This is a genomic window from Moraxella bovis (assembly GCF_025985205.1).
In the GTDB taxonomy this organism is placed as follows: Bacteria; Pseudomonadota; Gammaproteobacteria; order Pseudomonadales; family Moraxellaceae; genus Moraxella; species Moraxella bovis.
Genome location: NZ_CP087840.1, coordinates 2400595 through 2458265, shown reverse-complemented (window position 1 = coordinate 2458265; position 57671 = coordinate 2400595). Strand labels below are relative to the sequence as shown.

56 protein-coding genes (2 of these 56 only partly in view) are annotated in these 57671 nt (G+C 43.3%); 29 read left to right on the top strand and 27 right to left on the bottom strand.

The features are described from left to right. A protein-coding gene (locus LP107_RS12525; protein WP_158079687.1) for an autotransporter domain-containing protein crosses the window boundary here: on the top strand, window positions 1-376 show its end. Its footprint begins 2312 nt before the window's first position; the window shows 376 of its 2688 coding nt (coding positions 2313-2688); its start codon lies off the left edge, out of view; it ends in the stop codon at window positions 374-376. Between the two features lie 254 nt (window positions 377-630). On the opposite strand, the gene ahpF is transcribed toward LP107_RS12525, so the two are convergent. Together ahpF and LP107_RS12515 are read right to left on the bottom strand one after the other, a co-directional pair. After that, complete coding sequence (ahpF, locus tag LP107_RS12520) at window positions 631-2187, bottom strand: alkyl hydroperoxide reductase subunit F (protein ID WP_078274800.1); 1557 nt, start codon at window positions 2185-2187, stop codon at window positions 631-633. Window positions 2188-2294: 107 nt separating this feature from the next. Continuing rightward, window positions 2295-2477 (bottom strand): hypothetical protein, encoded by a 183-nt coding sequence (locus LP107_RS12515; protein ID WP_078274799.1) that lies wholly within the window; start codon window positions 2475-2477, stop codon window positions 2295-2297. Between LP107_RS12515 and LP107_RS12510 the strand changes: the two genes are divergently transcribed. Continuing rightward, window positions 2476-2697, top strand: coding sequence for an HP1242/YdcH family protein (locus LP107_RS12510; RefSeq protein ID WP_078274798.1), 222 nt, complete (start codon window positions 2476-2478; stop codon window positions 2695-2697). The two genes, LP107_RS12515 and LP107_RS12510, sit on opposite strands and share 2 nt — an antisense overlap. Before the next feature lie 92 nt (window positions 2698-2789). On the opposite strand, the gene LP107_RS12505 is transcribed toward LP107_RS12510, so the two are convergent. The 3 genes from LP107_RS12505 to ahpC all read right to left on the bottom strand — a co-directional run bounded on the left by LP107_RS12505 (window position 2790) and on the right by ahpC (window position 4956). Continuing rightward, window positions 2790-3491, bottom strand: a complete 702-nt coding sequence (locus tag LP107_RS12505) for an IS1 family transposase (protein ID WP_078275358.1) — start codon at window positions 3489-3491, stop codon at window positions 2790-2792. A 125-nt stretch (window positions 3492-3616) separates the two neighbouring features. Beyond that, window positions 3617-4225 (bottom strand): hypothetical protein, encoded by a 609-nt coding sequence (locus tag LP107_RS12500; protein ID WP_078275223.1) that lies wholly within the window; start codon window positions 4223-4225, stop codon window positions 3617-3619. Window positions 4226-4389: 164 nt separating this feature from the next. Beyond that, window positions 4390-4956, bottom strand: coding sequence for an alkyl hydroperoxide reductase subunit C (gene ahpC / locus LP107_RS12495; RefSeq protein WP_078275222.1), 567 nt, complete (start codon window positions 4954-4956; stop codon window positions 4390-4392). Between the two features lie 203 nt (window positions 4957-5159). On the opposite strand from ahpC, the gene LP107_RS12490 reads away from it, so the two are divergent. Next, on the top strand, window positions 5160-6056 hold the full coding sequence (locus tag LP107_RS12490; protein WP_078275221.1) for a hydrogen peroxide-inducible genes activator: 897 nt from the start codon (window positions 5160-5162) through the stop codon (window positions 6054-6056). Window positions 6057-6061: 5 nt separating this feature from the next. On the opposite strand, the gene LP107_RS12485 is transcribed toward LP107_RS12490, so the two are convergent. Together LP107_RS12485 and LP107_RS12480 are read right to left on the bottom strand one after the other, a co-directional pair. Beyond that, window positions 6062-6730, bottom strand: coding sequence for a M48 family metallopeptidase (locus LP107_RS12485; protein WP_078275220.1), 669 nt, complete (start codon window positions 6728-6730; stop codon window positions 6062-6064). 117 nt (window positions 6731-6847) lie between these two features. Beyond that, window positions 6848-7492 carry a YiaD family glycine zipper/OmpA-like lipoprotein gene (locus LP107_RS12480; RefSeq protein ID WP_078275219.1) on the bottom strand — a complete coding sequence of 215 codons (645 nt, stop codon included), beginning with the start codon at window positions 7490-7492 and terminating at the stop codon, window positions 6848-6850. Between the two features lie 732 nt (window positions 7493-8224). Between LP107_RS12480 and LP107_RS12475 the strand changes: the two genes are divergently transcribed. The 5 genes from LP107_RS12475 (at window position 8225) to minE (ending at window position 13235) form a co-directional block, all read left to right on the top strand. Continuing rightward, a complete protein-coding gene (locus LP107_RS12475; protein ID WP_078275228.1) occupies window positions 8225-9184 on the top strand; it encodes an acetyltransferase in 960 nt (319 codons plus the stop codon). A gap of 306 nt (window positions 9185-9490) precedes the next feature. After that, window positions 9491-10597: a hypothetical protein gene (locus LP107_RS12470; protein ID WP_078275218.1), complete on the top strand. Its 1107-nt coding sequence runs from the start codon at window positions 9491-9493 to the stop codon at window positions 10595-10597. 262 nt (window positions 10598-10859) lie between these two features. After that, window positions 10860-11693 carry a septum site-determining protein MinC gene (gene minC / locus LP107_RS12465; RefSeq protein WP_078275227.1) on the top strand — a complete coding sequence of 278 codons (834 nt, stop codon included), beginning with the start codon at window positions 10860-10862 and terminating at the stop codon, window positions 11691-11693. Window positions 11694-12142: 449 nt separating this feature from the next. Then, window positions 12143-12958, top strand: a complete 816-nt coding sequence (gene minD, locus LP107_RS12460) for a septum site-determining protein MinD (RefSeq protein WP_078275217.1) — start codon at window positions 12143-12145, stop codon at window positions 12956-12958. 1 nt (window position 12959) lies between these two features. Continuing rightward, window positions 12960-13235 carry a cell division topological specificity factor MinE gene (gene minE, locus LP107_RS12455; RefSeq protein ID WP_029103917.1) on the top strand — a complete coding sequence of 92 codons (276 nt, stop codon included), beginning with the start codon at window positions 12960-12962 and terminating at the stop codon, window positions 13233-13235. A gap of 94 nt (window positions 13236-13329) precedes the next feature. Here the strand turns inward: minE and LP107_RS12450 are convergent, their stop codons facing one another. Continuing rightward, window positions 13330-13878, bottom strand: a complete 549-nt coding sequence (locus LP107_RS12450) for a Sua5/YciO/YrdC/YwlC family protein (protein ID WP_078275216.1) — start codon at window positions 13876-13878, stop codon at window positions 13330-13332. 69 nt (window positions 13879-13947) lie between these two features. After that, a complete protein-coding gene (locus LP107_RS12445; protein ID WP_078275215.1) occupies window positions 13948-14628 on the bottom strand; it encodes an elongation factor P hydroxylase in 681 nt (226 codons plus the stop codon). Between the two features lie 110 nt (window positions 14629-14738). Here LP107_RS12445 and LP107_RS12440 point away from each other — a divergent pair, with 110 nt between their 5' ends. The 6 genes from LP107_RS12440 (at window position 14739) to lysM (ending at window position 18888) form a co-directional block, all read left to right on the top strand. Then, complete coding sequence (locus tag LP107_RS12440; protein ID WP_078275214.1) at window positions 14739-15290, top strand: YceD family protein; 552 nt, start codon at window positions 14739-14741, stop codon at window positions 15288-15290. 174 nt (window positions 15291-15464) lie between these two features. Beyond that, window positions 15465-15647, top strand: a complete 183-nt coding sequence (rpmF, locus tag LP107_RS12435; RefSeq protein WP_029103914.1) for a 50S ribosomal protein L32 — start codon at window positions 15465-15467, stop codon at window positions 15645-15647. A gap of 286 nt (window positions 15648-15933) precedes the next feature. Beyond that, the gene (gene fabD / locus LP107_RS12430; RefSeq protein WP_078275226.1) at window positions 15934-16881 is read left to right on the top strand and encodes an ACP S-malonyltransferase; all 948 of its coding nucleotides are present in this window, start codon (window positions 15934-15936) and stop codon (window positions 16879-16881) included. Further along, window positions 16871-17599, top strand: a complete 729-nt coding sequence (gene fabG / locus LP107_RS12425; RefSeq protein WP_029103912.1) for a 3-oxoacyl-ACP reductase FabG — start codon at window positions 16871-16873, stop codon at window positions 17597-17599. Before fabD ends, fabG begins: the two co-directional genes overlap by 11 nt. Window positions 17600-17756: 157 nt before the next feature. Beyond that, entirely contained in the window at window positions 17757-17990 is a 234-nt protein-coding gene (gene acpP / locus LP107_RS12420) for an acyl carrier protein (RefSeq protein ID WP_029103911.1), read from the top strand. A 406-nt stretch (window positions 17991-18396) separates the two neighbouring features. Then, window positions 18397-18888: a peptidoglycan-binding protein LysM gene (gene lysM / locus LP107_RS12415; protein WP_078275213.1), complete on the top strand. Its 492-nt coding sequence runs from the start codon at window positions 18397-18399 to the stop codon at window positions 18886-18888. A 312-nt stretch (window positions 18889-19200) separates the two neighbouring features. Here the strand turns inward: lysM and coaE are convergent, their stop codons facing one another. Continuing rightward, window positions 19201-19848 (bottom strand): dephospho-CoA kinase, encoded by a 648-nt coding sequence (gene coaE / locus LP107_RS12410; RefSeq protein WP_115369352.1) that lies wholly within the window; start codon window positions 19846-19848, stop codon window positions 19201-19203. 220 nt (window positions 19849-20068) lie between these two features. Here coaE and tsaD point away from each other — a divergent pair, with 220 nt between their 5' ends. Next, a complete protein-coding gene (gene tsaD / locus LP107_RS12405) occupies window positions 20069-21118 on the top strand; it encodes a tRNA (adenosine(37)-N6)-threonylcarbamoyltransferase complex transferase subunit TsaD (RefSeq protein WP_078275212.1) in 1050 nt (349 codons plus the stop codon). Between the two features lie 51 nt (window positions 21119-21169). Further along, window positions 21170-24367, top strand: coding sequence for a type ISP restriction/modification enzyme (locus LP107_RS12400; RefSeq protein WP_264676322.1), 3198 nt, complete (start codon window positions 21170-21172; stop codon window positions 24365-24367). Window positions 24368-24397: 30 nt separating this feature from the next. Here the strand turns inward: LP107_RS12400 and LP107_RS12395 are convergent, their stop codons facing one another. Both LP107_RS12395 and ccmA read right to left on the bottom strand, forming a co-directional pair. Continuing rightward, window positions 24398-25057 carry a heme exporter protein CcmB gene (locus tag LP107_RS12395; RefSeq protein ID WP_264676076.1) on the bottom strand — a complete coding sequence of 220 codons (660 nt, stop codon included), beginning with the start codon at window positions 25055-25057 and terminating at the stop codon, window positions 24398-24400. Then, complete coding sequence (gene ccmA, locus LP107_RS12390; RefSeq protein ID WP_078275209.1) at window positions 25054-25656, bottom strand: heme ABC exporter ATP-binding protein CcmA; 603 nt, start codon at window positions 25654-25656, stop codon at window positions 25054-25056. The genes LP107_RS12395 and ccmA overlap by 4 nt, the downstream gene beginning before the upstream one ends. Window positions 25657-25820: 164 nt before the next feature. On the opposite strand from ccmA, the gene LP107_RS12385 reads away from it, so the two are divergent. From LP107_RS12385 to LP107_RS12370, 4 genes are all read left to right on the top strand, one after another. Further along, entirely contained in the window at window positions 25821-26060 is a 240-nt protein-coding gene (locus LP107_RS12385) for a hypothetical protein (protein ID WP_078275208.1), read from the top strand. Window positions 26061-26104: 44 nt separating this feature from the next. Then, window positions 26105-26503 (top strand): hypothetical protein, encoded by a 399-nt coding sequence (locus LP107_RS12380; RefSeq protein WP_078275207.1) that lies wholly within the window; start codon window positions 26105-26107, stop codon window positions 26501-26503. A gap of 284 nt (window positions 26504-26787) precedes the next feature. Then, window positions 26788-27462 (top strand): type III secretion system chaperone family protein, encoded by a 675-nt coding sequence (locus LP107_RS12375; protein ID WP_078275205.1) that lies wholly within the window; start codon window positions 26788-26790, stop codon window positions 27460-27462. A gap of 5 nt (window positions 27463-27467) precedes the next feature. Beyond that, window positions 27468-28382 (top strand): histone deacetylase family protein, encoded by a 915-nt coding sequence (locus LP107_RS12370; RefSeq protein ID WP_264676077.1) that lies wholly within the window; start codon window positions 27468-27470, stop codon window positions 28380-28382. Here the strand turns inward: LP107_RS12370 and LP107_RS12365 are convergent. Together LP107_RS12365 and LP107_RS12360 are read right to left on the bottom strand one after the other, a co-directional pair. Then, window positions 28366-29277: a DUF5655 domain-containing protein gene (locus LP107_RS12365; RefSeq protein ID WP_078275224.1), complete on the bottom strand. Its 912-nt coding sequence runs from the start codon at window positions 29275-29277 to the stop codon at window positions 28366-28368. The two genes, LP107_RS12370 and LP107_RS12365, sit on opposite strands and share 17 nt — an antisense overlap. A 16-nt stretch (window positions 29278-29293) precedes the next feature. Next, on the bottom strand, window positions 29294-30412 hold the full coding sequence (locus tag LP107_RS12360) for an IS256 family transposase (RefSeq protein ID WP_078275203.1): 1119 nt from the start codon (window positions 30410-30412) through the stop codon (window positions 29294-29296). Window positions 30413-30509: 97 nt separating this feature from the next. Between LP107_RS12360 and LP107_RS12355 the strand changes: the two genes are divergently transcribed. Beyond that, window positions 30510-31211, top strand: a complete 702-nt coding sequence (locus tag LP107_RS12355; protein ID WP_078275358.1) for an IS1 family transposase — start codon at window positions 30510-30512, stop codon at window positions 31209-31211. A 152-nt stretch (window positions 31212-31363) separates the two neighbouring features. Here the strand turns inward: LP107_RS12355 and LP107_RS12350 are convergent, their stop codons facing one another. Genes LP107_RS12350 through LP107_RS12335 form a run of 4 tightly spaced genes read right to left on the bottom strand, consistent with a single transcriptional unit; the run spans window position 31364 to window position 36821 of the window. After that, window positions 31364-32185 carry a DNA-methyltransferase gene (locus LP107_RS12350; protein WP_078274861.1) on the bottom strand — a complete coding sequence of 274 codons (822 nt, stop codon included), beginning with the start codon at window positions 32183-32185 and terminating at the stop codon, window positions 31364-31366. A gap of 1 nt (window position 32186) precedes the next feature. Then, window positions 32187-33029: a type II restriction endonuclease gene (locus LP107_RS12345; RefSeq protein WP_078274860.1), complete on the bottom strand. Its 843-nt coding sequence runs from the start codon at window positions 33027-33029 to the stop codon at window positions 32187-32189. 1 nt (window position 33030) lies between these two features. Beyond that, a complete protein-coding gene (locus LP107_RS12340) occupies window positions 33031-33915 on the bottom strand; it encodes a DNA adenine methylase (RefSeq protein WP_078274859.1) in 885 nt (294 codons plus the stop codon). Window positions 33916-33968: 53 nt separating this feature from the next. Continuing rightward, on the bottom strand, window positions 33969-36821 hold the full coding sequence (locus LP107_RS12335) for a valine--tRNA ligase (RefSeq protein WP_115368724.1): 2853 nt from the start codon (window positions 36819-36821) through the stop codon (window positions 33969-33971). 200 nt (window positions 36822-37021) lie between these two features. Here LP107_RS12335 and lnt point away from each other — a divergent pair, with 200 nt between their 5' ends. The 5 genes from lnt (at window position 37022) to LP107_RS12310 (ending at window position 44975) form a co-directional block, all read left to right on the top strand. Then, window positions 37022-38653 carry an apolipoprotein N-acyltransferase gene (gene lnt, locus LP107_RS12330; protein ID WP_078274864.1) on the top strand — a complete coding sequence of 544 codons (1632 nt, stop codon included), beginning with the start codon at window positions 37022-37024 and terminating at the stop codon, window positions 38651-38653. Between the two features lie 197 nt (window positions 38654-38850). Next, window positions 38851-39339, top strand: a complete 489-nt coding sequence (locus LP107_RS12325; RefSeq protein WP_112742679.1) for a flagellar basal body-associated FliL family protein — start codon at window positions 38851-38853, stop codon at window positions 39337-39339. A 479-nt stretch (window positions 39340-39818) separates the two neighbouring features. Then, entirely contained in the window at window positions 39819-41366 is a 1548-nt protein-coding gene (locus tag LP107_RS12320; protein ID WP_078274856.1) for a TolC family protein, read from the top strand. 217 nt (window positions 41367-41583) lie between these two features. Further along, complete coding sequence (locus LP107_RS12315) at window positions 41584-43797, top strand: peptidase domain-containing ABC transporter (protein WP_264676078.1); 2214 nt, start codon at window positions 41584-41586, stop codon at window positions 43795-43797. Window positions 43798-43808: 11 nt separating this feature from the next. Next, on the top strand, window positions 43809-44975 hold the full coding sequence (locus tag LP107_RS12310; RefSeq protein WP_115368719.1) for an HlyD family type I secretion periplasmic adaptor subunit: 1167 nt from the start codon (window positions 43809-43811) through the stop codon (window positions 44973-44975). A 115-nt stretch (window positions 44976-45090) separates the two neighbouring features. Here LP107_RS12310 and LP107_RS12305 read toward each other — a convergent pair whose 3' ends face one another. The 5 genes from LP107_RS12305 to aroE all read right to left on the bottom strand — a co-directional run bounded on the left by LP107_RS12305 (window position 45091) and on the right by aroE (window position 51393). Beyond that, a complete protein-coding gene (locus tag LP107_RS12305; RefSeq protein WP_228157715.1) occupies window positions 45091-45792 on the bottom strand; it encodes a GTPase family protein in 702 nt (233 codons plus the stop codon). Further along, on the bottom strand, window positions 45789-46781 hold the full coding sequence (locus LP107_RS12300) for a GTPase family protein (protein ID WP_078274852.1): 993 nt from the start codon (window positions 46779-46781) through the stop codon (window positions 45789-45791). Before LP107_RS12300 ends, LP107_RS12305 begins: the two co-directional genes overlap by 4 nt. A 596-nt stretch (window positions 46782-47377) precedes the next feature. Further along, entirely contained in the window at window positions 47378-48214 is an 837-nt protein-coding gene (locus LP107_RS12295) for an exodeoxyribonuclease III (protein ID WP_078274863.1), read from the bottom strand. A gap of 414 nt (window positions 48215-48628) precedes the next feature. Beyond that, window positions 48629-50449 (bottom strand): acyl-CoA dehydrogenase C-terminal domain-containing protein, encoded by a 1821-nt coding sequence (locus tag LP107_RS12290; RefSeq protein ID WP_078274849.1) that lies wholly within the window; start codon window positions 50447-50449, stop codon window positions 48629-48631. A gap of 152 nt (window positions 50450-50601) precedes the next feature. Next, on the bottom strand, window positions 50602-51393 hold the full coding sequence (gene aroE / locus LP107_RS12285) for a shikimate dehydrogenase (protein WP_078274848.1): 792 nt from the start codon (window positions 51391-51393) through the stop codon (window positions 50602-50604). A 270-nt stretch (window positions 51394-51663) separates the two neighbouring features. Between aroE and LP107_RS12280 the strand changes: the two genes are divergently transcribed. Next, on the top strand, window positions 51664-52260 hold the full coding sequence (locus LP107_RS12280) for a hypothetical protein (protein WP_078274847.1): 597 nt from the start codon (window positions 51664-51666) through the stop codon (window positions 52258-52260). Window positions 52261-52469: 209 nt separating this feature from the next. Here the strand turns inward: LP107_RS12280 and LP107_RS12275 are convergent, their stop codons facing one another. Continuing rightward, a complete protein-coding gene (locus LP107_RS12275) occupies window positions 52470-52931 on the bottom strand; it encodes a DUF2799 domain-containing protein (protein ID WP_158079690.1) in 462 nt (153 codons plus the stop codon). 100 nt (window positions 52932-53031) lie between these two features. Next, entirely contained in the window at window positions 53032-53505 is a 474-nt protein-coding gene (locus LP107_RS12270; protein ID WP_078274845.1) for an MliC family protein, read from the bottom strand. A gap of 275 nt (window positions 53506-53780) precedes the next feature. On the opposite strand from LP107_RS12270, the gene LP107_RS12265 reads away from it, so the two are divergent. Then, the gene (locus tag LP107_RS12265; RefSeq protein ID WP_158079689.1) at window positions 53781-53918 is read left to right on the top strand and encodes a hypothetical protein; all 138 of its coding nucleotides are present in this window, start codon (window positions 53781-53783) and stop codon (window positions 53916-53918) included. Here LP107_RS12265 and LP107_RS12260 read toward each other — a convergent pair. After that, window positions 53915-54247 (bottom strand): hypothetical protein, encoded by a 333-nt coding sequence (locus tag LP107_RS12260; RefSeq protein ID WP_078274844.1) that lies wholly within the window; start codon window positions 54245-54247, stop codon window positions 53915-53917. The genes LP107_RS12265 and LP107_RS12260 overlap by 4 nt on opposite strands. A gap of 149 nt (window positions 54248-54396) precedes the next feature. Beyond that, a complete protein-coding gene (gene nhaA / locus LP107_RS12255; RefSeq protein WP_078274843.1) occupies window positions 54397-55626 on the bottom strand; it encodes a Na+/H+ antiporter NhaA in 1230 nt (409 codons plus the stop codon). 1402 nt (window positions 55627-57028) lie between these two features. On the opposite strand from nhaA, the gene LP107_RS12250 reads away from it, so the two are divergent. Beyond that, window positions 57029-57671, top strand: partial view of a S8 family serine peptidase gene (locus tag LP107_RS12250; protein ID WP_162860444.1) — the start only. The gene runs 2483 nt beyond the window's last position; the window shows 643 of its 3126 coding nt (coding positions 1-643); its start codon is at window positions 57029-57031; its stop codon lies off the right edge, out of view.

Sequence of the window (57671 nt, the reverse complement as noted above, 5' to 3'; positions counted from 1 at the left end):
TACAGAGACAGTCCATGGCACTGATTTGGTTGGGAACTTTGGTGTGAGTGTGGCAAAACGCACCGACAACATCGTCCGTGCCACCGCCGGTGTTCACTTTGCCAAACCCATCAATGATAATACTCAGCTTATCGGTAGCGTGGCAGGACACTTTGAAAACAACCATCGACCCACCATCAGTGCTTCATTTAATGGTCTGTCCGATGTTAGCTTTAACCAAACTGCCCAAAAGAATGACAAATTCTCAGGGTCGCTCGGTCTAGGCGTACGTTATCAGCTAAGTGCCAATACTGAAATTTTGGGGCAATATCAAGGAGAATTTAGCAAAAATACCAGCACTAATGGCGGTACAGCCGCTATCAAGTGGAAGTTTTAATGCTGTAAAATCCTTGATAATGACACCAATCTTGCAACCTTAGTCGCACTTAAGGGAGAAAGATTAGCATGTCCCATCAAGGCTTGATTAAGCCAAGTCTTGATGGGGCTTGGCTTTTTAATTGTTTCAACCTGTTTTTAAAAATTAGCAGGTGTACAAAATTTTGACGCAAATGAATTATCTGCCAACAAAAAGCACACTTTATCAAGTGTGCTTTTTGGGTATTAGACCTTTAAATACAAATCTTGAACCAATCAAGAATTCATCATCAAATACTCAAATGCCGACAGCCCTGCCTTTGAGCCTTCGCCCATGGCAATGTTGATTTGCTTATAAGGTACGGTGGTTACGTCCCCACAAGCAAACACGCCTGCCTTGCTCGTGCGACATTTGGCATCAATCTCAATCTCGCCATGAGCGGTAACATCGACCAAGCCCTTGACGACATCAGAGTTTGGCACCAGTCCGATTTGCACAAATACCGCCGATAGTGGCAAAGTTACATTCTCGCCCGACACTCGGTCTTGATAGATAAGACCATCTACTTTACCGCCATTTGCCGTGATTTTCTGCGTGGTGGCGTTTTTGATGATTGTGATGTTGTCTTTGGCACTCGCTTTGTCAATCAGGACTTGGTCGGCACGTAGTTTATCGCCAAACTCTAACACGGTAACGTGAGCAACGATACCCGCCAAGTCCAACGCCGCTTCCACGCCCGAGTTACCGCCCCCGATGACCGCCACAGGCTTGCCCTTAAAGAAGGGGCCATCGCAGTGTGGGCAATACGCCACGCCGTTGCCGATGTTTTCATCTTCGCCTTTGACACCAAGTTTACGCCATTTGGCTCCTGTGGCAATGATGAGCGTGCTTGAAGTCCAACTTGCCCCTGTGTTTAGGGTAACTTGATAACCGCCTTTGACTTCTTCGATAGACGATACGCTCACGTGTTCTTTGACCGTGATGTTGTATTCTTTAATATGTGTGGCAAGGTTGCTTGCTAGGGTGTTGCCGTTGGTGAGTGGGATTGAGATTAAGTTCTCAATGTCTTGGGTATCCTTAACTTGCCCGCCAATACGGTCGGCAACGAGTGCCACACGAAGTCCCTTGCGAGCGGTATAAATCGCCGCCGCACTGCCAGCAGGTCCACCACCGATGACGGTTACGTCTTGGGTTTCTAGCTCTTCGCTTTGACCTTCGGCAAGTAAGTCGGGGTACTCGGCTTGTAGTTTGTCAATGATACGGGCGGTATCGACTTTACCATTTAAAAATGGTTTGCCGTTTAAAAATACCGCAGGCACGCCTTGAATGTTGTTGGCTTCGACAAGCTCGGGGAATACGCCACCGTCAATCATCTCGTTTTCAATGCCTTCATTTAAGATGGCAAATTGGTTTAACGCTTGCACGACATCAGGGCAGTTGTGGCACGATAGCGAGACAAAGGTTTGAAATTTAAGTGGTTTTTGAATGCGTTTAACCAGCTCTTGAATGCCTTCGTCCAGCTTCATGGTATGACCGCCTGCGTGCAAAATCGCAAGTAGCAAGGACGTGAACTCATGACCGCCTGGGATGCCACTAAACACAATGCCCGTATCACGGTTGTCGGTGGTAATCTTAAAGCTCATGGGCGATAAGTCAATATCCACCACAGTCTTGTCAAAGCCGATTTTATCCGAGCAGCTGGCAATCTGCTCCAAAAAGTTCACCAATTCGGCACGTTTGGCATGGTCGCCGTAACCCAAAATCATGGCAATGGGGCGGGTCATGTTGGTGCTGTAAGTCTTGATAGCATCAAGTAAAGATTTGTCTAGCATGGTATGTACCTATAAATTGCCTATGAATATGTTTAAATTACCTAGTATTATAAGGGTTATTTGATATTTAGAAAATTTAAACGTTTTTAATATTAAGTTTATAAAACTCAATTAATCCCAAAAAGAAAATTCATACAAAAAAGCACATAAAAAAGATAATTTTGCTTGCTTATACCGCCAATTCTTGCTAAGATAAAGCCGTGCCAAATAAGTGGATTTGGTGGGTAAGTTGCCATCAAATCAGCTGTTGGAATATCACTAACCCATTGATAAATCAGGAGAATTTTCATGTTTCCAGAATACCGTGAACTCATCACCAAACTCAAAACCGAAAATGATTTGCACTTTGTTAAGCTGTTTGATGAGCATAACGAGCTTGACGAAGAAATCACCAATCTTGAAAATGACCCTGTTGCCGCCAACAGTCGTGCCGAAGAAATCGAAAGGCTAAAACGCAAAAAATTGGCTCTAAAAGATGAACTTTATCAATACCTATTGACCAAAGCATAATCAATCGCTTATTTAAGTGATAAAAAACACAGGCTAGACGACCTGTGTTTTTGTTTGGCTGTAATTTTTTGGGCTCTGGTCTAAAAAGTATGCTAAACCCAACCATAGTTAATATAATGAAACACCAACTCAAATGCTTTGAAATGGTTTTCTAGCTTTTTAGAAAAACAGCAAGTTCTCCTAAATGCTCGCCTGACGAAGGTTCTCAGTCTGGTGTTATTGCCTTCAATACCCACAGTAAAGCGTTTACCAACTTGTTTTAAAGAGTGCTTAAAGGCAGTTAAAAAGCTATCCCAATCATCACAAGCAATTTTGTTGAAAGTAATGCCTAGTTGGGTAAGTTGTATTTTGAGTTTTTTGGCAGTAGCAAGGTTTCGTTTGCCCCACACAAAAGCAACAATCTCACCTGTGCCTTTGTCATAAGCATAGATGAGCCAAACTTTGTTTTTCTTGTTACCAACATAAGTCCAAAACTCATCCACTTCTAAGGTGTCGTAATGTTGTTGTTTGGGTTTGATTTTGTGGTTGCTGTTTGTGAGTACACTTAGCACCTTTGCTTTGCTCACTTGTTCAATTACCACAATATCTGCAATGCTACACCCACGAGCAAGCATTAAGCGTATTTTGTTGTCTATGTGCGAATAACAGCCCTTGTAGCTTAGTTCTGACTGTTGGACAAACTGTCTGTGGCAATTTTTACAAAAATAATTTTGTTTGCCATAGCTTTTTACGCCATTTTTCTTTATACTATGACATAGGCAACTTGGGCAAGTAATGGTAATTGTCGTCTTCATAACCGTAAATTACCACTGTTTGGTTAAGTTGTCTTTTTAGTTTTTGTTACAGCATACTTTTTGAACCACTGCCATTTTTTGATGATAAAAAGTCGCCCAACATATTGAGCGATTTTTGTGATTTATCAAAATTGGCTGATGTTACAACGAGCTTTTTCTTTGGTGGCAAAGTCTTCGATGAGTGCTTTCATCTTCTCGGGGGTAATGCTCTCTTGCATGGCAGCTTCTAGCTTTTGGTTGGCTTCGCTCTGACTCATCTCTACCATCTTGGCTTGGTCTTCTTCGGTCATGACGATAGGCTTGTCATCAATGCTCTCGCCACGAGCCAGTTTTTCTTGTTGTTCGGTGTATTTTAGCACCTTTTGACCGACTTCGCTTTCATAGAATTTATCTGCTTCTTGGATGCCTTCAACGCCAACAGCGTCCACGAGCGTCTGCTTGCTGGTCTCATGATAGGTCGCTTCGCCGTCTTTGGACATCAGACAAGCCCCTTGCTCTTCGGTGATGTCAGGATTGGTCTGTGCCAAATGCATGAGCGTGGACGCTTGCAAAATTTTGTTCATCATGGCAATGCTTGGCGAGTTATCCAAATTAACACTGGCGGTCTTAGCAGGGGTAGTTTGGGTGGTCTCTGCGGTGTTGGCAGGCTGTTCGGCTGGGGCTTCGGTCTTGTTACAAGCGGTCAGTAGGGTGGCAGAAACGGCAACTGCCAATAGGGTGCAATAGAGCTTCATATAATTGTCTCAATGTTGTTAACAAAATGTCTAAAAATGGAGAACAACAATTTTAACACACATTCACCAACTTGACCGATGTTTTTGCCATAAATAAAAACCGCCTAACCTGATGGCTAAGCGGTTTGGGTTATCTAAAATCTCAGAGTAACTAAATTATTAGATTAGATTTTACCAACGAGGTCTAGGCTTGGTTTCAAGGTCTCTTGACCTGCTTCCCAAGCGGCTGGGCATACTTCACCGTCATTTTCACGCACGTATTGGGCAGCTTTGACTTTACGAATCATGTCTTTGGCAGAGCGACCGATGCCTAGGTCGTGGATTTCGGCAACTTTGATAAGACCGTCTGGGTCTACTAAGAAAGTACCACGCAATGCAGCATGCTCGTCTTCAATCATGATGTTAAAGCCACGAGTGATTTTGCCAGTACCGTCGCCTAGCATTGGGTATTTTACTTTACCGATGGCAGGAGATGAATCGTGCCATGCTTTGTGAACAAAATGGCTGTCGGTAGAGACGGCATACACTTCTACGCCAAGAGCTTTTAGCTCTTCGTAGTGGTCAGCCATGTCTTCAAGCTCAGTTGGGCAAACGAACGTAAAGTCATGTGGGTAGAACATGAAGATAGACCATTGACCTTTGGTGTCTTCTGATGAGATGGTTTTGAACTCACCATTTACAAAAGCTTCGGTGGTAAATTCTGGAATTTGTTGGTTGATGATAGTAGTCATATTGTCACCTATGGTTTGTTGTTCAAAATGATGCGACAAAGAGTAATAAAAGTAGCTTTGTCATAAAGAGAAAACCCTTGAAGGTATTATATGATAACAAAAATTAACGGTTTATGCAGTTAAAAGTTTTAAATAAAAGGTTTTGTTTTATCAAACTTAGGTGTAAAATAGCAGATATGATTTTTTAAAATAAGGAATGCGTGATGATTACCTTGCGTCAGTTAGAGTTCGCCCTTGCCGTTGCCAAGCACAAGCATTTTAAGCGTGCCGCTGAAGAGTGCAACATTTCTCAGTCTGCCCTAAGTCTAGGCATTGCCGAGCTTGAAAAACAGCTAGATACGCAGATTTTTGAGCGTAATAACAAGCAGGTGCTCATCACGCCCATCGGCGAAGAGCTGTTGGAGCGAGCCCAGCGGGTGTTTAGCGAGATTAGCGACTTAACGACCCGAGCCCACAGCCATCAGTTGCCCCTTGCCTATCCGATGACGATAGGCATTATCCCGACCATCGCTCCGTATCTGCTCCCCAAAGTGTTGCCAACAATCAAAGACAAGTACCCCCAGTTTGAGATGGCGGTGACCGAAAAGCAGACCGAACGCCTGTTAGAGCAGGTGCGTTATGGGTATATTGACACCGCCATCGTGGCACTGCCTTATGCGGTTGATGGTCTGCATGCCTTTGAGTTTTGGGCGGAGAATTTTTATGCCATTTTCCCCAAAGATGGCAATCATGACGAAACAAGCATTTCAAGCACGGAGCTGTTTGAAAATGACGTGTTGCTACTGGGTGAAGGGCATTGTTTGACCGACCAAGTGCTGTCGGTTTGTACCATGAATAAAAACGAGCTAAAATCAGGCTTTTCGGACGCCAGTCTTAATACACTCATTCAGATGGCAAAAGCGGGCATGGGGACAACCCTAGTACCTAAGATGGCGTTAGAGCAAATCGGCGATGACGTAACTGCCTTACCCCTAAATGAGACAGGACCACACAGACGACTCGCATTCGTTACTCGCCTAAACTATGCACGGGTCAATGACGTCAAAATCCTAAGCGAGATTTTTAATGAAGCCTTAACCGCCCATGAAGCCAAAGGCTAAGCCAATTAGGGCTTACCTTTTAGCAAATTATGCCATGTCTGATAGTCAGGCATGGCTTTTTTGACTTCATGCCAAAAAGCAGGGCTGTGGTTGGGATGGATAAGATGGCACAGTTCATGCACAAAGACATATTCGGTGCAGGGGTAGGGATAGGCAGGCAGATAAGTGGATAGCCAAATGCGAGCTTCATGGGTGTTGCAACTGCCCCAGCGAGTGTGCATTTTCTTGGTGCGAATCTCATCGGCAAAGTGACCGACCACAGGTTGCCATGTGTCTGCCAGAGCAGGCAGGCGAGCTTTGAGCTCATGCTCATAGATGGCAAGTCGGCAGGCGTTGGGGTCTTGGCGTTGCTGTTTTGATAGCCTGATGGGGTGCTGTGTTAGATAATCTGCCACATCAAAAGGCTCGCCCCACAGCTTGGGATGGGCATGGCTTGAGCTGTGGTCGGCGTGGGTATGTTTGCGTTTGTGGGCGTGAGCCATTGCCCATGCGGACTTGGACATGATAAGGCGGTGGATGTCACCATCAGACAGATGACGTGGCACGCTGACAGCAAAGCAGGGGCGAGCGCTTATGAATGTTAGGCGAAAATTGACGTTTTTGACGGCTTTTTTGTGGATGATGAGCGTGATGTCATGTTTGTCAAAATGGGCGAATAAATCGGTGTGGGGCATGGGTGGTGATGTATTGAGTTTAAAAATATTTTAGCATGATGGCTTTTAAAAAGAAAAATTAAAAACAAAAAACAGGTCACATACATGACCTGTTTTGGTTTACCCAAGGGGATAAGATTAGTTCATGCTTTGTGGGGCTAGGATGGTTAGCTCAACACGGCGGTTTGGCTCATAACTGCTACCAAACTGAGTGGTTGCACCACGTCCAACAGCACTGATGCGGCTAGCACTCACGCCTTGACCTGCTAGGTAGTTAGCAACAGCAGCGGCACGGTTTTGTGATAGTACTTGGTTGGCGTTGGCGTTACCTTCGATAGACGCATAGCCGTTTACCATAACCGTGGTTTGGTTGTATTGGTTTAGGGTGCTCGCCACTTGGTTTAGGGTGTTGTACGAGCTAGGCTTGATGTCATATCTGCCAACATTAAAGGTAATCGCCTCTGGGATAGACAAGTTAATGTTGTTGGTGACAGGGTCTCTTTGTACTTCAATGCCTGTACCTGCGGTTTGCTGTCTTAATTTGGCTTCTTGCTTGCTCATGTAAGCACCAACACCTGCACCGATGGCAGCACCGATGGCAGCATCACGACCTGTGTGTTCGCCACCTGTCGCCTTAGAGATGGCAGCACCTAGGACAGCACCACCCAATGCACCAAGACCTGCTTTTTTGGTGGCGTCATTTACACCCGTGGTACCAGTGCTGGCACAACCTGCCAAAATCATGCTTGCAGAAACGGCGGTGATGGTAAGAATTTTTTTCATGGGATACTCCTATCAGAGATGGTGAAATGAAAGTCCTCAAATGCGGTTTGGGCTTAACTTTGATATGGGTGTTTAGATATTAAAATCTAAACAGATATTTAAACATATTTAAACCAAGCCCAAACCATTTGATGAGACTATTATGCCGTAAAAAACTCTCTTATTTGTTATAAGTATGTAGTTAATCGGTTATTTTAATTGTAAAAATGGACTGGTATTTTGTACAATCGCCCTAAAATAGGGGCAATTCTTACAGGAAAATGCATAAAATTTTGGTAAAATTGTATCAAAATTTGTCAAAATGGGCGGTTTTTACCATGATTTTTGTCTATTTTAAATAATAACGATGGTAAAATCGACTTATTTATTTTTTAGATAGTAGTCCAAAAAATATGCTGAACTAGATTTTCCGTTCGCCCTGAGCCTGCCTGCGGGTAGGAAAACCGTTATGGTTCGACAAGCTCACCACGAACGGTTTTCTTTGTAGCATACTTTTTGAACCAGAGCCATTTTTTAAAGTCATTTTTTAAAAAAGCCTTTGAAAACTTTGATGGTTTTTAATTATTTTTTTAATGTTTTTTGATTATTTTGATAAAAATTTGCTAAAATAGTGCATAATAATACACTCATCATCAAGCGACATCGGGGTGCGGTATGGTACTTATCCTGATGGGTTGATGACGAGTAGATTTTGACACAAATTGTTACATTTATCTGATGGGCGGTTTTCGTATGCACAAAAATAACCCTAATACCACCTCCTTTTTTCAAAAAATCCATGACAAACACCCCAAACTTGCCCAAAAACTCCGCCTAGGTACGGGGCTTGGGACGATGGTTGCTAACAGCGTGGCAATCAGCGTGCCGTTATATGGGGCGGGGCTTGCCAAGACATTGTTCGGCTCAAACCAGGGCGATAAGGCGGTACTATCTATCGCCAATCACTGGATTAACACCAACAACCGCCTGCTAGATACGCTCATGCCAAAGCGTGACTGGCGGATATCGGTGCCTGACGACCTAAAAAAAGACGGGCGGTATCTGCTTGTGTGCAACCATCAGTCATGGGTGGATACAAGCGTGGTGCAGTATGTGAGCGAGTCACGGTTGCCGATTACTCGATTTTTTGCCAAGCATGAACTGCTCTATATTCCTATCGTGGGGCAGGCGTTTTATTTTTTGGATTTTCCGATGATGAAACGCCACTCTAAGGCACAAATCGCCAAAAATCCTGCCCTTGCCACTCGGGATTTGGAAGAAGCCAGACGTGCCTGTGGACTGCTCGCTGATAAGCCATTTGTTCTGCTCAACTACCTAGAAGGCACACGGTTTAGTAAGGACAAGCACGCCCGCCAAAACTCGCCTTATCAGCACCTATTAAAGCCCAAAGCAGGGGGCTTTGCCTTAGCCATCGCCAGTTTGGGCGATAAGATAGACGGCATGCTGGACATGACGGTGGTCTATCCTGAGGGCGTGCCTGACTATGGCGAGCTGTGGGCAGGTAAGATGACCTGTTTGGGCGTGGACATTCGTCATCTGGACATGGATGAGCGGTTATTTGCTGATTTAAAAGATGGCAAATACGACAGCGATGAGACGGTCAAGGCGGAGTTGTTTGACTTTTTGGATAAGGTGTGGACTGCCAAAGATGAGCGAATTGGGCAGATGATGCGTGAGTTTGAGCAGGTCTAAATAAAAGGTGGGACTAAATAGGGCGTGCCTGTCCTTTATAACACAATTTAACATTTAGAAATTTTATAAAAATAAAATAATGTTTTTGTATGAAAAATAGCTAAATCTTGTTTTTCTTCGTCAAAAACTTGTCTGATAGAAAACTCACAGCCCTTGTTTTTCCCTTGAAAAACGTGCGATTTTTCTCATTTTTCATTGCAAATACAAAAGGCAGGCACGCCCTAATAAAAAAACCAAACCTTTTAAAACCGCCCAAAAAGTTTTACAATACCCCAATGTTTACAAGTTTAATCATAGCAAAACACCATGAGTAGCAAACACACCCCCGAGTTGTCCGACCTAGAAATCCCCCAACCATCTGATGTGCCAGATGATGTCATTCCACTCTTTGGCACGGACAAAGACGAGCGAGAGCCGACCGCTAAGCAAAGTCGCACCAAAATCATCTACGATGTCGGCATGCTTATCCTGCTGGTCATTGACCTGTGTTTGATATTTGCCGATAATATTTTGATGAGCGGACTTGTGACCAAGCTTGCCGAATGGGGCGGATTTAGTGGCATGCTTAGTGCTTGTCAAGCGACTTATCATGTGAGCTTATCCGCCATTGGGGGAATGTTTACGCTGTTTTGGGTGAGTGAGCTGTTGGTGCGATGGCTACTTGCCATCAAACGTCGCACTTATTATCGTTGGTTCTTTTTTCCTTTTGTGCATTGGTATGAAGTATTGGCGTGTTTTCCCATGCTTCGTGCGTTAAGGCTACTGCGAGCAGGGATTATTATCAAACGCTTGCATGACACAGGCGTGATGGTCATTCCCAAAAAGTGGATAACATCCGCCCAGTTTTATTATCATGTTATCTTAGAAGAACTCTCGGACAGGGTAATTTTGACCGCCATTGATAACTTTCGTGAGCAGATGGCACAGTCCAAGACGCATGGCACGCTGATTCAGACGACCATTGACCGTAACCGTGCTGAGTTTGAGAGCGTGGTGCTTGATTTGCTTCGCCGTGAGCTTGCCCCGAAGTTACAGCAGGCGTTTTTGGCACAGACAGGGCAACAGCTCTCGCATGACATCGGCACGTCCGTTGAGCAGGCACTGCTTGACACGCCTGAGCTAAGACGTTATCTTAAACTCATTCCCATCGCAGGGGGCATGATAGAGTCGCAGATTACGAGTGTGGGCCGTCATATTGGCGAGAATGTTACCATGGCGGTCAATGAGCATTTGTTTAATGAAAAAACCCTAGACGCCCTGATGGTCAATGTCGCCAAAGGGGTGGCAAGCATTGATACCACACACCCACAACTACAAAAGCTCGTGAGTGGGGTGATTGATGACGCTCTAAATGCCTTTGAAAAGCAAGTCAAAGTCCAGCAGTGGAAGCACAAAGAGCAGTTGCATTTATAAGAGGGTGCTTTAATCTCAATTTAAAGTTGCAACTTATTGATTTTTCAATGATTATTTTTCGGATTGTAGGGATGAATTACATTCGCCCTTGATAAATCAATCATTGATACAAAGTGAGAATGAGGCAAAGAATTCATCATTTTGCCAAATAAACCCACGCCACTCATCACCAAAAATACCAAAATCGCCACCCAAAGGCGATGATTTTGCCCCAAAACACCAAAAAAGTGGTAAAATTGGCAAAATTTTAGGTGATGATGTTATGAAACCGATTACTTTATTTGGCAAAATGCTCAGTTTTAGCCGTCTAAAACTGCACACTGACGACCTGACCGCCATTCAAGATGAACTAAGTGTTCTATTAAAAGACAACACGTCCGTGCCTGTGGTGCTAGACAGTGAGTGTAAGCTTGATTTGTCGGCATTGGTTGAGATGTTGTGGCAGATGGGCGTACAGCCGATAGGCGTGGTTGATGGCGTGCTAAGCGAGCAGGCAAACGCCCTGCGACTGGCGACTTTTCCTGCCGATGGCAAACGCATGGAGCGTATCAAGCCGACCGATTCACGTCCCACCCCCATAAAGGCGGACAATGTAAATAATGCCCAATCACAAGAAACTCAGTCATCAGAAGCTAAGCCATCAGGACAAGCAGGCGAGTCCGCCAATCAGCCCGTAGTCCAAAAAAAAGCGACCGCCACCCAAACTCAAACCGCCCCTCTAGGGCTGGACACTGCCGATAACACCTCCAAACAAGAGCAGGGCGTCACCAGTAGCGTACACAGCCAAATGCTTCGCTCAGGTCAGAGCCTGCAACATTTGGGCGGTGATTTGATTGTTATTGGTGGGGTCAATAAAGGGGCAGAAGCCATTACTGACAACAGTTTGCACATCTATGGGCATGGGCAGGGGCGACTGGTGGCAGGGGCGACAGGCGACAAACACGCCCGTATTTTTTGCCAAAAGTTCAACCCCACGCTGGTCTCGGTAGCAGGCACCTACTGCCTAAGCGACGCCATTCCGCCTGAGATGATAGACAAGGCGGTGCAAGTCAGCTATGATGAAGACAAAGGGCTTATCTTTACGCTCATGGCATGATGGGTTTGGTTTATCATTGTTCAGGGCATGTTAAACCTTTATAACACGATTTACATTTTGGAAAGTTTAAAAAATAAAATGATGTTTTTGCATGAAAAATGGCTATCCGACCACTTAATTTTTAAAATTAAGTTAAAATCTCAAGATTTATCAGATTAAGTGGTCGGATGTTTTTCATAATAAAAGCTCGTTTGATAGAATGACTATCAAACTTCACTTTTTCCTTGAAAAACGTGCGATTTTTCTCATTTTTCATTGCAAATACAAAAGTTCAACATGTTCTAAAATTATGGTAAAATAGATAAATTTTTTCTAAATCTTGACTGGTAGCAAATCATTGATGAATAGGGTGAAAATAACAGCAATGATAAAAAAGACAGTTGAGTGTAAAATATTTTAAATTGCTAAATTACTAAATGTAGCAATACCAAATTATAAGGAGTTGCCCTGTGGCAAAAATCATCGTAGTAACATCAGGTAAAGGCGGTGTGGGTAAGACCACCACCAGTGCGTCTTTTGGGGCAGGTCTGGCAGAGCGTGGTTATAAGACGGTCATCATTGACTTTGATGTGGGTTTGCGTAACCTTGACCTTATCATGGGCTGTGAGAACCGCATTGTCTATGACTTTGTGGATGTCATCAGTGGTAATGCCAAGCTCTCACAAGCACTGGTCAAAGACAAACAGCAAGAAAATCTGTACATTCTGCCTGCGTCACAGACCCGTGACAAAGACGCCTTAACCGATGAAGGCGTGGCGGTGGTCATGAAAGAGCTGTCTGATGAGCTGGGCTTTGACTACATCATCTGCGACAGTCCGGCAGGGATTGAGCGTGGGGCACAGCTTGCCATGTATCACGCCGATGAAGCTTTGATTGTCACCAACCCAGAAGTGTCCAGCGTGCGAGATTCTGACCGTATCATCGGTATCTTGCAGTCTCGCACCAAACGTGTCGAAGAAGGTGGTAGCGTCAAAGAACATCTCATTATTACTCGCTACAACCCAGAGCGTGCCGCCCACGGCGAGATGATGGGCATTGATGACATTGCCAATGACATTCTAAAAGTGCCACTCATCGGTGTCATTCCAGAGTCGAATGCCGTGCTAGAAGCGTCAAACCACGGTCAGCCTGTCATTTATTTTAAAGACTCGGCAGCAGGTCAATGCTATGATGACATCGTGGCACGATTCTTGGGTGAAAACCGTCCTTTGCGTCACATTGATGTCAAAAAGAAAGGTTTGTTTGCTAAGTTGTTCGGGGGCTGATATGAAAAAAGGATTTTGGAGTACGTTATTTGGTGGGGGCGATGAGCCAACCAGTGCGTCTATCGCCAAAGACCGCCTAAAAGTCATCGTCGCAAGCCACGACCGCCTAAACACTCGCCTAACCCCCGAGCGTGTGGATGAGATGAAGCGTGAGATTTTGGCGGTGGTTAATAAATTCATCAGTGGCGTACAGATTGACGATGTTAATATCAAACAGCGTCATGAAGAAAGCCTTGATGTGCTTGAAATGAACATCAATTTGCCCGACCGTAAATAACAGGCAGGGCAGATAAAAAGGTGCGATTTGCACCTTTTTGTTTTTTTAAAATTGGCATTATTGAGTTTTAAGGTTTGGATTTTAAAAATAAATCCTAATCCATCAAATCAACCACGCTTATCTCAATATCATCAATCACGCCCACATCCACAAAAATGTCTGCTTGTGAGTCTAATTTGTCCGTGATGTCATAATGTTCGCTGACAGGCTCGCCTTGATAGACGAGTGGAGCGATGAAAAACGGCTCGCCAATTTGCTCTAACAGTGCCGTCATCACGGGCGTGGCGGACGTGGTAAAGCGAAGCGATTTTTTGCTGATGATTTTTTTATTGATCACTTTGGTCGGCTCCAAGACAAAGGCGTGATGGGGTATAAAATCGCTTTTTAGGGTACGAAAAGCATCATTTGCCACGACCGCCACGTCCGACAGCTGACTGATGTTTTGGCACACCAGTAGCAAATCGGACTCATCTAGTCCCAGACGCACCAAACGTTCAAAGGCGCCTTTGGCATTCATCCCAAAGGCGAAACGATAGCCACACTCGGTCGGTGTGATGATGACTTTGCCTGATGATAAGGCAGTTGCCGTTTCATCTATCAGGCGGGGCTGGGGGTTGTCGGGATGGATATAGAGTGTTTTCATGGATTGTCCTTATAAACTGATAATGTGTTAGATGGATTTGTGGGGTAAATGATATTTACAAATCAACCCCTACCTTGCCATATTTATGTCTAAAAACACCCAAATCAGGCGTTTGGCGTCTTTGGATAAGGGGTGAGATGGTGCGTGTGGATTTTGCAAATAGGCATGAGCTTGGGTGTACACGTCTATGGCAAAGGTGCTGTTTGATGTGTTAAAGTCGGCATTTAGGTTGTCCGCTGAGACATAAAAATACCGCCCCAACGCCAATGACAGCAGACATTCAATGGCTTGGGGTTTGATTTCTACTTTCTCAAACTGCCGTTGGGTCATCTCATCTCGCCCGTCAGGACAATACCAGTAGCCAAAATCATCAAGTCCCCTGCGTGTCGCCCCTGCCACGCACCAATGGCTTATCTCATGCAACGCACTTTGGAAAAACCCGTGAGCGAACTCAATGCGAGCAGGCATGCCATCTTTGCTGGCAAAGTACTCAGGCTCGCTCTCGCCACGCACGAGCAGGGTCGGCATGGCACTGTACTGATAGAGATGATTAAATAGAGCGATGAGCCAGTCGGTCTGTTCATGTTCATCATCGCTTAGAGTTTGCCACGTCCGTTTTAGCGTGCGATACGTCTCATCAAAACGGCACACGTCCGCCACGCACGCCTGTATGGCTTTGTCATCGTAAAAGGCTTGCCAAAGTGGTGTTTGAGCGTGCAGACCCAGCCTGCTAAAATCAGTGGTACTCATGGGGCGTTATCTAAATCTAAAAACAAAAATTATACCACGCCCCACAAATTTTGCGTGAATTTTGGCAGGTTTTATGAAATAATAAGCCAAATTTTTATGATGATGACAAGATGACCGCACCCACGCACCAATCAGCCACACTGCCCCAAAACATCGCCTTTGACAAATGGGCAGACATCGGCTTTACATGGCAGGGCGATGTTCCTGTGACTGCCTTGCCACGTCTAGCAGGGCAGGTTATCGCTAGTGATGATGTGCTAAGCGTTGCCTTGACGCTCGCCCGACAGGACAAAATCCTGTGGCTAACCTATGATGTCAAAGCGGTGCTGTCCGTGGCGTGCCAACGCTGTCTTGACTCCATGCCTGTGGATGTCTCGGGCAATTACCGCATGGCAATCTTAGAGAGCGAAAACAAGATTGGCTACCTAGAAGCCCTAGATGAGACGGCAGATTATGTCCTGCTAGATGAGATTTGTCCCAATGGCAAAAAAATACTCCCTGTGGCGGACATGCTAGAAGATGAGCTACTGCTTGCCATTCCGCTCTCGCCACGCCATGACGACTGCGACATGCACACGGACAGCGTGGGCGATGTGGCGGACAAACCTGCCGAAAACCCCTTTGCTGTGTTGGGGCAGTTAAAGGGTAAACTGTCGGGCTAAGCAATATTTTGTAAATTTTGCAAAAATGGGCTTTTAAAATGTCAAATTTTTGGTATAATAGGGCGTTTAATGTATCTGCACCCATTTGATTAGGCGAAAAATGATGCTACCGCCACAGATACCCACTTTCATTAAATTTGGCAGTCATTTGCCGTACTTTATTTAGGAGCTATCATGGCAGTTCAACAAAACCGCAAAAGCCGTTCACGCCGTGATATGCGTCGTTCTCACGACCGTATCAGCGTTGCCACTCTAAGCATTGATTCTACCACTGGCGAAAAACACATTCGCCATCATGCGACCAAAGACGGTTTTTACCGTGGTCGTCAGCTATTTAAAGTAGCCGCCGAAAGCTAATTTGTTTGGTTTCTACCTTGTAAAAACCAAGCCTAAGCCAAGTTCCATGATCGCATGAGCTTGGCTTTTTTATTTTAAATTATTGATGGCTATCAGTAGGATTTGCCTGCTTTTATGGTGCAGTTTGCTTTAAACAAGAGCTGTTTTATAAAAATGGTTATTAGACATTAAATTGTAAAAAATTTGTTTGTAAATTTAATCGATAATTTGTAAACAAATGTTTATTTTTTATGGTAAAATGATACGTTCATCAGCGTGATGAATGTTTGATAAAAAATGGTGTAACATGACAACAAAACGTGTGGCAGTGATTTTTCCTGGTCAAGGGTCGCAGACCATTGGCATGATGGATGAGCTTGCCGAGCATTTTAGTGTGGTAAAGACTACGTTTGACGAAGCAAGTGGTGCGTTGGGCGTGGATTTGTGGGAGATAACCCATGATGAGAGCCGTCTTAATAAGACCGAATTTACTCAGCCTGCTCTGCTCACAGCGAGCGTGGCGATTTGGCAGATTGTCAAAGACAAACTCTCGGCACAGGGGATAACACCGTTGTGCTTGGCAGGGCATTCGCTCGGTGAGTACTCGGCACTGGTGGTAAGTGGCGTGCTTAGCCTGACAGATGCGGTCAAGCTCGTGCATGAACGTGGTAAGCTCATGACAGGGGCGGTGGCAGGGATAGACACGCAGATGGCGGCGGTGCTGGGGTTAGATGATGAGCAGGTTGCCAGTCTGTGCGAAGATGCTACCGAAAACGCAGGCATTGTGGGTCCTGCCAACTTTAATAGCCCCGGACAAGTGGTGATTGCAGGCACACAAGTGGGTGTGAGCCATGTGCTGTCAGCGGTAGAGTCACTGGGCAAAAAGGCGGTGCCACTCAAAGTCTCTGTGCCGTCACACTGTGAGCTCATGAACCCTGCCAGCGACGCATTGGCAAAACTTTTGGATGCGACCGAATTTGCCACCGCCCAAATCCCTGTCATCCAAAACCGTCATGCCCAAGTGCATAAGCATGTCAGCGACATCAAGACCGCTCTCACCGAACAGCTCTCTATGCCAGTGCTGTGGTCACAAACCATGCAAAAACTTGCCGATAAACAAATCGATGTTGTGATTGAGTGCGGGCCGGGCAATGTCCTATCTAATCTTGCCAAACGTCAAGAGACACCGATTGTCGCTTTGCCAACGGACAAATTAGCACGTTTAGAAAAATTGGAGCAATTACATGAGTCGTAAGATTATCCTAGTCACAGGGGCGAGCCGTGGTATCGGGCGTGCCATTGCCGAGCAGTTTGCCAGTGAAGGGCATTTTGTCATTGGTACCGCCACCAGCGAGCGTGGGGCGGAAGCGATAGAAGAGTATCTGTCCGAGTCGGGGGGTATCGGGCGTGTGCTTGATGTCTGTGATGATGCGGCGATTGATAAACTCTTTGAAGAGATTGACAGCGTGTACGGCTCGGTCAATGTACTGGTCAATAACGCAGGCATTACCAAAGATGGTCTGCTCATGCGTATGAAAGATGAAGACTGGGCGAGCGTGCTTGATACCAACTTAACCGCCATCTATCGCATGAGTCGCCGTGCGGTGCGTGGCATGATGAAAGCCCGCTCTGGACGTATCATCAACGTCACATCCGTGGTCGGGCAGATGGGTAACGCAGGTCAGACCAACTATGCCGCATCCAAGGCAGGCGTGGAAGGCTTTACCCGTGCGTTGGCTCGTGAGATTGGCTCTCGTGGGGTTACGGTAAACTGTGTCGCCCCTGGTTTTGTCGAGACGGACATGACCGAAGAGCTAGACGAGCGTTTGGTAAACTCTATGCTAGATGCTGTACCGCTTGGGCGTATGGCTCAGCCTGAGGAGATTGCCGCAGCGGTGTCGTTTTTGGCAAGTGATGGGGCAAGCTACATCACAGGCGAAGTGTTGGCGGTCAATGGTGGCATGTACATGTGATTTGTCACGTGTATGTCACGATTTTATGTAAATTTGTGAACGAGCGTACTAATAGCACTTGCATAAATGACAAAAATGTTTTATCATACACAAGTTTTCAGTCATCAAATGATTGGTGCTGATTTTCCTAAATTCCCATGTTAAAAAGGATACTCTTATGAGCGATATCGAAGCCAAAGTAAAAGCAGCCGTTGCCGAGCAACTTAGCCTAAATGCTGACGAGATTAACAATGCAGCGTCTTTCATGGACGATCTAGGTGCAGACTCTCTTGACTTAGTGGAGCTTGTGATGGCGTTTGAAAATGAGTTTGGTATTACCATTCCTGACGAAGATTCAGCTGAGCTAACCACTGTTCAAAAAGCCATTGACTACGTGTCTGCCAAAGTGTAAATTAGGTAGAAGTCAAACACACGCCACTTTTTAGTTTTAAAAAGTGGTTTTTTTATTAGGGCGTGCCTGCCTTTTGTATTTGCAATGAAAAATGAGAAAAATCGCACGTTTTTCAAGGAAAAAGTGAAGTTTGATAGTCATTCTATCAAACGAGTTTTTGCCTTCGAGCCACAAGATTTAGCCATTTTTCATGCAAAAACACCATTTTATTTCTATGAAATTTCTAAATGTTAAAATGTGTTATAAAGAGCAGGCAAGCCCTACATAAGTATAACAATTTTACGCATAAATGCAGTGCAAATTTTTATCATTTTATACTAAGATATTAAGGAGTTTTAAGGATGGTTGCTGGATAAATCATCTAAACGTCAACACACTTTCTATCAAATTCAAATAAGGAGCCATCATGGGTATTTTTAGTTTTGCCAAAGACATCGGCGATAAAGTATTTAACCGTAACAAAAAAGAAGAGTCAGCCCCAGCCCCTGCGGCGACACCATCAGCTCCTGCTGAGCCAAATGCCCAAGAGATTGCCAACTTGCTACTGTCTCGTGTGCAAGCGAATGCCAAGATTGACGGCTTAAAAGTCAGCTACAATGGCGACACTGACACGGTGGTGCTGTCAGGTACCGCCGCTTCACAAGCCGACCGTGAAAAAGCGGTACTTGCCGCAGGTAACGTTCAGCACGTTGCCCAAGTGGACGACCAATTAACCGTAGCAACCCCTGAGCCTGAGTCTCGTTTTTATACCGTCAAATCAGGCGATACCCTATCTAAAATCGCCAAAGAAATGTACGGCAACGCCAATGAGTACAATAAAATCTTTGAAGCGAATCAGCCACTGTTATCTGACCCTAACAAAATCTATGTGGGACAAGTGTTGCGTATCCCTGCGTAATAACTGACCCATAAAAAAGACAAACTTCAATGTTTGTCTTTTTTATTTTTGGTGTGCTGATAATTTTAAAAGTTAATAATGGCATGAAACCATAAAACAAAACCACAAACTTGGGGGAGTTTGTGGTTTTATAGGGGTTTTGCTACTTGCGTTATCCATAAGGGCTTCCATGATATCAGCAGTCATCCATGTTGGCTTGTCCATTTGCCATCTCCTTGCTGATGGGTGTATTATGCCAAAATCTAGCCTCTAAGAAAATACGCCAATGTCATCAATGCGTGTAAGCATTTGCTTACAAGGTGCTTTTTTAAATCATTTGTCTTTTGCTAAATCGTTTGCCATAGCCAGATATTTTTGATGTAACGCATTGATTTGGCGGTATAAATTATCCAAACTGCCTGAATTATCTATCACGTCATCGGCATAGGATAGGCGTATATCTCGGCTTATTTGCTTATCAATGATTGCCAAAATGTCCTTATCGCCCTGTCCGTCTCGCTTGACAGCTCGCTGAACTTGCAACTCTGTCGGCACGTCCACAACCAAAATCCTATCACAAAGGGCGGTCAAGCCCTTATCATCGCCCTTGATACTCTCTAACAAAAGCGGGGCGGATAATATGGCGTAGGGGCTACTGGCGTGGTCAAGCTCATGCTTGATTTGGGTGCGTATGGCAGGGTGGGTGATGGCGTTTAGCGTGGCAAGTTTGGCAGGGTCAGCAAAGACAAGCTCACGCAGGTAAGTTCGGTTAAGCACGCCGTCCGTGAGAATATCCGCCCCAAAGGCGTGAGCAAGCTCGTCTAACACAGGTGAGCCTTTGGCGGTGATGGCGTGGCTGATGACATCAGCGTCTACCACATCTATGCCAAGCGTGGCAAAATGGTCGCTCACGGCAGTTTTTCCGCTACCGATACCGCCTGTTAAGCCGATGATAAAGGGGGATTTGGGGGTGTTTGGCATTTTGGTGTGGGATTTAGTTAAAAATGTAAAATTAACATAGCTTGATAAATTTTTCAATGAATTTAAACATTAAAATGATTAACATTACTTAATTAAAATGTTTTTTGCAATACGGGCGTGTAGGGGTGAATCACATTCGCCCTTATCAAGGTGGCAAATTTTAAATTCTTTCACGATAAATAAAAATGCTATAATACCCCAAATTTTTGGAAAAGAAATCATGAAAGTATTAGGTTTAGAAACGTCCTGTGATGAGACAGGGCTTGCCATTTATGACAGTGAATTAAACGGCGGTCAAGGTGGGGTGCTTGCCCAAGTGTTATATAGCCAGATTGAGCTACACGCCACTTATGGCGGGGTTGTGCCTGAGCTTGCCAGTAGAGACCACATTCGTAAACTTGTACCATTATTTAATGAGCTGCTGGATAAGGCAAATATCGCCAAATCCGACATTGATGCGGTCGCCTACACCAAAGGGCCGGGGCTGATTGGGGCGCTCATGACAGGAGCTTTATTTGGGCGGACGCTTGCCTATGGGCTTGGCGTGCCCGCCATTGGCGTTCATCACATGGAAGGACACCTGCTGGCTCCGATGATAGAAAATGATAAGGGGGTTAATTTTCCTTTTGTCTGTCTGCTCGTCTCGGGTGGTCATACCATGTTGGTGCGAGCAGACGGCGTGGGGCGGTATGAGATCTTGGGCGAGAGCATTGATGATGCGGTGGGCGAGTGTTTTGATAAAACCGCCAAAATGCTAGGGCTTCCTTACCCTGGGGGGCCAAACGTGGAGAGACTTGCCAAAGGGGGTAACCCCCATACCTATGATTTGCCACGTCCGATGATGGGTAAGGGGCTGGATTTTAGTTTTAGTGGCATGAAAACAGCCGTGCATAATCTCATCAAGGACACTAAAGGAAGTAATGACGACCCTGTGGTGCGGGCGGACATTTCGGCAAGTTTTCAGTATGCGGTGGTGGATACACTCGTCAAAAAATGCACCAAAGCCCTAAAACAAGCAGGGCTAACACAGCTTGTCATCGCAGGGGGTGTGTCCGCCAATGCGAGCCTACGCACGCATTTGGAGACCGCCCTTGCCAAAATGGGGGCGAGCGTGCATTATGCTCCCTTGCACCTATGCACTGATAACGGGGCGATGATAGCCTATGCAGGGTATTGCCGTCTTAGCATGGGGCAGACGGATGATTTGTCGGTGGCGTGCGTGCCACGGTGGAGTATGGAGACGTTAATTGCCCCACTGACCGACCACTAGTTGTCCATTATTTGATGAGATATAAATCACACACTTAACATTCATCAGGGAATTTCTATGTTTTTAGCTTATATTCACGCTCTTAATGCCAAATTTGCCACAGGGTTATCTACCGAACATACTTTTCGTGGCGACTTGCAAAACCTATTGGCAGGCATATTGCCGGCTGATTATGTGGTCATGAACGAACCAAAACGCCAAGCCTGTGGAGCACCCGATTATATTATTGAGAAAAACGGCATTGCGGTAGGATTTATTGAAGCCAAAGATATTGGCGATAAAGATTTATTGGGTGAAAAGAAAACAGGCAATAAAGCCCAATTTGACCGTTATAAATCGTCATTGCCCAATTTAATTTTTACCGATTATTTAACTTTTCATTTTTATCATAATGGTGAATTAAAACAATCCATTGAGATTGGTAAAGTTGAAAACAACAAAATCATTGCCCTAGAAAATAATTTCAGTTTGTTTGAAAATCTGATTAAAGATTTTGTTAAAACGACCGCCCAAACCATTAAAAGTCCCAAAAAACTTGCTGAAATGATGGCGAGCAAAGCCCGTCTTTTGGCAAATGTGATTGAGGAAGCCTTAAATAGTGATGATGAGAATCACGATAACAGCAGTTTGCACGACCAAATGCAAGGCTTTAAACAAATTCTCATTCACGACATTAGCAATAAAGGCTTTGCCGATGTTTATGCCCAAACCATTACTTATGGGTTATTTGCGTCTCGTTTGCATGATAATAGTTTAAATACTTTTTCTCGTCAAGAAGCGATGGAACTTATCCCAAAATCCAATCCATTTTTGCGTAATTTGTTTAGTTATATTTCTGGGGTGAATATTGATGACCGTATTAAATGGATTGTGGACAGTTTGGCGGAAGTATTTTTGCATTGCAATATCAAAGAGATTTTAAAAGATTATGGCAAAAGTACCAAAACCAACGAACCAATCATTCATTTTTATGAAACTTTTTTAAGTGAATATGATTCAGGACTGCGTAAGGCTCGGAGTGTATGGTACACCCCTGCTCCTGTGGTGGATTTTATTGTGCGGGCGGTGGACGATGTGTTAAAAAATGAATTTGGTTTAATGGACGGTTTGGCGGACGACAGTAAAACCACCATTGAAGTCAAAAGTCAAACCAAAGACGCTCGTTACAAAGATGGTATTTATCGTGAGAAAAAGGATATTCACAAAGTCCAAATCTTAGATCCTGCCACAGGTACAGGCACATTTTTATCGGCGGTGGTTCGGCATATTCACAATACGCAATTTGCCGGACAGCAGGGCGTATGGTCGTCTTATGTGGAAAATGATTTGATTCCCCGTTTAAATGGATTTGAAATTTTAATGGCAAGTTATGCGATGGCACATTTGCAATTGGATTTGTTATTAACCGAAACGGGTTATGTGCCAAATAAAACAGGTCAGCGTTTTAGAATTTATCTGACCAATAGCCTAGAAGAGTCCCATGCTGATACAGGTACGCTATTTACCAGTTGGCTATCCAATGAAGCAACCGAAGCCAACTTTATCAAACGAGATACGCCTGTGATGGTGGTGATGGGCAATCCGCCTTATAGTGGCGAAAGTGCCAATAAAGGCGAATGGATTATGAATTTAATGGACGATTATAAAAAAGAACCTAATAGTAAAGAGAAACTAAAAGAGAAAAACCCAAAATGGATAAATGATGATTATGTCAAATTTATCCGTTATGGGCAATATTTTATTGGAAAAAATAACAGTGGCGTATTGGCATTTATCAATCCGCACGGATTTTTGGATAATCCGACTTTTAGGGGAGTGCGTTATAGTCTGCTACAAGCCTTTGATAAAATCTATACTATTGATTTGCACGGCAATGCCAAAAAGAAAGAAACTGCACCAGATGGCAGTATAGATGAAAATGTGTTTGATATTATGCAGGGCGTTTCTATCAATATTTTTATCAAAACAGGTAAAAAGAAAAAAGACGAACTTGCCCAAGTGTATCATTATGATTTATATGGCAAACGAGAAGTCAAATATGATTTTTTAACGCAAAACAATTTGGCGGATATTGATTTTAATTTATTGGAAAATCACGCTCCTAATTACTTTATGGTTAAAAAGGATTTTGGTTTGCAAAAAGATTATGAAAAAGGTTTTGCAGTTAATGATTTGTTTTTGCTAAATAATGTTGGTATAGTAACTTCAAGAGATGGCTTTGTTATTGATTTCGAAAAGTCAATTTTAGAAAAAAGAATCAAAGATTTTTTTGAATTGGATAAAGAAAAAATTCAAAGAATGTATGATTTAAAAGAGAATAAAACTTGGAAAATTGACGAAGTAAAGCAAAAAATTGGTAATTTTAATGAAAAATTTATTGAAAATTATGTTTATCGCCCATTTGATATTCGTTCAATTTATTATCACGATTTAATGATTGAAAGAAGTAGAAATGAAGTTATGCAACATTTTTTAATTGGTAATAATATTGGATTGGTTTTTAAACTGGGTAATGCAGAAGAAAATTCTGTATCTGCGACGGTAACAAAAAATATTATTGATTTTAGAAGTTGGTCAAGAGCAGGAATGCAAGGTGGAGATTATGTTGCTCCCCTTTACCTATATTTCCCAACCCTTAACAAAAATAACGAAAGTCAATTAGAAAAATCTGCCAATTTTAACCCAGAAATTTTAAAGAAATTGGAAAACGCTTTAAAATTGCAGTTTGTATTAGAAAATGGCGATGATAAACAATTTACCGCCTTACAAGTATTGGATTATCTTTATGCGGTATTGCATTCGCCAACTTATCGTGAAACTTATCAAGAGTTTTTGAAAATTGATTTTCCACGCATTCCTTATCCCAAAAATAGCGATGAGTTTTTTAAATTGGCGACACTGGGCGGTGAACTAAGAGCCTTACATTTAATGACCGCCAAAGTATTGGACACGCCAATTACCGAATATCCTGTGGTGGGCGATAATGTGGTGGGTAAAATTAAATTTTTCCCCGATAATGAAACAACGGGCAAAGTTTATATTAATGACAGTCAATATTTTGATAAAGTGCCAAAATTGGCGTGGGAATTTTATATTGGCGGTTATCAGCCTGCACAAAAATGGCTAAAAGACAGAAAAGACAGGGCATTAACTCGCCACGACATTCGCCATTATGGGCGGATAATTGTGGCGTTATCTAAGACTGCCCAAATCATGCCAGTGATTGATGAGGCTTTGACTTTGTCATGAGTGGCGTAGAGCGTGGGCAGTTGGCGTGAATCAATCCGCCCACGCCATTTTTAATATCCCTGCAATCACAAAAGGCGTTATCATCACCGCCAAAATACTGCCCGCCCCGAGCATGGCAAGAATGGGCAAGCCATTTAGCCCTGTGGCGTGCAAATCGACCGCCCCTGTGGCAAAAATCAGCACAGGCAGTTGCATGGGTAGGGCGATGAGTGGCACAAGTGCCGCCCCGTTTTTTAGGGTCAATGTGAGCGAGCTTGCGATGGCGGACAGCATGAGAAGCATGGGTGAGCCGACCACGATAGAGACGGCAAGCATGAGTGTGTCGCCCATAGGCAAGCCAAACAGGGGTATCGCTAGAAATGACAACACCGCCACAAAGCCTGCACTAAACAGCCAATGCACCGCCAACCGCACGGCTACCCATGTGGCAAGTGGGGCGTTTGAGACGACAAGCTCGGCAAGCGTGCCATTGTCAAAATCGGGGCGAAACAGCTCTTCTATGCCCATGACGAGCGACAACAGCACCGCTATCCACACCGCCGAACTTGCTAAGCGTAACAGCGTGGCAGGCTCTGCCCCGATAGCCAAGGGAAACAGCGTGATGATAAGCAAAAACAGCACCAAGGGGTAGAGCCATTGCACCATCCCTTGACGTTTGATTTGCCATTCTCGTTGTAGTAGGGCTTTCATAGGGCAAACTCCGCTAAGTCTAGCACACGGTTTGCCCCTTGCATGGCTTGGTGGCTTGTGGCAAGCACCGCTCCGCCCATGTTTGCAAACTCGCCCATGCGTTTTTCTAATTTGGCGACCATTGCCACATCTAAGGCAGTCAAAGGCTCATCAAGTAGCCATAAGGGGGCATGGGTGGGGATCATGATAAACAGCCGTGCCAGTCCGATTCGTCTTTTTTGTCCTGCTGATAGCTGAACGCTGGACGTATCGCCCAAGCCATACAGTCCAACCATGTCTAGGGCGGTATCAATGGTGTCATTATCCGCTTGTACATCATACAGCGAAAACAAAAACCGTAAATTTTGGGCGACCGTCAAGGCAGGACTGATACCCAGCTGATGGGAGACGTACACCAGTGGGGATTTTTCTATCGTGCCGTGTGTGGTGGGGAGTAGTCCTGCGATTTGGTTAAGTAGGGTGGTCTTGCCCAGTCCGTTTTCGCCGACCAGATGACACACATCGCCTGCGTGTAGGGTAAGATTGACATCATCGCACAAGATAAAATCGCCCCGTCCAATGGCGACTTGGTGTAGTTGTAGGATTGCTGAATGGGTCATGGGGCTGTTCTTGATTATAAAGTGTTATCATAGCAAATTTTGGGGGAAATTTGAATGATGACGGCAAAAATGATGATTGTTTTGTGGGATTAAAAATGATAACCTGTGTTATCAGTTAAAAATGTTTAAAATATGCATTACTGCATAGTATTTATGAGTTTTTCATGTTATTTACCCCTATCATTGACAATACCCATGCCGTACATCATCGATATGTACGCACGTCTATCGTGGCATATTATTATGATAAACATATGACGGACGATTACTCGCCTATTGCCTTAGACCGACAGCGTATGGATAAAGCCATTCATGCTGATAGGGTTGCTTTGCCAAAAGGGCTGGAAAAATCACAAATTCATGCGTTTTTATTAAACCGTGCCAAACAAATTAACCATGCCTAAACAATCCTGATATAATACGCCCTGATGACAAACAGGGCTTTTTTATGACCGATATTCTACTTGGCGATGAATTTGTAAAAGAATATCCTAATTTTCCGCCCAATTTACAAAATGCGATTGTGGATTTTATTTATTTGGTTGAGCAACATGGATTTAACCATGCCATTTTTTGTCATTATAAAGGTAAAATCAGTCCGTCTTGGAAAAATCTATCGCCAACCGACCCCAATTATACCTATACCAATCATTTGTGGCATTATCACATTAGCATACCGTCCTACCGCCTAAGCCTAACGAGGCTTTATCACACGTCTGATATGGCGCTACACTTTATTTGGCATGAAAAGCAGGACAGTATCATCATCGTGGATTGTGCCGACCATTACCGTTATGATAAGTCATTTTGGTTGCCTGCACCACAGTATTTAACAGTAAGTAAATGATGATTTAAAATATGCCTTGTTAAAATTTGTCAAATTGAAAAATCTCCAAAAACCCCAAATAATGCTTTTTAATTCCCTTATTTTTTGTTATGCTAATTCTTGAAATACGCCCAAGAAATTTTAAAATTATTACAGACGCAATGATGTGTGGATGTAGGGGCGTGCTGAGCATGCCTTGTACGGTAATGTCATCAAAGGGTGTGCTCAGCACACCCCTACAAATCCGCGGTAAATATCAAGCTCGTTAGGCATACAACTTCTTAAAATACAACCAAGGCAATCTTATGTTTAAAAAAATCAAAAGTCTATTTAAAAAACCCAATTCCGACACGACAGCGGATAAAGTAGTGGACAAGGCAAAAGACACCCTAAAAACCGCCAAATCCAAACAAATCCTAACCGCTCCCACCGCCAAGCCCACATCGCACCCCATAACCCGTGACATCATGGCATGGCTTGACAAACAAGACTGGAAATACGACCACCGCTCACCTGATGACGGCGGACACACACATCATCTTATCATGGGCTTTACCGACCGTGAGAACGACTGGACGTGCGTGTTTCGTATCAACGAGGACAATCAGCTTGTCTCGGCATTTGGCATATTAGACGACAGCGTGCCTGTGAGTCATTATACCGCCATGCTTATGGAGATTGCCAAGATGAACATGAACGTAAGTTTTGGTGGGATTGAGTTTGACCCCACAGACGGCGAAGTGCGTGCCAAGATTGCCTTTGACGTGGAATTTAACCCATTAACCGACAAATCGCTCGGCTGTTATCTACAAGCTCTGGCAGGACTTACCGAAGTGGCTCGGGGTATTATGACGCTCGTGCTGGCGGACGATGAGCCAAGCCAGTTTGCAGGGGATTATGTGGACGTGGGCGATGAGATAAAGGCGGTTGTGGACGATGAAAAGCGGACGTTTTTTCTGCCCACCCACACCGCCCAATAATCTTTATGCCCTTTAAAATCGCTCATTGCCCCGAGTTTGCCCTGCCCTTGCCAGATGGACACCGTTTCCCCATGGCAAAATATGAACTTTTGCCCAAAAAACTGATTGCGGACGGCATTGCCACGCCCGAGCAGTTTTTTACCCCAAAAATGGCAAGCGTGAACGAGATTTTGACCACGCACACCGCCGACTATTGGCACGCCCTTGATAATCTGACTTTATCGCCCAAAGACTGCCGTAAAATTGGCTTGCCGATGAGCAAAGAGCTGATAGACCGTGAACGGCTGGTAGTTGGGGCAACCATAGAATGTGCCAAATTTGCATTAAATGACGGCATTAGCCTGTCCACTTCGGGCGGTACGCACCACGCCTTTGCCGACAGCGGGGAAGGCTTTTGTATTTTAAATGACATTTGTGTGGCGAGTAATGTGCTTTTAAATCAAGGACTTGCCAAACGTATTTTAATCCTTGACCTAGATGTTCATCAAGGCAATGGCAATGCGTCTATCATGGCGGACAATCCCCATGTTTTTGTGTTTAGTATGCACGGCAAAAAGAACTACCCCTTTATCAAACCGCTGTCCGACCTAGACATCGAGCTTGATGACGGGACGGGCGATGATGACTATTTGTCGCTGTTAAAATACCATTTGCCCAAAGTACTTGATGACTTTGCCCCTGATTTTGTGTTTTATCAAGCAGGGGTGGATGTGCTGGCTGACGATAGGCTTGGGCGGATAAATTTGACGATGAATGGGCTGTACGAGAGAGAGCGGTATGTGATTGAAACACTGTTTAATAGGCGACTACCAACGGTGGTAACGATGGGCGGTGGCTATGCCCCTGATATTAATATCATTGTACAGGGGCATAGTGTGGTGTTTGGGGTTAGTCAAGAAATATTTAAATTGCTTGCTTGATTAAACTCATAATATATTCTTTGTGCTGATTATTATGAATTTTTAATTCATAATCGCCAAGTCCGTGATGTCCAATATTGCTCACATCACGAGATAAACCCTTTTCGTCTTTTAATGTGCCAGTTTTGACATTTATCCAAAGTTTTAAGCCATCTTTTAATATGGCAATGGAACAAAAGTTGGATTTTATTTTAAAGCCAATATAAACTTTGGTGGCTTTTATTTCAACGTCATCTGCCAAATTTAAAATGGCAGTTTTAAACTCTTGATACAATTCTTTAATATCATCAGATTTGTTTTCCAAATGATATTCTTCATCGTAAGTTTTTGCTTCTTTAATAATATTAACAAGCTCATTATCATTATTAATTTCTTTGGGTTTTATTTGTTTAATACTTGGTGCGGATTTGCTTTTTGAAATTGGATTTATGATGACAATATCATTAAAGCGTTTTATTTCCCATAATTCAATGGCAAAATCTTTAAAATTGGTGGATTGTTTTTGGTCATCAGTAAAACTTGGAGCAACAAAAATAATTTTGCTTTGCGACCAATCCACATCCTCTCTTTTTAAATTCTCATTGAGACTTTCATTATATTCAATGATAAATTCGGCTTTATATTCTAGCATTAAATTAAGATAAGAAACCCCTTGATCTACCACGCTATAATTTTTGTCTCGTTTATATTCAATGATAACAAAACTTTGATTTTCTGGGTCATATGCTAATGTATCAATGCGTCTATTTTTAATGCTAAATTCGGATTTAACAAAAATTAACTCGCTAATTTGCGATAAATTAGTTTCGCATAAGGTTTGAATTTCTTTTTCTAGCAGAAAAGGGGTTTCAGATAAGGGAGTTAAATTATTATTTCTTAGATTAAACACATTCATTATACACTCCCAATAATTAAAATCTTTCATCAAATAGCATTTTAAATTGACCGAGTATTAACTGCCAATAAGCAATCGGCATTGTCCACTTTTTTCTAGCAACTTCTAAATATAAATACATTGCATTTAAAGCGATTTGATCACTACCAAAAGTTCTGTCTCGTTTTGCTACTGTTCTTAATCCAGAATTTAAACTTTCAATTGCATTGGTGGTGTATAGGACTTTTCTAAGTTCTGGAATGTACTCGTAAAATGGCGTTAAATTTTCCCAATTATGATACCAAGATTTTACCATTGCTGGATAATTATTTTGCCATTTGTCTGCCATTTCATTTAATCTTTTTTCTGCACTTTGTAATGTTGGTGCAGTGTAGATTGCTAATAAGTCCTTACTTAATTGACTCTGTTCTTTTCTTTTGACACACGCCAAACTTGCTCTTTTTTGATGTGCCATACATAATTGTACTTGTGTATCAGGATAAATGGCATTGATGGATTTGCTTAATCCCGATAAATTATCACAGCAAGCAATAAAAATATCTCGCACACCCCTATTTTTTAATTCACTTAATATGTTTGCCCATATTTTTGCTCCTTCATAATTTTCAATCCATAATCCCAATACTTCTTTACACCCTTCTAAATTTATTCCCAAAACAATATGAACAGACTTTTTCTTTTGAATGCCATTATCTTTTACCAAAATTCGCATTGCATCCATATAAATAATTGGGTAAATTGGGTCTAATTTTCTATCTCGCCATAATTCCATATCAGACATACTCATATTTATCAAAGTGGAGATATGATTTGCGGTAAGATGAATGTTTTTTAATTCTCTAAAATGTGATTGAATTTGTAATTGGCTTAGCCCTTTGGCATATAAGGAAAGAATTTCATCTTTTAATTCAATGGTTTGTTTATGACTTAATTTTAATGACTTGGCAAATAAATAATCAGAATATTCATTTTCATCAATATTATCTAATGACGCACAAATACCATTTTGAATGGCACTATCTATAATTTGACTGTGTAAATTTGCTAAAAGTCCGTTTTCGCCCAATAAATCTTGGTTATTTTTGCAATCTTTTAGTAATTCTGCAATAATATGTTCAGAAATTTTAGTTGTCATAAATTACCATTGTTTAAAAAATAAGGCAGTGGTTCAAAAAGTATGCTGTAACAAAAACTAAAAAGACAACTTAACCAAACAGTGGTAATTTACGGTTATGAAGACGACAATTACCATTACTTGCCCAAGTTGCCTATGTCATAGTATAAAGAAAAATGGCGTAAAAAGCTATGGCAAACAAAATTATTTTTGTAAAAATTGCCACAGACAGTTTGTCCAACAGTCAGAACTAAGCTACAAGGGCTGTTATTCGCACATAGACAACAAAATACGCTTAATGCTTGCTCGTGGGTGTAGCATTGCAGATATTGTGGTAATTGAACAAGTGAGCAAAGCAAAGGTGCTAAGTGTACTCACAAACAGCAACCACAAAATCAAACCCAAACAACAACATTACGACACCTTAGAAGTGGATGAGTTTTGGACTTATGTTGGTAACAAGAAAAACAAAGTTTGGCTCATCTATGCTTATGACAAAGGCACAGGTGAGATTGTTGCTTTTGTGTGGGGCAAACGAAACCTTGCTACTGCCAAAAAACTCAAAATACAACTTACCCAACTAGGCATTACTTTCAACAAAATTGCTTGTGATGATTGGGATAGCTTTTTAACTGCCTTTAAGCACTCTTTAAAACAAGTTGGTAAACGCTTTACTGTGGGTATTGAAGGCAATAACACCAGACTGAGAACCTTCGTCAGGCGAGCATTTAGGAGAACTTGCTGTTTTTCTAAAAAGCTAGAAAACCATTTCAAAGCATTTGAGTTGGTGTTTCATTATATTAACTATGGTTGGGTTTAGCATACTTTTTAGACCAGAGCCAAAAATAATAAATCAAATTTTAACAAAAATTTATGGAGTTGGCAAATGGATTTTTGGCTACGCCCCTGATATTGATGTCATTGTACAGGGGCGTAGTGTGGTGTTTAGGGTGGTTAAGGACTTAATTGCAATTAAATAGCACTAATCTGCTTACGAATTTTTTGTTTAAATTCATTTTTTAATACAGGTGTGATTTCGTGATAACGCCTTTTTGATAACTCTAAAAACTCTAATTCTTGCTCAATACCGATATAATTTCTATCCAACAATACACCAGCAATACCTGTTGTGCCAGAGCCTGAAAATGGATCTAAAATCAAATCATCTTTTTGGGTTGATGATAAGATAATGCGAGATAAAAGCCCAAGTGGTTTTTGAGTAGGGTGTTTACCCTGTGTCTTTTCCCAACTGCCCACCGCAGGCAATCGCCATATGTCTTTTTGTTGTTTGTCGCCATTTAATTTTTTCATCAAATCATAGTTAAAATAATGTGGTATCTTAGAATGTTTTCTTGCCCAAATTATCCATTCACTTGAATAGGTAAAATAACGGCAAGAAAAATTAGGCGGTGGATTAGGTTTTTCCCAAGTTATTATATTTAATATTTTAAAATTATTTTCTTTTAATACTTGACCAACGGTAAAAATATTATGGTGCGTACCACTTATCCAAATGGTTCCGTTATCTTTTAATAATTGTCTGGCTTGTGCTATCCATTCATGATTAAAATTATAAATACTAGCTTCATTGTCATTTTTATCCCATTCGCCTTTATTAACCGATTGAATAATGCTATTTTTAAAAGTTAATCCATCATTGGATAAAAAATAGGGCGGATCGGCAAATATCATATCTATGGAATTATCCTGAAAATGCGACATAAAATCAATGCAATTCCCCTGGTAGATATTAAAGTTTTTATCATCTGATTCAAAATAAGGTTTTATTCTCATTTTACCAATCCTTTATAACACCTTCGCTATTTAGCTGTTCAATAAAACCATGCAAAGTATATAAATTATAAACAGAAGGTATATGAGTATAGGCTTCTTGTAGTTTATTCTTGGCAGTTTTCCAGCCTTGACCATCGGTAATCCAAACAAATTCATACTGCGAATATTGATTGATTTTTGGGGCAACATCAGTATAAGCTCTGGCAACTTCATTTAATTTTGAGCCACCACTATTATAATAATTGGTTTCAATTACATAGGTTTTTCTTTTGGTTTTGATGACAAAATCAAATTGTTTGACATCAGCTCCCAAGCTTTCAATGTCTGTAAAAATGGTGTTTCTGACTTCTTTTTTATAATAAATATCTGCATTGTCAAATAATAATTGAACAGCTTTTGACATATTGTCTCCACCACGATTTTTTCGGGCATTAGTATCCAAACCCACTTCAATGCCAAACACATAATCAACTAAATTTTTGATGTTTTTATCTCTAAATACATCAGCAAGCCCTGTATTGTTAAGAAAATCTATAATTTTATCTGCTGATTGAAAGTAGCTATTTAATGTTACCACTTGACCTTTTTCATCTAGGCTTTTCTTTTGTTCCTTTTTTCTAACTGCAATCAGTATTTCTAAGATAGAAAACGCATTTGGGCATTCGGCGTATAAATCATAAACTGCTTGTTTTAAATCATCTTTTCCCAATAAATAATTAAGCTGGTTTAAGTGAATCTCAATTTGAGCGACATTCTTTTTTACTTTATCAAAATCAGTAAAATAATCCAAAGTAGTATTGGTTTCTGACATACTATTTAAAAAATCATCAAATGCTAATTTCATGTTAAACTCCGTTACTGACTATAATTTCATTTACCTTTTTGCGACCATTACTATTGGCACTAATGGTGCGGTTAGCTTGTATTCTCTCAATTTTAAAATCTTGATATAATTCATCAAAAAATTCATCAGATGAATTGGTATTTTTTGGATCGGAATTGCTTAATAAAAAATAATGACCCAACTTATCTATTTTTTTACAAAAATTTGCCAAGCGTTTTTGTTCATTATCATCAAAGCCATTATCAGAATAAGAAGTAAAACTTGCGGTATCACTAATCGGACGATAAGGCGGATCAAGGTAAAATAGGCAGGGAAAATTATTTGGCAAATGAGCCAAAACCAATTCAAAATCACCTGATAGTATTTTGGTGTTTTGTAGTTTTTTTGAAATATTTAAAATATTTTCTTTATCTACAAAAGTTGGTTTTTTATAACTACCAATGGGAACGTTGAATTGATTATTTTTATTAACACGATATAAGCCATTAAAAGCAGATTTGTTTAAAAAGATAAATAACCCTGCCTGCTCAATATCATTACTGGTTCTTTGATTAAAAACATCTCGTTTGTGATAAAAATAAGGTTTTTTACTTTCTAAATCAGTTAATTTATCATAATGACTTTGCAAATTTTCAATATATCCTATCAAATCATCGGGGTTGTTTTTAATAACTTGATAAACATTGATTAAATCGGCATTGCAATCATTGATGACAAGCTGTTTTAGATGTGGCAAATCGGACAATGCCCATAAGGACACCGCCCCACCACCAACAAAAGGCTCTACCAAACAAAAATCTTGTGAGTGAACAAAATCAGGCAAGCGTTTTTGAATTTCATCAAGCAAAGAATTCTTACCGCCCGCCCATTTTATAAAAGGTTTCATTTACTTTTTTCATCATTAAGTGGTGCATTAAGCAAATAGATTATAAAAATAATCTATTTGCCGTTGTTGGGATTACAAACTATCAACTGCCCCACCTGCTTCTCAATCTCCCTAATTTGCCCTTCTAACTCGGCAAGTTTCGCCTTTTCTGCCTCTACCACTTGGGCCGGGGCTTTGGCGATAAAGCCTTCATTGGATAGCTTCTTGCTGATTGCATCCGCTTGGGCTTGGAGTTTTTCACGCACTTTATTTAGGCGGTTAAGCTCGGCGGTTGGGTCAATTAAGCCTTTCATCGGCACCAGCACTTTTAGCGAACCAATCAAGGCTTGCGATGACAATGGAATCTCGTCATCATCGCTGACAATGGTTAGCATCTCAACTTTAGCAAGGGCTTTAAACTGGCTTTCAATGCGGGCAAGACTTGCTCTCTCTTCGTCCGTTACGCCTTGTAGTAGCACAGGCAGACGTACGGCATTGCCCAGTTTCATCTCGCCACGAATGTTTCGCACCGCACCGATAAGGCTTTGTAGCCATGCCATATCATTTTCGGCTTGCTCGTCAATGCGTTCATCGTCCGCCACAGGGAACGGAGCGAGCATGATACTCTCGCCTGTCTGCCCAAGCATGGGAGCAAGCGTTTGCCAAATCTCTTCGGTGATAAACGGCATAATGGGGTGTGTGAGACGCAAAGCGACTTCCAGCACTGACAACAGCACACGGCGAATCTCGGCTTTACGCTCATCAGATACGCTCTCATCGTTTAGGATAGGCTTGACAAGCTCCACATACCAGTCGCAGTATTCATTCCAAATAAAGTCATAAATAGATTGGCTTGCCAAGTCAAAACGATAGGTCTCAAACGCCAAGTTTACCGCTTGTTCGCATTTTTGTAGTCGGCTTATTATCCATTTTTCGGATAATTCCCACAGCTCGGGGCGGAGCGTGTCGCTGATTGGCTTGCCTTCTACGTTCATCAAGACAAAGCGAGTGGCGTTCCAAATTTTGTTGCAGAAGTTGCGATAGCCTTCCACACGTTTTAGGTCAAAATTGATGTCTCGCCCTGTACTGGCTAGACTTGCAAAGGTAAAACGCACCGCATCTGTGCCATAGGCAAGAATGCCTTCGGGGAACTCTTTGCGAGTGGCTTTTTCGATTTTAGCGGCATCTTTGGGGTTCATCAGCCCTGTCGTGCGTTTGGCGACCAGACTTTCAAGGTCAATACTATCAATCAAATCCAAGGGGTCAAGCACGTTGCCCTTGGATTTACTCATCTTTTGCCCTTCGCTATCACGCACCAAGCCGTGTACATAGACGGTATGAAATGGCACTTGTGGCTTGCCGTCCTTATCCTTGACAAAATGAAGCGTCATCATAATCATTCGGGCAACCCAAAAGAAAATGATGTCAAAGCCTGTAACTAGGACGCTTGTGGGGTGAAAATTTTGTAAAATGGCATTGTCAAAGTCGGCGTCCGTCCCTGTCCAGTCCAGCGTACTAAACGTCCACAAAGCGGAGCTAAACCAAGTATCTAGCACGTCTTCATCTTGACGAAGGGAGGTATCGCCCAAGTTATATTTGGCACGCACTTCATCTTCATCACGCCCCACATAGACACCGCCATTATCATCATACCACGCAGGAATGCGGTGTCCCCACCACAGCTGACGGCTGATACACCAGTCTTGAATATCACGCATCCACGCCATGTACATATTGGTATATTGTTCTGGGACAAATTTAATATCGCCATTTTGCACCGCATCTATCGCAGGTTTAGCAAGCTCATCAATTTTGACATACCATTGGTCGGTAAGTAATGGTTCAATGACTGTACCAGAGCGGTCGCCATAGGGGCGTTTTAATTCGTGGGGTTCTACTTTTTCTAAAAAGCCGTGCGTTTCTAGGTCGGCAATGATGTTTTTACGAGCGTCAAAGCGGTCAAGCCCTTGATAAGCAGGCGGACAATTTTCGTTCATCGTGCCGTCAAGGTTCATTAGGTTAATAATCTCAATGTTTTGGCGTTCGCCCACTTCATAGTCATTAAAATCGTGGGCAGGGGTAATTTTTACGCACCCTGTACCAAATTCAGGGTCAGGATAAGGGTCAGCCAGCACAGGAATGACACGGTCGGTTAAAGGCACGTGAACCATTTTGCCCAAAATGTGCGTATATCGCTTATCATCAGGGTGTACCGCCAAACAGCCGTCTGCCAAAATGGTCTCTGGGCGAGTGGTGGCAATGTGCATATACTTGCCGTCAAGGCTTGCTCCATTGGCGTCCGTTTGCCCAGCGGCAAAAGGATAGCGAACGTGATACATAAAGCCTTTTTCATCACGATTTTCCACTTCCAAATCACTAATGGCGGTTTTTAATTTACAGTCCCAATTGACAAGGCGTTTTTTACGATAAATCAACCCTTCATCATACAGGCGGACAAAGACTTCTTTGACCACTTTGGACAAATCATCGTCCATGGTAAAGCGTTCACGAGACCAGTCCACGGACGAGCCTAGACGGCGGATTTGACGAGTGATGTTGCCACCTGACTGCCCTTTCCATTCCCACACTTTTTCAATGAACTTCTTACGCCCCAAGTCATGACGGCTAATGCCGTCTAAGCCTAGCTGACGCTCCACCACCATTTGCGTGGCGATACCAGCGTGGTCGGTACCTGGTTGCCATAGGGTGTTGTAGCCTTTCATGCGATGAAAGCGAGTCAGAGCGTCCATAATGGTGTTGTTAAAGCCATGTCCCATATGGAGCGAGCCTGTTACGTTTGGCGGAGGAATTGCGATAGAGAAGGATTTTGGCTTATCAAGGGTGGGGCGAAAATAGCCCTTGTCTTCCCAAGTGGTGTACCATTTTTGTTCAATGTCGGACGGGGTGTAGGTGGTGGGTAGGGTCATGAGAGTACCTTTAAATGCTTTGAATTAACTATAAAAATAAAAACCCCTAATTTTACCGTAAAATTGGGGGTTTGGGAAAGGGTATTTTTGTTTATTGGAGTAATTTTGACAGTATACTCAGATTGGATTGCAAATGAAAAGATAAGCATTTGCCCCAAAAATTTGCTAAAATAAGCGGTTATTTGCTCCAACTGTTTATCATGACTTACCAATCAAACCCTGTCACCACACCAACCGTCGGCATCGCCAAGCGTGCCACTCGCCAAAAAATCGCCACCAAAAAACACCTACCGCTCATCATTCCTATCCTGCTATGTCTGGGGGCAGGGGCGATGTTCTCACTGTCGCTTGCTCCCTATAAGCTATGGACGATAGCCGTACTCTCGCCCATGGTGCTATACGCTTGCCTAGTGGGTGAAGATAGGGCAGGGCGTGCGTTTTGGATAGGGCAGGCGTATGGGTTTGGGCTGTGGGCGGTGGGTGCGTTTTGGCTCTACACATCCATTCATGAGTACGGCAACATCCCGACATGGCTTGCCCTTATCATGATAGCTTTGATGGCGTTTATCATGGGGCTGTTTCATGCGGTCATGGCGTGGGCATTTGTGCGTTTTGTGGGTCGTCAGCCGTTGGCATTTGCGTCGTTGTGGGTGGTACAAGAATGGGCAAAGACATGGTTACTGACTGGTTTTCCGTGGCTGTTTGTGGGTTATGCCTTTACTGATGTGGCATGGATAAGTTCACTGGCACCGATGTTCGGGGTGCTTGCCATTAGCTTTGTGGCGGTGCTGTTCGGGGCGAGTGTGGTGGAAGTCTTTCGCCAAAAACTGGGCTTTTTGCTCATTAGTGCTTTTTTGGTGCTGTTTGCCATGATGATGTGGGTCATCAGCCCCAAATGGACCACCCCTACGGGCGAGAAACTATCCATGTCCTTGATACAGGGCAATATTCCCCAAGATTTAAAATGGCTGACCGAGTACCGCTACGAGACCCTAAGAATCTATGCCGAGCTGTCAGCGAGCGAGTGGGGGCAAGATGTCGTGGTGTGGCCTGAGGCGTCCATTCCCATGTTCCAAGATGAGGCGTGGGAGTTTATCAACGAGGTGCATACGCACGCGCGCATGCAGGGGGCGACGTGGGTCATGGGCATTCCCTATAAGGATGTGGAAAACTTTGACCCTGCCACACGAGAATATCCGCATTTGTATAACAGTGTGTTGGCACTGGGCGAGGACAGTGGCGGTCTGTATAAAAAACAAAATCTTGTCCCTTTTGGCGAGTACATTCCTTTTGAGGGGATGTTGAATATTTTACCTGATTTGGCAGGCATGCAAGATGTGGCCAGTTTTAGCCGTGGCGATGACAACCAAAAGCCACTACTGGTCAAAAATCAGCCCATGGGGTCGGCGGTGTGCTATGAAGTGGCATACCCTGACACCACTCGCAAAAATGCCAAAGACACCCAATTTCTCTTGACCGTCTCAAATGATGCATGGTTTGGCACAAGTGCAGGCCCTTTGCAGCACCTACAAATGGTGCAAATGCGAAGCATGGAGACAGGGCGGTGGTTCGCACGAGCGACCAACACGGGGGTGACGGCTTTTATCGATGATAAGGGACGTATCGTCAGCCAAGCGACCCCCTTTGTGCCGACCGTCCTGCGTGGGGAGGTGCCAATGATGACGGGGGTGACGCCTTTTATGCGATGGGGCAGTTACCCGATACTGCTGTTGGCGTTCATTTTGGTCGGGCTTAGCTTTATCGTCAAACGCCAAAGTCGCTATGATGCCAGTCATGAGCTGTATTATCAGGGTGAGGGTGTGCGAGATTGATGGCATAAAAATGTAAAAATTACCCATAATTTTAATGGGGGATTGTACAAAATGGTAAAAATTGGTATATAATAGGGCAAAGTTTATTTCGTTTAAAAACAAAACTCACGCATTTGATGAGTGATTTTTAAAATGTTAAATAAAATCAAATGCCAAATAAATGGTTAAATCAAACCCATCAACACGACAGGTGATTTATGGCACACGCACATGATGCTTCTGAAAACAACCCAACCAAAGAAATCATTCATGCTTTGATTGGCGTGGTTCTACTTTTGGTGATTATCGGCGGTATTGCCGTTTTTGCATGGTTACGCCCAGCAGGCAATCATGAGCCTGCAATCGTCTCAGCCACACCTGCGGGCAGAGCCTTGGATGAACTTGCTCAAAAAGAGGCAAACCCGACTGATGCCCAAAAAGCAGAAGCTGTGGCAGAAGCGACCGCACCGGATGCGACCGCAGATACTCCTGCCAGCCCCGCCTCAGAGCAAGAAGCAGCTGCCCAAGTAGCGGATTCAAATGGCGATGCCCAAACACCTGTCCAAGACAAAGTGGTAGAGGATAAACCTGTTGCCAGTGACGTGGCAACAAGCGGTGCACCACATGACACAACAGCCGAAGATAAAGCTGCCGACAACACAGCAACTGCCGAAGCAGAGCCAAAAGCAGAAAAAACAGCCAACTGATTGGCGGATATAAACCCACGCCATGCTAAAGGTCAGTTTGGGGTGGGTTTTTTGTTTGTATTTGACAAGGTAATAAACTTGAATCGATGAGGTAAATCCTGCACTTTATCCAAATTTTTCAGCAATCATTTGTAAAATTTGTTATCATGTACAAAGGTGTGTTGAACTTTAACATTTGTAATAAAAAACAAGATTTAGCCATTTTTCATGCAAAAATGGATTGAAATTGTCAACTTTTACCATATCTATAAGAATGTTATCAATGTTCAACACGCCCTAATAAATTTCCTACAAAACTCCAAATTAAAAACCGTTCATGGTGAGATTGGAAAATCTACCTGTTTTCCACTACTCTTTGATAAGCTTAGGGTGAACGGAAAACTGGTTTTGCAGGGAGTTTAATATTATTCATATTCAATACGCCCCCAATATTGGCATAATCTTTGCTTATTATTAGTGATAAGTAATTGGACTTCTTGATGATTCACCATAATTTAAAAAAATGCTTGCTCTTAGGATTGGGACTGCTACCTGTGTTGGTGTCTGCCGACATTAATCCTTTGGATTTGGATGCATTACTCATCCGTGCCACCCAAACACACCCCTTGGTGAATGCTGCCAAAGCCGATGAAATGGCGGCAGTTGAGGGTGTGCGTGCTGCCAAATTAGGCATGCTACCAACCCCCACGATTAGCACAGGACATGACAAAAATGACGGTCTGGTTAGCACCGTTACCATTCGTCAGCCACTGTGGACAGGGGGGCGACTGACAGCACAAATTAACCAAAGCATTTATGACAATAAAGCCGCTAATGCTTATGTATTTGAACAGCAAAACACCGTCGCCAAAAACACCATCGACATCTGGCGGGGCTACATCTACGCTGTTGCCTTGCAGGAGCTGTATGCTGACAGTTTGGCACGCCTAAAAGAGTTTGAAGAGATGATGGAGCGTCGGGTGGCTCAAGGCGTGTCGGCAAAGATTGAGCTTGATTTGGTAAAAAATCGCATCTATCAAGATCAAAACTCGCTACAAAATGCCATAGAACAAGAGCGAGTTGCTGCCGCCAGACTCTCACAGCTTATCGGTGAAGAGTTGGGCGAAAAAAAATACAACATCACCATGAAGTCCCTAACAGACTATGCCAAAGCACAGTCGGTAAATTTTGAGACGCAGGTGTTTGGCAATTCAGGCAGTCATCACCCTAGCGTGGTACGCCAGCATTTTCAAGTAGAAGCCGCCAAACAAGAAGCCAAAGCTCAGGCAGCAGGGCGTTATCCTAATATCTATGCCCAATACCAACACACTTTTGAGCATGAGAATAACGAAGATGATGGCGATTTTTCGGTGGGTATGTCCTATGACCCGGGGGCGGGTTTTTCATCACTTGCCTTAACCCGTGCTGCCAATGCTCGTGCCATGAGCCTAACCCAAACCCAAGAAGCGACACGACGAACGGTTATGGAGGGTTTGCAGACTCAGTATCAAGAATTTACTTCAGCACGAGACAGGGAGCAGTCCATCAAACTTGCCATCGATGGGGCAAAATTGGTGGTGGACTCCTATGGTCGTCAGTTCATCGCAGGGCGAAAATCATGGCTTGAAGTGCTAAATGCGGTGCGTGAACACACCCAATACGAACAGCAACTCTTGGAAGTGCAAAGTCAGATGGTGGCAAGCTTTTATAAGCTACAAGTAGATTTTGGGGCGATGGATTGGCAGTCGGAGTACGGTAGTATCCATGCACCTGTCAGTGAGTTTCGACCTTATCGCACATTTTTGGCGTGGCGTAAGACCAATGCTCAGCCAACACCAAAGCTAAGCACTCCAATGGCTGATGGCAGTTTTGTTAATCAGCAGGATTTATGGATAGAGCCACCTCGCTTAGCAGATGAGATGGATAACGAGATTGATGAGATTCATTCATCAGATGCCCAGATGGAGCATATCATTGATGGTGAAGGTGTGCAAATGGGCGAGCAAGTTCAGTCTGTGGATGAGTACAATACCGCCTTTGACCACTGATGACTTTAAATAAGCAAATCAATAACTCAATCTGAGCCTATCAAAAATGGTTGTAGTAAACTTATCGTCTGACAAAATGATGATGGCATGTTTCAACACCGGCAGGTGCAAGTCTATTTTAAGCCAAATGGTGTCGTAATTAAGTTTTTTACCCATATTTACAAATTATATTTATCAAATATTGTCATGCCAAAGTGTGACAAGCCAAGGATAACTGATGTCGTTAAACCAAACCACTGACCACCCAGACAACCAACAACTGCCAAAACAATACGCCAGTAATAATGCCTTGGGCATTGCGGTGTTTGAACTTTTAAAAGACGTGGGCGTGACCGTGGATAAAAATCGTCTGGATACCGCTTTGTCACGTGTGTTAGAATTTAAGTCGCACAAAGAGAAACTTTCTGTGTTGCTTGAGACGTTGGGTGTGGTTGATGAGCCTGACATCATGGATGAGCCTGATGCTGCTTACATGCCGTTATTTGTCCATCATAAATCGCTTGGCTATGGTCGCATTGTACAAAAATACGGTCTAAGCTGGCTGTTTGAGAGTACCGAAGGGCGAGTTACTTGTCAGAGTTCGGACTTGGATTTTGTGGCAAAAATCAGGGTGTCTGACAGGTTAATCAGTGAAAAAAAGGTCAGCTTTCACGACCTGCTTATGGAAAACCTTAAAGGACATAAGCGTGTGGTGGTGGAGGCGGTTGTGGCTTCGCTCATCATCAACCTGCTTGCCCTTGCTGTGTCGCTATTTTCCATGCAGGTCTATGACCGCGTTATCCCGACAAACAGCAAATACACGCTCATCATTCTAGCGTCAGGTGTGGCAATCATGATTTTATTTGAGGCAGCGATGAAATTTGCTCGCTCAAAAGTCATGGATAAGATGGTCATTGGTGTTGATGAGAGGCTCTCTCGCAGTATCTTTGAACGACTGCTTGCGGTGCGTGTGGATAAAATGCCAGGTTCGGTAGGTTCGCTAGCAGCTCAGCTTCGTGGTTATGAGCAGGTGCGTTCGTTTTTTACGGCAAGCACGCTGTTTACGCTTGTCGATATCCCGATGAGTATTTTGTTCATCATTTTGATTGCGGTCATCGGCTCGCCCATTGTTGCCGTCATTCCACTTGTCGCTGCAGTAATTGGTATCATGTTGGGTTTATCTAGCCGTAAAAAAATTGATAAAATCTCCGCCGAAAATGCCACCGCATCCTATCTAAAAACGGGGATTTTGGTGGAGACGGTCGAGGGCATGGAAACCATCAAGGCAGGTTCGGGCAACTGGAAGTTTTTGTCCAAATGGCTAGATGTAACAGGTGATACCATTGATAACGACCTAAAAATGCGTCATGCCAATGACAATCTAAATTACAGCGTGCAAATGCTCCAACAAATCAGTTATGTGGGGATTGTCATCACGGGGGCATTTGTGGTGATGTCGCAAGCCATGACCATCGGTGGTCTGATTGCTTGTACCATCCTAGGTGGGCGTATTTTGGCTCCCATTATGAATGCCCCCAATCTATTGGTGCAATATTCGCACGCCAAAGCCGCCAAAGCTAACATTGAGCGACTCTTTGAGCTAGAGCAAGACAATAACGACGTCGCTCACCCACTTGCCCCATCTCGCATTCATGGCTGGTATCAGTGCCATAACATGGCTTTTAGCTATGCAGGCAATGAGCGAAATGCCCTAAATATTGAGCATTTGGACATTAAGGCAGGTGAGCGGGTGGCGATATTGGGCTCTATCGGCTCTGGCAAATCCACTTTGCTAAAAATCCTATCAGGTCTGTATATGCCCACAGGCGGTCATGTGCTGTTAGATGGACTAGACATCAGTCACATCAGTCGTGAGTCCATGAGTGAGCAGGTGGGCTATCTACAACAAGACCATCGTCTGTTCCAGGGGACACTTCGTGAAAACTTGCTGATTGGCATGCCTGCTCCGCCTGATGATGTCATCAGGCAAGAGCTACATCGCACGGGGCTTATCCGCTTGGTGTCGGGGCATTCTAGCGGTCTAGATTTGCCCATTAGCGAAGGTGGTAAGGGTCTGTCAGGTGGGCAAAAACAACTGGTTGCTTTCACCCGCTTAGTGCTGACCAAACCATCGGTGTGGCTACTTGATGAACCAACGGCATCCATGGATAACATGCAAGAGAATCAATGCTTGCAAGTGCTTGCCCAAGAACTCCAAGACCCTACCAAGACACTTATTGTTTCAACTCATAAAATGGGACTCTTGGCATTGGTGAATCGCATCATCATCATGGCAGATGGTAAAGTGGTCATGGATGGACCTAAGCAGGCGGTGCTATCACGACTTATCCAAAATGAGCAAAACGCCAAAGACGCCATGAAAAAAGTGGAGAGTGGTCAAGCACAACAAAGTATTGACCAGTCACCCAATAGCCCATCCAGTCAGCCATAAGGAAGCCTCTAGTGAGTCAAAAAAACTATCAAAAAGCCAAATCACGCAGTAAGCCCAGTGTGATTATTTGGGTGGCACTGGTAACCATCATTGTGCTTATTACATGGGCATCATTTGCTAAAATCGACCAAGTGACCCGAGCTCAGGCGACTGTCATCGCATCTGACCGCACCCAAGAGATTCAGGCGGCGGACAATGGCATTTTGTCAGAACTGCTGGTCAAAGAGGGCGATGATGTCAAAAAAGGCGACCTATTGGCGATATTAGAAGAAGAGCGTGCTAAGGCGGCATTGGATAACTCGGCAACCAAAGTGGCAGCCCTGCGTGCGAGGGTGGCACGTTTGGAGGCGGAGATTTTTGACCGCCCACTAAATTTCCCAGAAGAAGTGCAAAAGTACACCGAGTACGTCCAAAACCAAACCGAGCTATACAACCGTCGCCGCCAAGCCATCACCCAAGATGTGGCGTCATTACAAAAAATGCTTGACCTTGCCAAGCGAGAGCTTGCCATGAACGAACCGCTATTGGCTCATGGCGACGTCAGTCAGGCGGATGTGATCAGACTTCGCCGTCAAGTGGCAGACATCGAGGCACAGATTACCAACAAACGCAATAAATACTTTGAAGATGCCCAAACCGAGCTGACCAAAGCCCAAGAAGAGCTAGAATCTGAGAGCGAACAGCTCAGAGACCGCACGCAGGTGTTAGAAGAAAAACGGCTATTTGCTCCTGTGGACGGCAAGGTGAATAACATCGCTGTTACGACCATTGGCGGGGTGGTGCGACCGGGTGATACGATCATGCAACTGCTTCCGACCAGTAGTGATTTGATTGTGGAGGCAAAGGTTCAGCCTGTGGACATCGCCTATGTCAAAGAAGGTCAGACCGCCAGTGTCAAACTGGACGCTTATGATTATTCTATTTTTGGGGCGATGAATGGCGAGGTCATCTACATCAGCCCAGACACGCTCATGGAGAAAACCCCGCAAGGCGATAAGCCATATTATCGGGTGCAGATTCGTATTGCGGGGGCTCAGGTGGCGGCTCGTGAAGATGAGATTGTCATCAAGCCAGGTATGACCGCCAGTGTAGACATCAAGGCAATGGAGCGGACGGTATTATCCTATCTAACCAAACCGATTACCAAGACATTGTCCGAGGGTCTGGGCGAGCGATGATTTGCATAAAACATGGCGTATGCTATGTTTTATGTGATAATTATATTTTGTCAAAAGTCTAAAAGAGTTATGTTGATAAACAAAAGCGTGAATTTTAAAATTCACGCTTTTGTTGTTAGTTAAGATAACGCCTGTGAGTTGGTAAGTTGTTGATGATAAATCCAAAAATTTCATCAATGTTATAATTACGCTCGGCACTATAATAAATAGGCGTAGGAATGGTTAATCCTGTTGCTTCTTTGATACGCTCTTTGGTGGAATGTACTTTTTCATTCAAAAACTCAATCAATCTGGGCTGTGGCTGATTTTTCTCAAAATCCCAATACCGTCCACTCATTGCCATATCAGCCTTGTTAATTGCAACCAATACACGACTAGGCTCAATATTTGGTAAAATTACATCGGTTAGAAGTTTATATGAAGTACCCAAATCACGGCTACTGCCATCTAAAATCACCAAGACTAAATCCATCAAAAAATACGATTTTTGTTTTGATGTACAGGTATCTCTCAATAAAAAAACCAAATTTTTAGCATGGCGTTCGTCCGCTTCTTTACCATCGCCAAAACCTGCTGTATCATACAGTCGAAAACTCTGACCCACACGATAATCAGCCACAATCTGCGTCTGTGGCTGAGAACCTTTGCCAACCTCTGCCACATCCGAACCAAACAAGGCGTTAAGTGTAGAGCTTTTGCCCACCTCTGTTGCCCCCACTAGGACAACATCTAAGGGGGTGAGCAATCTTTTTTGGTTAAGTGCAGATTGTAGCTGTATGGTGCGAGTATGACTCACTCCTTGCTGATTATTCATCATAAGCCTAACCACTTACCAATTTTCTTAGCCCCTTTAATGATTAAACCACCTGTCTTAATGGTAACATCTACCACATCTTTTAAATCGTCAATACGGTTGAACAGTATTTCTTTTGCAAAGTCCACGCCTTCTGACACAACTTCTTTTAAAGAGTTCCAAATAGAATCATCCACTTCTTTTTGATAATCTTTAAGACTATCACTCTTTTCCCACATTTTAGCATCTTGGTTAAGCTGAGTGGCAATAACCACACGCTTGGTGGATTTGGTATGTCTTAAAATAAATGCTAATAGTTTAGATAAGTTATAAGGCTGTTCTTGTGTGTCATCATCGGTATATCCTGCCGAATAATAAATCACATCAATATCTACCCCTGTCGCTTCTTTGATGCGTGATTTGGTGGAGTTTACCTTTTCGTCCAAAAAATCAATGAGTTTGGGTTGTGGTTCGCTCTTTTCAAAATCCGAGTATCGCCCACTCATCGCATTATCGGCTTTATTAATAGCAACAAGCAAACGGCTTTTATCATTGCCTAGATTAGGGATAATCACACTATTAATCAGCTCATACGAAGTGCCCAAATCACGACTGCCACCGTCCAAAATCACCAGCACCATATCAATCAACAATTCGCCTTTGCTGTCTTTTTCAGTAAGTTTACTGATAATGGCTTTGGCGTGGCGTTCGTCCGCCTCTTTACCGTCACCCAAACCAAGGGAATCCCACAAAATTACATTACCAAGCTCGTAGCTGGTAATACTCATCGTTTCAGGATTGGAGCTTGTGCCAATTTTGGCTTTTTCCATACCAAACAGGGCATTAATGGTGGACGATTTGCCCACGCCCGTACCACCCACAATCATTAGATTGAGCTTGGTATTTTTTAGGCGGTTGATATTTTGCAAAAATTTGGTTTTATCTGCTTCGCTGATACTCGTATCTTTCTCAATGTTACTTACAACATCGTTAAAATTAGTCTCAAAACTCATGATTTTTTCCTTAAATGGTTAAAAAATGGTTGCATATTGGCAGTCATGCCTTTACAATGATAGCCAAATTTACCCCAAAACACCAACCATTTGTTGAAAAACTCAACCAAAAGTTACCTATGAAAACCCAAGACAAAATCCGAGCCATTCGCACCCAACAAAAAATCTCCCAAGAACAAATGGCAGAACGTCTTGAACTCACCCCCCACAAGCCTATTCAAAAATAGAATCAGGCAAAACCAAATTAAACCTAGACCGCATTTAACAAATTGCCCATATTTTAAATATTGATGTTACTGAATTAATTCATAATAATGATAATGGTGTATTTTTATTAATTAATGAGAATTGTACAAACGAAAATCTAAATAATGGAGCAATTATTTATCATAGCAATCCAAATCATGAGCAAAATTTAGTTCATGAAAATGACAAATTACAACTTATCATTACCCATAAAGATGAAATCATCACCCAATTACAAAATGAAAATTCCTTATTAAAACAAATGCTTGATTTATTAAAATCCAACCAATCCCAATGATTTATTGATAAAATAAAAACGTGGCACTCACCACGTTTTTATTTACCCAAACTTAGCCCAACACATAATCCACCACCACAGGAGCGTGGTCAGAATACCATTCATCTCGGTAAACCCACGCCCCTACTGTGCGAGCCTTCCAGTCAGGTGAGCAAGCGTGATAATCTATCCGCCAGCCGACATTCTTGGCACGAGCCTGCCCACGATTGCTCCACCACGAATAAATGTTGCTGTCAAATCGCACCACCCGAAACGTATCCACATAGCCCAAATCATCATAAATATGGTCAAGCCACGCCCGTTCGTGGGGCAGACAGCCAGACGCTTTTTGGTTGCCCGACCAGTTTTTGATATCAATGCGTTTATGCACAATGTTATAATCACCGCAGACGATGATGGATTTGTTCTCGTCTCGCCAGCGTTTTAAAATGGCTTTATATTTTTCCAAAAACTCATCTTTACGAGCCTGAGCGTCATCGCCTGATGAGCCAGACGGCAAATACAAAGACGCAATGTGTACAGGTGTATCTAGTCCCCATTCACTGAGGTCAAACTGCCCACAGGTAAACCGCCCTTGCGTGTCGGCAGTGTCAAAGCCCAGCCCGTCCGTTGGGATAAAGGGCAATTTACTATAAATCGCTGTGCCAGCATATCCCGCTCTCTCGGCAGGGAATAGATGAGCATGATAACCCACAGGCTTAAATTTATCCGTCCACTGCCCATGGGTTATCCGTGTCTCCTGCATACATATCACGTCTGCGTCCGACTTGACAATAAAGTCAAATAAGCCCTTTTTCTCAGATGCTCTTAGTCCATTGACATTGATAGATACCACCCTTAGGATACGCTTGTCGCCATGTTTGGCAAGGTAGGCGGATTTGGGTGGTATGATGTCGTTGGGTTTGGGGTTTAGGGCGGTTGGGGCTTGTGGGTTGGGGTGTAATGGGTTGATGTCGGTCATGGTATCGTTTATTTAAAAGATTTATAAAGGGCAAATTTTACCACAAAATGCCATGAATATTTGTATAAATCGTGATTGACAAGGGCGTACTGAATATTGATAACATTTATTTGTATTTTATAAAGATTTATGCTTTTAATCTATTTTTGCATGAAAAATGGCTAAATCTTGTTTTTCATAATAAAAGCTCGTTTGATAGAATGACTATCAAACTTCACTTTTTCCTTGAAAAACGGGCGATTTTTCTCATTTTTCATGGCAAACACCAACATTCAACACGCCCAAGCCAAACAAAAACCACCCAAATTGATGAGTGGTTTTTGATGATTTGTAAGCGAATGATTAATCAATGATAAAATGCTCAATGTCCATGTCGGTCATCACTTCGCTTGGGGCGGTCATGCTGTCGGCAAGCCCACTCGTGCGTGGTAGGATTTTATCAAAGTAAAACTCTGCTGTTTGGGTTTTGGCAAGGTAGAACTCACGGGGTTGTTCACCGCCATTTTTCATCTTATCAAAGGCAATCGCCGCCATTCTTGCCCAGTGGTACGCCATCATCACATAGCCTGAGTACATGAGATAGTCTTCGGACGCTGCCGAGATAATCTCACGGTTTTTGCGTTTGGCGGTAATGGCAAGGCGACCAGTTAGGACGTTCCATTCGGCACACAGCTTGGTCAATGCCCAAACGTATTTACGCATGTCTTTGTCAAGGGCATAATCGCCACACCACTTCATGATACTGGCGGTATAATCACGCACCACTTTACCACCGCCTTGTAGCAGTACCTTACGACCGAGCAAGTCTAGGGCTTGTACGCCTGTCGTGCCTTCGTACAGCGTACTGATACGAGCATCACGGGCGATTTGTTCCATGCCCCATTCTTTGATGTAGCCATGACCGCCAAAGATTTGCAAGCCGTTTTTCACAGACTCTTGGGCGATTTCGGTCAAAAAGCCTTTTAGTACAGGCGTGAAAAAGCCCATTTTGTCTTCCCAACGCTCAATCTCTTTTTTGTCGCCACGCACGGTCGCATCCGCCAGTTTGTCCGAATAACGCCCAACGTGATAAATCATGCTTCTCGCCCCTTCGGTAAATGCCTTTTGGGTCAGTAGCATACGGCGGACATCGGCGTGATAGTGAATGGCATCAGCAGGTTTGTCAGGCTCTTTGGTGCCAGACAAGGCACGCATAGAACGGCGTTCTTTGGCATAGGGCAGTGAGTTTTGGAAAGCAAGCTCCATGTGAGCCAAGCCTTGAATGCCAGTGCCGACACGGGCGGTGTTCATGTAGGTGAACATCGCTTTTAGCCCTTTGTTTGGCTCGCCAATCAAAAACCCTGTGGCGTTGTCAAAGTTAATCACGCACGTGGCGGACGCACTAATACCCATTTTGTGTTCGATAGAGCCGCAGCTCACGCCATTACGCTCGCCCATGTTGCCGTCATTGTCAGACAGGAATTTTGGCACGATAAATAGCGAAATGCCTTTGGTGCCAGCAGGGGCATCAGGCAGGCGTGCCAGTACGATGTGTACGATGTTCTCGGTCAGGTCATGCTCGCCAGCACTGATGAAAATCTTAGAGCCATTAATGGCATAAGTGCCGTCATCGTTAGGTTTGGCGGATGTTTTCATTTGGTTTAGGTCGGTGCCGCACTGGGCTTCGGTCAGACACATGGTGCCAGACCACTCGCCAGTAACGAGCTTGGGTAGGTATAGGTCTTTTTGCTCGGTCGTGCCGTATTCCAAAATGGTATTGACCGCTCCAAGCGATAGCCCCGGATACATGGCAAATGACCAGTTGGCGGTGCCAAGCATCTCTGATTTGATGAGATTGAGCGACATTGGCAGAGCCATACCGCCATACTGTTCAGGGTAGGCAATGCCTTGCCAGCCCCCTTGGGCGAACTGCTCGTACGCTTCTTTAAAGCCTTTGGGTGTGGTAACCTCGCCGTCCTTAAAATGACAACCTTCGGCATCGCCTGACTGATACAGGGGGGCGATGACGTTTTCGGCTAAGTCGGCAAAGCCTTCTAAAATCATGCCAACCGTTTCGCTGTCGGCATTTTTGCCATGCTCAAAGGTTTTGTAGTGGCCTGGATAATCAAAGACTTCATTGATGAGAAATTTGATGTCCCGTAGGGGGGCTTTGTACGTTAGCATAAGACAGCTCCTTTGTGATAGATAAATAGGATAAAGGGGAAATGTGTGAAAACATCATTTCCTTACTATACCTTATTTTGTGATTTATGCTAGGGGTTTTGTGTTAAAAATAACTATTTTTCATAAATTTTTATTATTTTTATAAAAATAAATTATAAATCTAGCACCACCTTATCCAAATCCACCGCCCGACCTGTCCACAGCTCAAAGGATAAGCGAGCTTGATTGATAAGCATGCCCATGCCGTCTATCTGTTTGGCGGTGTTAAAATGCTCCAAAAAAGCAGACGGTTTGCCATACATCATGTCATACGCCACATCCGCCGACACACCACCCAAATCCAGACTTTGCCCTGTGGTCGTGGCGGACGTGGCATTGATGATGACATCAAAATGCCCTGTGAGTTCGTCTAAGCCGTGAGCGTTGATAGTAATGCCCTGTGTGGCAAACTCTTGGGCGAGTGTTTGGGCTTTGGCAAGCGTGCGATTAAACACCGACACTACCGCACTACTTTGGATAAGCGATAAAATCGCTCCCCGAGTTGCCCCACCTGCCCCGAGTATGGCGACTTTTTTACCGTGCAAATCCACGCCACGCCCCACCAAATCCGCCACCAGCCCCCGACCGTCCGTGTTATCGCCATAGAGCTTACCATCTTTTATGGCAAGTGTGTTTACCGCCCCTGCGTTTTTGGCGTATTCGCTTAATGTACCGACTTCTTGGCAGATGTCAAACGCCATTTCTTTAAAGGGCAAGGTTACATTCGCCCCCACGCCCCCGCCATGAAAAAACGCTTCGATGACCGCCTTAAAACTGCCAAAATCATCAGGGCAAAATTGGCGGTTGTAGCTGATGTCAAGCCCCACAGAGCGAGCAAAGGCGGTATGAATGGCAGGGCTTTTGGAGTGGCTAATTGGGTTGCCGATGACGATAAAGTGGTGCATACATTGTCCTGATGAATTTAAAATAAAGGCTCTGGTTCAAAAAGCATGCTGCAAAGAAAACCGTTCGTGGTGAGCTTGGTAAACCTAACGGTTTTCCTACTCGCAGGCAGGCTCAGGGCGAACGGAAAACCTAGTTTGGCATACTTTTTAGACTACTACCAAAATAAAAACTGTTAAAATGACCCAAAAACGGCTACAATAACCGCCATTATTTTCCCACCATTTAACGGCTAACGCAAGCCATTTTACCATTTACCATTTATATCAGCCATGACCGACACCAATTCTGCCCCTGCCAAAAAATCCTTTAAAACCCCCATCATCTGGGCGGTCATCATCGCCTGTACTGTGGTATTGGCGTTGTTTTTTCGTCCTACCACGCACAAGGATGTGGTGCAAGATGACGGCGAGCCAAAGGTTTATGAAAAAGTGGTCTATGATGTGGCAAATTGGCAAGCAAATCCTGCCATCAATGAGACAGGGCAGGGCGGGTTTGAGCGTGCCAAAACGCTGATAGCTCCGACCGCCACCAAGTCGGACGCCTTGGATTTTCATGGGGCTATGGCGGACAAATACAGTTATACATCAGGACACGAACCGCCCCTATATGTCATCGAGTCGGATAAGCTCTTTGAGCTGGCATGGTACTATGCTCATCCCAAAGACAGCGATACCATCAAGCAGGCAAGCCACGCCCACGCTAAAAAAGCCCACGCCCTTGTCACTGCCTTATATGGCGATGACGGCAAAGCGGTGTTGGAGCAAATGCTGACAGAGCAAATGGTTGGGGCAGAGCTACTACAAAAGCATGGCATATTAAAGGCAGAATGCGTCAATTATACCTGCCAGCTTATCATGAAAAAATAGACAAATAAAAAGGTGTAAGGATATTTTACATTGTCTATATTAAATCTCTTTCCAAACTAAAAATAAACCCTGATAAACACTGGGTTTGAAGTTTTTAAAAATCTATAAAAATCGGGGTTTGGAAAGAAGTCTATTATCATGAGCAACCGTAGGGCGTGTAACACACACTGCTTATTGGACTGATATTTTAAAAATCACCCAAATTGGCTTTACCACCACCAATAAGGATGGTACGGATAGCCATACCAACCACCATAACCATAATGCATGCGGGTCATGCGTTCGCTCATCTGATGTTGCTCTAAGCCCATCATGTTGGCACGGTGTAGCTCTTCTAGGGTCTTGCTGTCGCCGACATCACACACGCCTTGTAAGGTGTAGCCCATTCGCCCCATGTTGTAGGCGTTGTCTATGGTGCAGTAGGATTTTAACCCTGCTTGGCGACCTTGCTCCCATAACGCACGGTCAGGCGTGGCAAGCCCTTGGCAGGTTTTGGCATGGCGTAATATCTCTTGACTGCTTGCTCCACGCAGACCGTCAGCAAGACCCACCTGCCCCCAGTTGGCAGATGAGCAGTCGGCTTGTTTTAATGTGGCAGTTGTAGCACAGCCTGTGAGTGCGAGCATGGGTAGGGCGGTGAGTAGGAATGCTTTTTTTGTAATAGGTTTCATGGCGGATTGCCTTTTATTATTGATTAAAAAACGCACAAGCATGGCTTATGCGTTTTATTTGGCTGTATTTAGCCAAGACAGGCTAACTTGTTCGCTACCATCAGTGAGCATGGCTGTGCATGGGGTGAGTGCTTTCGCATTTTAGGCTATACACCATGCCATCAGCAGTGGTTATGTCCAACGCACCAAATTTGTTTTTAGTGCGCCATTCATATTTTGAATTAGGATTGATGTCATTAACAAACAGCATGCCCGATGCAGAAGGGGCGAGTCTTAATTCAACATCGGCACCAGTTAGGCTTAAGCTAGGAGCGGTGATGTTAAGTAGAGCTTGCTCGGCATCAGGGTTGTAGTTGGCAACAATGTTGGCATCTTGGTCGCAGACATAGGTTTTTGACATGATGCCATGATGATGTTTTTTGCCATGCTTATACTCATGCTTGTCGCCATGTTTGTGGGCGTGCTTGCCTTGCATTTCTTGGGGTTTGGGCTGTTTGATGGTTTGGCTGTTATTCGTGGTACAGCCTGTCAACACCAAGGCACCCACAGCAGTCGCAATCAATAATTTTTGCATGACAATCTCCTTAAAAGATAAAAATAAAATCAGTTATCATTTAAATGATATATTTATTATAAATGAAATTCCACTGCCTTTTGTAACAAATTTTTTCAAAATAAGAGTAAACTTGTAAAAAACTTTAACACAACTTTTATCGTGAAAAACTGATGTGATAAAAGGCAGGTATGCCCTAATCATCATTTTCTTTTAAAATAGCCATCATGCCTTGACTTTATTTTATTCAAAAGCTATATTTTAATGACTTGCCACACTATCTCACGCTAAACGCCATGACAAAATCCCTGCGAGCCCATGGAGCAACCACCCAAAACAGCGAGCTGATGAGCCTATGGAGTGATGTGGGCGTGGCGGACTGCCGTGATGAGTCTATGAGTGAGCTTGTGGCAAGGCTAGCAGGCACGCCCTAATCGACCAAATACACCACGTTATCGCCGTCTTTTTTGATGACATGGTTAAGCTCTAAACGCTTGATGATGTCATCGATATCAGCATTTTGACCGCCCCGAAAGCTAAAAATCGCCTCTAAAAATGTCCGTAGGGCAGGCAGGCGATTGGGCTTGCTTTTTAGCACTCGCTCCAAGCAATAGTCATAATCGGCAGAGGGTGGCAGTTTTTGGGTAGGGGCGGATGATGGGTTTTGGGCAAGCATGAGTTGCCCGAGCAGATGATAAGCCAGTTTTAGCTTGTCCGTATCAGATAAGGCGGACGCCAAATCAAGGACGGTGCGATAAGACATGGGAGTTTCCTTAAATCATGGGGCTGATAATGATGGCACTGATGGGTAATGAAGTTGGTTTATTGTATGACAAACACGGATAAATGAAAAGATCAGATAACAAAAAGCGGACATGTTGCCCGCTTTTTGTTTTTTTGTTTTTGGCATGATTAATGTTTGGGCGGTTCGCCAACACCTAAATACATCTCATCATTTTTGGCAAGGGTGGGATGGTCAGCGTCTTTGATGTTGGCACGCAAGACAAAATAACCCACAATACCCGAGATAAGCGAGCCTAGGATAATGCCTAAACGTGGGTCATAATCCTCAGGAATGCCGCCAAAGGCAAGCCCCGAGATAAAGAGCGACATGGTAAAGCCGATACCGCAAAGCAGAGAGACGCCATAGATTTGCATGAAGTTTGTGCCTGTGGGCAGTTTGACCAAACCCATTTTGACGACCAAAAACACAGGAATTATCACGCCAAGCTGTTTACCAATAAACAGACCTAGGGCAATACCCATGGGTACGCCGTGCATGAGCTCGCCCATGTTAGTCCCCGCCAGCGAAATCCCTGCATTGGCAAAGGCAAATAGAGGTAAGATACCAAAGGCGACAGTATTGTGTAAATCGTGTTCTAGCTCTTCTAGGGGTGAATGCTCAGGGTCGGCGTTGTTTTTCAAAGGAATAAAAAATGCCAAAAGTACGCCTGCTAAGGTTGCATGCACGCCTGATTTTAACATGGCGGCCCATAGGATAAGTCCGATAAGCAGATAAGGCGTGAGACGGGTGACGTTTAGGCGATTTAGTAGGAATAAAAAGGGCAAACACACCGCTGCCACGCCCAGTGATATCAATGATAATTCAGACGTGTAGAACAAGGCAATGATGATAATCGCCCCGATGTCATCAAAGATGGCAATGGATACCAAAAATACTTTTAAGGCATTAGGGACTTTGTTGCCGAGCAAGCTAAGCACGCCAATGGCAAAGGCAATGTCCGTGGCAGCAGGGATTGCCCAGCCTTTTAGAGCCTCAGCATCACCATAATTTAGTCCATAATAGACCAAAGCAGGGGCGACCATGCCACCGATGGCACAGATGGCAGGCAGAACGATTTGCTTGACATCGGACAGCTCACCTATCAAAGCCTCACGCTTTAATTCTAGACCCACCAAAAAGAAAAAGACCGCCATCAGACCGTCATTAATCCAATGATGAGCGTCTTTGGCAATCTCAAATTGACCAATTTGCACCACGACAGGAGCATGAATAAAAGCATTATAAAGTTCAGATAAAGGTGAGTTTGCAACAATCATTGCAAGTACGGCAGCTAAGGCAAGGATGATGCCCCCAGCAGCTTCTAAGGCAAAAAAGGCTTTTATGCGACTCATCGACATGACTATCTTTTCCTATAAATATAAATGAAGGAACAAAACCTATAATTATAAAAATTAGTTATAAATAAAAATTAACCAATCTTGTGAATATATCACAAAAATTAATAATACGAAAGCAGTTTTGTGATTATTTGTGTAAGTTTTCTTTCTGTGGGTTTGCCAAATGCAAGTGCTGTAAGATGATATCCGTGCATATGGACTAGGTGTTTGGATGATTAATCTGACGTCAAACTCGGGTTGTGACATCTATTAGTTTGTGAGTGACGATTAGGTATTTTCATGCAAATGATTATTTTTCCTATGTGGCGTACGTCTTTGATGTTGTCAATAAAAAATGACTATTTAAAAAGCAGGAAAACGTAGGCTGTGAATTTTCTATCAGACAAGTTTTTACGCTGAAAAATCATCTGTCGCTTAACTTGAGTGAACGTTAAAATTTTGCTTTAATTCTATATTTTAATCCTTACAATAATGTTTACATTTGTTTTGTATCCAATAATATGGCAATACAATAAAAATGACTTGCAAAGTAATTAAAAATAAACAAATGTACCGTATGATGAATCTATCATTTTTATTGATTCTTTATTAATTTTTTCTTAATAATTAATGAGTATTTTGAAGAAATCATATCAGTGTATAAATATTATAAATATCTTATATTTACCGAATATTTTATTGCTACTGCTTGGCATGTTGCTTGGTTGTGGCAAAAACGTGGCGATAATAAGGTTTTTATTTTAAACAAAAACTTGTGTTTGTTTCGATGATCAATAATTAATGAACATATATACTCTATTTAATATTTCTTATTTATTCGTAATATTGCCATAAAAATAATACATTATTTCTATATTAACTAAACTGTTAATATTTGTAAATAATAAACATTTGTTTATCTAAAAAAATAAATAATATAAATCAAGCAATTACAATCTTATTTTTGAAAATACAATAATACTGCAATTGCTTAATCTAGACATTAAGTTTATTTTTGATTAAAATTGCCAAAACTTGTGTAAATAAGTTTCACCGAATTGATACTTTAAGGGTATCAATATTGCAACATGGTAAATGATTGCTATGTTGTTGGGCATTGCATAAATTGTCTATAATAACTTGTTATGGATGATTGATGGCAATGATAAACTTAGTGACAATGATAAACGCAAAGAGGTGTAATATGTCATTACAAACTCAACCTGCCAAGAGAGGGTTCTATGTTAAGCCTTTAAGTATGGCTTGCATGCTGGTAATTAGTGCTAGTAGTACGGTAAGTTATGCCAACTCAGCTCCAATGATTGTTGATTCACAGTACAATAGTTCTAAATACTCTTTCTACGATTACTATTTAGATTTCCTTAAACGTTTTAGACCAACTCCAACTCCAGTGCCAAGCCCTGTGAGACCGGCTCCTGAACTCGTTCGTCCGACCCCAGCCCCGATTCCGGCTCCAACGCCTGTGCCAATACCGGCACCAATTAGTGGCGGTATATCAGGTAGCTATATTGCTCCAGTATCGCCATCAGAGGTGAGACAGCCTGATTACACAAGACGCGTTCAAGCCAATCTAAAACGCAACCAACCTGCACCAAGTGCTGGCACACGTACAGGTTATAGTGTCATGGATACGTCAAATAATTCTAATTTGACATCTAAATTTTATGGCACAACCGAAGATGGTTATGCCGAGCGTCTTGACAACCTAAAGAACACCATTGATACACGTCAAGCCAAAGTAGGTGTGATTGATACAGGCATTAACCGCTTCAACCGAGACTTGGTTGGTGCAAATGTGCATGATACACAGATTGAGTGTGTTTCTGCTGGACGTTCCACCTGCTATACGCCAGAAAATGATTCAGGCATTGTTGAAATCCCAACAACCTCTGCTAGTGGTAGTCATGGCAACCAAATGGCGGCTGTCATCGCTGGTAACAACGGCATGACCAACGCCAAAATTTACGGCAGTGACAGTATTGATCGACGTTCAAATGGTGGCAACCATTTCTTGATGATGCGTAAGCTGAACCAAGACCATGGTG

Excerpts from the sequence above, each read along its gene's own strand:
- LP107_RS12305 (WP_228157715.1), bottom strand. The coding sequence starts at position 45,792 with ATGATGAATAATCAGCAAGGAGTGAGTCATACTCGCACCATACAGCTA.
- rpmF (WP_029103914.1), top strand. The coding sequence starts at position 15,465 with ATGGCAGTTCAACAAAACCGCAAAAGCCGTTCACGCCGTGATATGCGT.
- LP107_RS12320 (WP_078274856.1), top strand. The coding sequence starts at position 39,819 with ATGATTCACCATAATTTAAAAAAATGCTTGCTCTTAGGATTGGGACTG.
- LP107_RS12315 (WP_264676078.1), top strand. The coding sequence starts at position 41,584 with ATGTCGTTAAACCAAACCACTGACCACCCAGACAACCAACAACTGCCA.
- fabD (WP_078275226.1), top strand. The coding sequence starts at position 15,934 with ATGACAACAAAACGTGTGGCAGTGATTTTTCCTGGTCAAGGGTCGCAG.
- LP107_RS12450 (WP_078275216.1), bottom strand. The coding sequence starts at position 13,878 with ATGAAAACACTCTATATCCATCCCGACAACCCCCAGCCCCGCCTGATA.
- tsaD (WP_078275212.1), top strand. The coding sequence starts at position 20,069 with ATGAAAGTATTAGGTTTAGAAACGTCCTGTGATGAGACAGGGCTTGCC.
- minC (WP_078275227.1), top strand. The coding sequence starts at position 10,860 with ATGAAACCGATTACTTTATTTGGCAAAATGCTCAGTTTTAGCCGTCTA.
- LP107_RS12335 (WP_115368724.1), bottom strand. The coding sequence starts at position 36,821 with ATGACCCTACCCACCACCTACACCCCGTCCGACATTGAACAAAAATGG.
- LP107_RS12340 (WP_078274859.1), bottom strand. The coding sequence starts at position 33,915 with ATGAAACCTTTTATAAAATGGGCGGGCGGTAAGAATTCTTTGCTTGAT.
- LP107_RS12275 (WP_158079690.1), bottom strand. The coding sequence starts at position 52,931 with ATGAAACCTATTACAAAAAAAGCATTCCTACTCACCGCCCTACCCATG.
- LP107_RS12300 (WP_078274852.1), bottom strand. The coding sequence starts at position 46,781 with ATGAGTTTTGAGACTAATTTTAACGATGTTGTAAGTAACATTGAGAAA.
- LP107_RS12280 (WP_078274847.1), top strand. The coding sequence starts at position 51,664 with ATGACCGACACCAATTCTGCCCCTGCCAAAAAATCCTTTAAAACCCCC.
- LP107_RS12260 (WP_078274844.1), bottom strand. The coding sequence starts at position 54,247 with ATGTCTTATCGCACCGTCCTTGATTTGGCGTCCGCCTTATCTGATACG.
- LP107_RS12445 (WP_078275215.1), bottom strand. The coding sequence starts at position 14,628 with ATGAGTACCACTGATTTTAGCAGGCTGGGTCTGCACGCTCAAACACCA.
- LP107_RS12290 (WP_078274849.1), bottom strand. The coding sequence starts at position 50,449 with ATGCTAACGTACAAAGCCCCCCTACGGGACATCAAATTTCTCATCAAT.
- LP107_RS12395 (WP_264676076.1), bottom strand. The coding sequence starts at position 25,057 with ATGAAAGCCCTACTACAACGAGAATGGCAAATCAAACGTCAAGGGATG.
- lnt (WP_078274864.1), top strand. The coding sequence starts at position 37,022 with ATGACTTACCAATCAAACCCTGTCACCACACCAACCGTCGGCATCGCC.
- LP107_RS12510 (WP_078274798.1), top strand. The coding sequence starts at position 2,476 with ATGTTTCCAGAATACCGTGAACTCATCACCAAACTCAAAACCGAAAAT.
- LP107_RS12370 (WP_264676077.1), top strand. The coding sequence starts at position 27,468 with ATGCCCTTTAAAATCGCTCATTGCCCCGAGTTTGCCCTGCCCTTGCCA.
- LP107_RS12350 (WP_078274861.1), bottom strand. The coding sequence starts at position 32,185 with ATGAGAATAAAACCTTATTTTGAATCAGATGATAAAAACTTTAATATC.
- LP107_RS12270 (WP_078274845.1), bottom strand. The coding sequence starts at position 53,505 with ATGCAAAAATTATTGATTGCGACTGCTGTGGGTGCCTTGGTGTTGACA.
- LP107_RS12475 (WP_078275228.1), top strand. The coding sequence starts at position 8,225 with ATGCACAAAAATAACCCTAATACCACCTCCTTTTTTCAAAAAATCCAT.
- LP107_RS12265 (WP_158079689.1), top strand. The coding sequence starts at position 53,781 with ATGACAAAATCCCTGCGAGCCCATGGAGCAACCACCCAAAACAGCGAG.
- LP107_RS12380 (WP_078275207.1), top strand. The coding sequence starts at position 26,105 with ATGACCGATATTCTACTTGGCGATGAATTTGTAAAAGAATATCCTAAT.
- aroE (WP_078274848.1), bottom strand. The coding sequence starts at position 51,393 with ATGCACCACTTTATCGTCATCGGCAACCCAATTAGCCACTCCAAAAGC.
- LP107_RS12480 (WP_078275219.1), bottom strand. The coding sequence starts at position 7,492 with ATGAAAAAAATTCTTACCATCACCGCCGTTTCTGCAAGCATGATTTTG.
- minE (WP_029103917.1), top strand. The coding sequence starts at position 12,960 with ATGAAAAAAGGATTTTGGAGTACGTTATTTGGTGGGGGCGATGAGCCA.
- LP107_RS12500 (WP_078275223.1), bottom strand. The coding sequence starts at position 4,225 with ATGAAGCTCTATTGCACCCTATTGGCAGTTGCCGTTTCTGCCACCCTA.
- LP107_RS12485 (WP_078275220.1), bottom strand. The coding sequence starts at position 6,730 with ATGCCCCACACCGATTTATTCGCCCATTTTGACAAACATGACATCACG.
- LP107_RS12345 (WP_078274860.1), bottom strand. The coding sequence starts at position 33,029 with ATGAAATTAGCATTTGATGATTTTTTAAATAGTATGTCAGAAACCAAT.
- ahpF (WP_078274800.1), bottom strand. The coding sequence starts at position 2,187 with ATGCTAGACAAATCTTTACTTGATGCTATCAAGACTTACAGCACCAAC.
- nhaA (WP_078274843.1), bottom strand. The coding sequence starts at position 55,626 with ATGTCGATGAGTCGCATAAAAGCCTTTTTTGCCTTAGAAGCTGCTGGG.
- LP107_RS12490 (WP_078275221.1), top strand. The coding sequence starts at position 5,160 with ATGATTACCTTGCGTCAGTTAGAGTTCGCCCTTGCCGTTGCCAAGCAC.
- ccmA (WP_078275209.1), bottom strand. The coding sequence starts at position 25,656 with ATGACCCATTCAGCAATCCTACAACTACACCAAGTCGCCATTGGACGG.
- LP107_RS12385 (WP_078275208.1), top strand. The coding sequence starts at position 25,821 with ATGTTATTTACCCCTATCATTGACAATACCCATGCCGTACATCATCGA.
- LP107_RS12355 (WP_078275358.1), top strand. The coding sequence starts at position 30,510 with ATGAAGACGACAATTACCATTACTTGCCCAAGTTGCCTATGTCATAGT.
- LP107_RS12325 (WP_112742679.1), top strand. The coding sequence starts at position 38,851 with ATGGCACACGCACATGATGCTTCTGAAAACAACCCAACCAAAGAAATC.
- LP107_RS12470 (WP_078275218.1), top strand. The coding sequence starts at position 9,491 with ATGAGTAGCAAACACACCCCCGAGTTGTCCGACCTAGAAATCCCCCAA.
- LP107_RS12365 (WP_078275224.1), bottom strand. The coding sequence starts at position 29,277 with ATGAATGTGTTTAATCTAAGAAATAATAATTTAACTCCCTTATCTGAA.
- fabG (WP_029103912.1), top strand. The coding sequence starts at position 16,871 with ATGAGTCGTAAGATTATCCTAGTCACAGGGGCGAGCCGTGGTATCGGG.
- LP107_RS12375 (WP_078275205.1), top strand. The coding sequence starts at position 26,788 with ATGTTTAAAAAAATCAAAAGTCTATTTAAAAAACCCAATTCCGACACG.
- LP107_RS12505 (WP_078275358.1), bottom strand. The coding sequence starts at position 3,491 with ATGAAGACGACAATTACCATTACTTGCCCAAGTTGCCTATGTCATAGT.
- LP107_RS12360 (WP_078275203.1), bottom strand. The coding sequence starts at position 30,412 with ATGACAACTAAAATTTCTGAACATATTATTGCAGAATTACTAAAAGAT.
- ahpC (WP_078275222.1), bottom strand. The coding sequence starts at position 4,956 with ATGACTACTATCATCAACCAACAAATTCCAGAATTTACCACCGAAGCT.
- lysM (WP_078275213.1), top strand. The coding sequence starts at position 18,397 with ATGGGTATTTTTAGTTTTGCCAAAGACATCGGCGATAAAGTATTTAAC.
- coaE (WP_115369352.1), bottom strand. The coding sequence starts at position 19,848 with ATGCCAAACACCCCCAAATCCCCCTTTATCATCGGCTTAACAGGCGGT.
- LP107_RS12515 (WP_078274799.1), bottom strand. The coding sequence starts at position 2,477 with ATGAAAATTCTCCTGATTTATCAATGGGTTAGTGATATTCCAACAGCT.
- acpP (WP_029103911.1), top strand. The coding sequence starts at position 17,757 with ATGAGCGATATCGAAGCCAAAGTAAAAGCAGCCGTTGCCGAGCAACTT.
- LP107_RS12440 (WP_078275214.1), top strand. The coding sequence starts at position 14,739 with ATGACCGCACCCACGCACCAATCAGCCACACTGCCCCAAAACATCGCC.